This window comes from Amycolatopsis sp. CA-161197 (assembly GCF_050942255.1).
GTDB lineage: Bacteria > Actinomycetota > Actinomycetes > Mycobacteriales > Pseudonocardiaceae > Amycolatopsis.
This window is the reverse complement of the sequence record NZ_CP192059.1, coordinates 5291108-5348778: the sequence shown is the minus strand read 5'-3', so window position 1 is coordinate 5348778 and position 57671 is coordinate 5291108. Positions and strand designations below refer to the sequence as shown.

Sequence of the window (57671 nt, the reverse complement as noted above, 5' to 3'; positions counted from 1 at the left end):
GGGCCAGCACCTCCGGCCACAGCATCCACATCTCGTTGACCTGCGACGGGTACTCCACGAAGTCACGCGGCACGTTCGGGCCGGAGAACGTCGGGTAGACGACGCCCGAGAGCAGCCCGTGCAGGGCGTGGCCGAACTCGTGGAACACGGTGGTGACCTCGTCGAGCGTCAGCAGCGTCGGCTCCCCCGCCGGCGGCTTCGCGACGTTGAGCACGTTGACCACCACGGACTTCCGCCCCAGCAGGTCTGACTGGCTCACGAAGTTGTTCATCCACGCGCCGCCGCGCTTGGAGTCACGCGTGTAGTAGTCCACGAGGAACAGGCCCATGCCGCTGCCGTCGGCGTCGAAGACCTCGAAGGTCCGCACCTCCGGGTGGTACTTGGGCAGGTCGTCGCGTTCGGTGAAGGTCAGGCCGTACAGGCGGTTAGCGGCGAAGAACACGCCGTCGGTGAGCACGCGGTTGAGCTCGAAGTACGGGCGCAGCGCCGCGGTGTCCACCTCGTAGCGCTCGCGGCGCACCTTCTCGGCGTAGAACGCCCAGTCCCACGGCTTCAGCGTCGCGCCGGGAACGTCGGCCTCGAGGTGCTGCTGCAGCTCGGCGGCCTCCGCGCGGGCGTTGGCCACGGCGACCGGCGCCAGCCGTTCCAGCAGGCCCGAGGCCGCGTCGGCGGTCTTGGCCGTCTCGTCGGAGATCACGTACGACGCGTGGTCGGGGTAGCCCAGCAGCGCCGCGCGCTCGGCCCGCAGGCGGACGACCTCGGCGGCGACGGAGTTGTTGTCGTACTCGTTGCCGCGGTTGCCCCGCGAGACCGACGCGGTGAAGACGCGCTCGCGCACGGCGCGGTTCTCCAGCGACTCCAGGGCCGCCTGCGCGGTCGGCAGCGTGAGGTTCAGGACGTACTTGCCCGCTTCGCCGCGAGCCGCGGCCGCCTCGGCGGCGGTGGCGATCGCGCCCTCGTCGAGCCCGGCCAGGTCGGCGACGTCGTCGAGGACCACGGCGAGCTCGTTGGTGTCGCGCAGCAGGTTCTGCTGGAACTTCGTCTGCAGGGTCGAGAGCTGCTCGTTGAGCTTGCGCAGCTTCTCCTGCTCGGCCGCGGGCAGGCCGGCGCCAGCGCGGCTGAAGTCGGTGTGGCGGCGCTCCAGCAGGCGCAGCGACTCGGCGTCGAGGCCGAGGCTCTCGCGGCGCTCGTACAGCGCGCTGATCCGCGCGAACAGCTGCGGGTCCAGGTGGATCGCGTCGGAGTGCGCGGCCAGCTTCGGCGCCAGCTCCGCCTGGATCTCCTGGATCTCATCGGTCGAGTCGGAACCGGAGACGTTGAAGAACGTGCCGGACGCCCGCTCCAGCAGCTCCCCCGCCCGCTCCAGCGCGGCGATGGTGTTCTCGAACGTGGGCTCCGCCGGGTTCTCGGCGATGTCCCGGATCTCCGCGGCGTGGGCGATCAGGCCCTCTTCGAACGCGGGCCGGTAGTGCTCGACCTTGATCTTGTCGAACGGCGGCAGGGCGTAGGGCAGCTCACTCGGGGTGGCGAACGGGTTGTCCGGCGAAATCATCGGGTTGTGCTCCTGGTTCTTCACGTGCTTTCCCGCGCTGATCCCGCCCACCCTACGGGTTTCGCGGCCCTGGTCGAGCCGCTTTCCGCCGAGGGCGTGTCCACCCGGCTCAGCGCCCGGTGCTGCCCCCGACCACCGCGTCGCTGTCGCCCGCCTTCTTGCCGCGGGACTTCTTCTTCGGCGGCGGGGGCACGATGCCCTTGAGGTCGCCGCCGTTCTCGTTCACGCGCAGCACGAACGGCCGGGTCTCGGTGTAGCGGACCACCGACACCGACGCCGGGTCCACCACGATGCGCTGGAACGCGTCGAGGTGCTGGCCCAGTGCGTCGGCCAGCACCGCCTTGATCACATCGCCGTGGCTGCACGCGATCCACACCGCGTGGTCACCGTGCTCGGCGGTGATGCGGGCGTCGTGGGCGCGGATCGCGGCCACCGCGCGCGCCTGCATCGCGGCCAGGCCCTCACCGCCGGGGAACACCGCCGCCGACGGGTGCGACTGGACCACCCGCCACAGCGGCTCCTTGACCAGCGTCTTCAGCTCACGACCGGTCCAGTCGCCGTAGTCCACTTCGGACAGGCGCGGCTCCACGGTTTTGTCCAGACCCAGCGCCGTCGCCAGCGGCGTCACCGTCTGCTTGCACCGCAGCATCGGCGACACCACCAGCTCGGCGACCGGCACGCCGGCCAGCCGCTCGACCAGCTTCTCGGCCTGCGTGCGGCCGGTGTCGTCGAGACCGACCTTCGGCGTGCGCCCCGCCAGGACGCCGGACCCGTTCGCGGTGGACTTCCCGTGCCGCAGCAAGATGACCGTACTCACGAAAGCAACAGTAACTGTGTCTTCGGCCTCGGCTCCGCCGAGGCGTGCGAGATCGCTGTGTTTTCTGCCCCGGCTCCGCCGAAGCGTGCGAGATCGCCGTTGAGCCGGATTCCGGATGGGGCGGTCGGATCGGCCGGGGGCCGATCGCACCGCCCCATCCGGAAGCCGGCGCGATCTCGCGGTGGGGGCGACCTCGGATGGTTCAGAGCGTTGTCTGGTGGGAACCTCGTGTTCGGGTGTTGTTCCCGGGGATGTGCGGTGGGTGTCATGGGTTTGGATCAGCCGAATGACGTCCACGCAGAGCGCGGGATCTTCGTTGCGGGTCCTCGTCGTGACCGAGTCGTACCCGCCGCAGGTCAACGGGGTCGCGCACACCGCGTCGCGGGCCGCGGAGCACCTCGTGCGGCGTGGTCATTCGCCGCTGGTCGTGGCGCCGACCGCGCCGGCCGGGCTGCGGACGGGCAACGACGCGGAGAGCGGGGGTTCCCCGGTGGTCCGGGCGCCCGCGCTGTCGTGGCCGGGTTACCCGGACGTGCGAATGGCGCTGCCGACCGGCGTGGTGGGTCGCGCGATCGCCGCGCACCGGCCTGATGTCGTGCACCTGTCGAGCCCGCTGCTGCTCGGCGCGCACGCCGTGCGGGCGGCGCTGAAGCGGCGGGTGCCGATCGTCGCGGTGTACGAGACCGACGTCGCCGCTTACTGCCGGTCCTACGCGCCCCGGGTGCCGGGCGGCTCGCAGTACGTGTGGCGCCGGCTGCGCGGGATCCACCGGCCGGCCGATCGCACGATCGTCTCCTCCAGCGCGTCGAAGCTGGCGCTGGAGGAGCAGGGCATCCCGCGCATCCACCTGCTCCCCCACGGCGTCGACGCCGTGCGCTTCGACCCGCGGCACCGGGATCCGGACCTGCGCCGCCGGCTCGCGCCGAACGGTGAGGTCCTCGTCGGGTACGTCGGCCGCCTCGCGCCGGACAAGCACGTCGAGCTGCTGCGCGGCGTCTGCGGCCTGCCGGGGGTGCGGGTGGTCGTCGTCGGCGACGGCCCGAACGGTCCCCGACTGAGGACGGCGCTGCCCGACGCGACGTTCCTGGGCATGCGCGTCGGCGACGAGCTCCCGCGCATCTACGCGTCACTCGACGTCTTCGCGCACACCGGGCCGTTCGAGACCTTCGGCCTGACCGTCCAGGAGGCGATGGCCAGCGGCCTCCCGGTGGTCGCGCCCGCGGCCGGCGGCCCGCTCGACCTCGTCGAGCACGGGCGGACGGGCTTCCTCGTACCCCCGCTCGACGAAACCGCCCTGCGTGACGCCGTGCGCCGCCTCGTCGAGTCGCCCGCGCAACGCGCCACCTTCGGCGCGGCCGCGCGGTCCTTCGCCCTCCGCCACACCTGGGAAGCCGCCGGCGACAGCCTGATCGCCCACTACCGCCAGGTCCTCGACGAACGCGCCCAGCTCGCGCCGCGCACGCATCCGCCCGAAAACCACGTCACCCTGGCCACGGCGGACTGACGCCACTACACCGCGAGATCGCGCCGGCTTCTGGATCGGGCGGTCGGATCGGCCGGGGGCCGATCGCACCGCCCGATCCAGAAGCCGGCTCAACGGCGATCTCGCACGCCCTGGCGGAGCCGGGGCAGAAAACACGGCGATCTCGCACGCCTCGGCGAAGCCGAGGCCAAAGATTCAGCTTCCGACCGGTCCCGCGTTCGGGTCGAGCACGCCGCCGATGATCAGTCCGAACAGCAGCAGGCCGAGCACGATCCGGTAGATCACGAACGGCACGAAGCTCTTGCGCTTGATGTAGGACATCAGCCACGCGATCACCACGTACCCGACGCCGAAGGCCACCAGCGTCGCCAGGATCGTGGGGCCCCACTGGGCGGTCTCGCCGTTCTTGCCGATGTCGGTGAGCTTGTACAGGCCCGAGCCGAACACGGCCGGCAGGGCCAGCAGGAACGAGTACTCCGCGGCGTCGGCGCGGGTGTAGCCCATGAGCAGGCCGGCGCTGGTGGTGCCGCCGGAGCGCGAGACGCCCGGGATCAGGGCCAGGGCCTGGGCGAAGCCGAAGCCGAAGCCGTGCGGCACGGTGAGGTGATCGAGGGTGCGCCGCTGTGAGCCGACGCGGTCGGCGATGAGCAGGATCACGCCGAAGACGATCAGTGTCGACGCGGTGATGCGCAGGTCGCGGAAGGCCTCGTCGATCTGGTCCTGCAGCAGCAGGCCGAGCACGACGATGGGGATCGAGCCGACGATGATCAGCCAGCCCAGCCGTGCGTCGGGGTCGTGGCGCCAGCTGCGGCGGTAGAGCGAGAAGAACCAGGCCTGCAGGATGCGGCCGATCTTCTTCCCGAAGTACAGGATCACCGCGAGCTCGGTGCCGATCTGCGTCACGGCGGTGAACGCCGCGCCCGGGTCGTCCCAGCCGACGAGCGCGGCCACGATCCGCAGGTGCGCGCTGGAGGAGATGGGCAGGAACTCCGTGAGTCCCTGCACCAGCCCCAGCACCAGTGCTTCGAACCACCCCATCAGGCCACTCCCGCCAGTTCGATCGCTTCCACGGCGGTCCGCAGGGCCGCCTCGAATCCCGCGGACTCCCCGTACGGAGTCACGGACAACGTCGTCACGCCCGCCTTCGCGAACTCCGCCATGCGCTCGGCGATCCGCTCCCGCGGACCGAGCAGCGAGGTCGCGTCGAGGAACTCCAGCGGCACGGCCGCCTGAGCCCCCGCGTAGTCGCGCGCGAGGTATTTCTCCTGCACCTCGGCTGCCTCCGCCTCGAACCCCATCCGCACGGCGAGGCGGTTGTAGAAGTTCTGCTTCCGGCTGCCCATCCCGCCCACGTACAGCGCGGCGTGGGCGCGGACGGCGTCGGCGCACTCGCGCCAGTCGTCGCCGACCACGAGTGGCACGGACGGGGCGATGTCGAACCCGTCGAGCGACCGCCCGGCGGCCTCGGCGCCGGCGCGGATGTGCGCGAGCTGCTCGCCCGCGTGCCCGGGCGAGAAGAACACCGGCAGCCAGCCGTCGGCGATCTCGCCCGTCAGCTCGAGGTTCTTCGGTCCGATCGCGGCGAGGTACACCGGCACCTGCTTGCGTTCGGGCCGGAAGGTCAGGCCCAGTGCGAGCCCGGGCCCGTCGGGCAGCGGCAGCTCGAAGTGCTCGCCGCTGAACCGCACGCGGCGGCGCGACTGCACGGCCCGCACGATCTCCACGTACTCGCGGGTGCGGCCCACCGGGTCGGCGAACCGCACGCCGTGCCAGCCCTCCGACACCTGCGGGCCCGAGACACCCAGGCCGAGCCGGAAGCGGCCGCCCGAGAGCGTGTCGAGCGTGGCGGCGGTCATGCCGGTCATCGCCGGCGTCCGCGCCGGGATCTGCAGCACGGCGCTGCCGACGTCGATCCGCTCGGTCCGCGCGGCGATCCAGGTGAGCATCGTCACGGCGTCGGAGCCGTAGGCCTCGGCCGCCCACACCACCGAATACCCGAGTTCGTCCGCTCTCCCGGCCAGCGCCAGGTTCGCGGAGTTGTCCCCGGTGCCCCAGTAACCGAGGTTGAGTCCCATTCGCACGGCCGGAAACGTACCGAGGGCACGACTCGCGCCGTGCCCTGGGTGCACCGACGGGGTGGCCGGTCGCGACACGGCGTCACCTTGGTCAAGTACGGGCCGGGCCGACGGCTAGGCTCGGTGGTCGTGGAAAAGCGACAGCTCGGCCGGTCGGGACTGCGGGTCTCGCGCCTGGCGCTCGGCACGATGACGTGGGGCGGCGACACCGACGCCGAGGAGGCGGCCAGCCAGCTCGTCGCGTTCGTCGACGCCGGCGGCACCCTCGTGGACACCGCGGACATCTACGCCGAGGGCGAGGCCGAGCGCGTGCTCGGCAGCCTGCTGGGCGATCTCGTGCCCCGCGACGACGTGGTGGTCGCCACGAAGGCCGTCGCGCGGCGCACCGAAGGCCCCTTCGGCGGCGGGGCGTCCCGGGGCGCGCTGCTGAACGCGCTCGACGGCTCGCTGCGCCGGCTCGGCACCGACCACCTCGATCTGTGGCAGCTGCACGCGTGGGACGCCGGGGTGCCGATCGAGGAGACCCTCTCGGCCCTGGAGTACGCCGTGACCAGCGGAAAGGTCCGCTACGTCGGCGTCTCCAACTACGCGGGCTGGCAGCTGGCCACGGCCGCCTCGCGCGCGAGCGCGGTCGCGCCGATCGTGTCCTGCCAGTACGAGTACTCGCTCCTGGAGCGCGGGGTCGACCGCGAAGCCGCGCCCGCCGCGCTGCACCACGGCATCGGGCTGCTGCCCTGGGCGCCGCTGGGCCGCGGCGTGCTGACCGGCAAGTACCGCACCGGCACGCCCGCGGACTCGCGCGGCGCGTCCAGCGAGTTCGCCGGGTACGTGGAACACCACCGCACGGACCGCGCGGCGCGGATCGTGCAGGCCGTGGCCACCGCCGCCGACGGGCTCGGCACCTCGCCGCTGGTCGTCGCGCTGGCCTGGGTGCGCGACCGGCCGGGGGTGGTGGCGCCGGTCGTCGGCGCCCGCGACACCGGCCAGCTGACCGGTTCGCTGGCGGCGGAGGAGCTGACGCTCCCGCCCGCGATCCGCAGCGCGCTCGACGACGTGAGCTGCGTCGACGTGGGCTACCCCGAGCGGGGACCGAAATGAGGCGCAGGTGTCTGTTGGATGACGCACACGTGACGGCACGGGAATCGTGGGGGATGCTGGTGAGGACACCTCGCCGAGGAACTGCAGGAGGCTTCAAGGTGCGTCGGCTCACCGCCGCGTCGCGGATCGCGATTCCGCTGGTCGGTGCCCTCGCGCTCTCGGCATGCTCGGCTTCGGGCCAGGACAACTCCGACTCGCTGCAGGTGGTCGCGAACCCCGTGGCCGCGAAGCCGGTGGTCTCCCCCGCCGTGACGACCAAGCCCGCGGGTCAGGTACTGGCGACGCCCGCCGTGTCGGCGATGGCGACCGACGAGAAGACCCGCACGCTCGCGGTCGCGGTCACGCAGCCGCCGTCGGTGCTCGTCTACGACCTCGACTCGCTGAGCACCCCCCGGGTCACCGTGCCCCTGCCCGGCCCGGCCGAATCGCTGACGACGTCCGACGGCCAGGCGATCGCGAGCATCCCGACCAAGGGTGAGCTCGCGAAGATCACACTGCCCGGCGGACGGCTGACCACGCAGCCGGTGGCGGGCCAGCCCACCGCCGGGGTGGCCGACGGGCCGGACACGATCGTGGCCGTCCGCGACCGCAAGGCCGTGGAGGTCCTGGCCGGCGGCGCGGTCACCAAGACCATCACCGGCCAGCTCTACAGCGCCGACGACGTCGTGGACACCGGGCAGGGTGTGGTCGTGCTCGACCGCCTGCGCACCGCCGTGTTCAGCGTCGACGTGAACGCCGGGACGATGGGCGAAGGCCTGCGCGCCGGCGACGGCGCGGCCAACGCCACCAGCGACTCGTACGGGCGCGTGCTGGTCACCGACGCCCGAGCGGGCGCGCTGCTCGCGTTCTCCGTCGGCCCGCTGATCCTGCGGCAGCGCTACCCGGTGCCGGGCGGGATCTACGGCATCGCCTACGACCACCAGCGCAACCTGGCCTGGGTCACCCTGACCGGGCAGAACCAAGTGGTGGGCTTCGACGTCCGCGGCGGCGAGCCCACCGAGAAGTACCGATTCCCGACCGTGCGCCAGCCGAACTCGGTGAGCGTCGACGACCGGAGCGGCCGAGTGCTCGTCGGCTCGGCCGCAGGAGAAGGGACCCAGGTGATCCAGCCATGACGACGGTCGACGAGGCGGTGGTCGAAGGGGATTGGGAGTACCGCCGCCTGCGCCTGCCCCCGGGTGTGTCCCGGCGCGCGGCGGCGATCCAGCTCTCGATCCACGCCGAGTTCGCCGGCTGGGAGCTGCGCACGGTGCGGCTCTACGCCGACGGCACCCGGCGGGTCTGGTTGCGGCGCAAGCGCACGGCCGCCGACCGCCTGCCCGGGCTCGCCACGTAACACCAATAAGTCCAGACCAAGATTTTCGCGCGCCTTTTCACCCTGATCCGGCCCGTTAGCGTACGCAGTGGATCTTCGCGTACGACCAGGTCTTCGGCCGGCGGCCGAATCATGCCAAAGAGGGTGAACATGAACAGGCTGGACGGAAAAATCGCCGTGGTCACCGGCGCCACCAGCGGCATCGGGGCCGCCATCGCCCACCGGTTCGTCGCCGAGGGCGCTCAGGTCGTCCTTTCCGGGCGGCGCACGAAAAACGGTCTCGCGATCGCGGAACGGCTGGGCCCGGCGGCCAGTTTTCACCGGGCCGACGTGTCGGTGGACACCGAGGTCGAGGACCTGGTCCGCACGACCGCGGACCGGTTCGGCCGCATCGACGTGCTGGTGAACAACGCGGGGGCACCCGCCACCATCAGCTCGGTCACCGACGTCGACCTGGCCGATTTCCGGCGGGCGTTCGACGTGAACGTCTGCGGTCCGCTGCTCGGCATCAAATACGCCGCCGGGTACATGTGCGCGCAGGGCGCGGGCAGCATCATCAACATCGGCAGCATCGCGGGAACGCGGGTCGCCAACTCGGGCCTGGACTACTCCGTGTCCAAGGCCGGCCTCCACCACTTGAGCCAATGGGCGGCCGCCGAGCTGGGCCAGCACGGAGTCCGCGTGAACACCATCAGCGTCAGCGGGGTCACGACCGGGATTTTCGCCAAGGTCGCCGGGTACGGCGACGAAGAAGCCGAGACCCCCGAGGTGCTGGCCACGGTGGGCGAAAAGATCACTCCCCTGGTCAAGGAGGTCAGCCCGACACCGCGCGCGGGAACGACGGACGACGTCGCCGCCGCCGCGGTCTATCTGGCGAGCGACGAATCGGGCTACGTGATCGGGCACAACCTGCAGGTCGACGGAGGGCACTCCCTGGGCCAGCCCTACTCGGTGCTGCTGGCACAGCGGGCCAGGATCGCTTCGGCGCTCAAGCCCGAAGCCCAGTGACCCCGCGAACCGGTTGACCGGGCCCCGGCAGCGCGAGCCCGGTGTCCGGGTCAGGCGGCGAGCCGCCCGAGCCACTCCTGCCAGCTCTGCTCGTCGCCCGCCTCGGCGGAGAACACGTGGTGGCAGGCGATGAGCGGGCCGTGGAAGCCCTGCAGGAAGCAGTAGAGCGCGTCGGCCGTGCGCACGCCCACCGTCTGCGGGTTCACGGCGTAGACGACGCCTTCGACGGCCCGGCCCGCCAAATCGATGCGCACGCGGTCGCCCTCCTCGGGCCGGCCCGCCAGTCCCAGCCGGTTCCCGAGCGCCGCCCACAGCCGGTCCCAGTCGGACACCGGCGGGCCGAACACCGTGACCGGGGTGGCCGTGCGGCCGGCGAAGTACGTGACGTACTCGGCGAGGTTGCGGAAGAACAGCGCGCCGCCCGCGGCCATCGCCTCGAACTCGTCCTCCCAGTCGTCGCCGGGCAGGAAGCCGCTGGTGACGCAGCGGACGACCGAGCTGCCGCCGTCGCGGCCCTCGATCAGGAACTCATAAGCGATCCGCCGCCCGTCGGGCTCGGTCTGGGTGCCGTAGACGAGCCGTTCCAGCGGGTCCCACGCGGTGATCGCCATCTCCGGCTCGTAGCCCGCGAACGAGCCGCGCACGACGCCGCCGAGGCCGCCTTCGACCTCGTTGCGGCCCATGTACCACGAGTCGATGCCCGGCCCGGTCGCGATCGCTGCCCAGATCTGCTCCGGGGTCGCGACCACCTCGGCCGCCCCGGGCAGCTCGAACTCTTTCCCGCTGAACTCCGCCACCTCAGGCCTCCTCGTCCGGCACGCTCGGGTGCACGGCCACGATCACGCGGTGCGCGCGACCGTTCTCCGCTCCCTCGTCGTGGTACTTCCCCACCAGGCTCGTCACGGCCACCGCGAGCTCCTCGGCGAACGCGGCCCGATCCGCCGCCGAGGCGAACCGCACCTCGCCGTCGAGCGCGAACGTCGCGACGCGCTTGCGCGCCTTGGCGGCACCCGTGATCAGGATCCCGACGTCGCGCACCAGCCGGCCCGCCACGGCGAGCAGCCAGCGCGCCGACAGCCGGTCGGGCGATTGCGCCGGGTCCGGCTGCACCGCCGCCAGCGCCGACGGCGAGATCACGTAGGACGCCGCGGTCGCGCGCATCATGCGCTCGGTGACGTTGCCCTTGCGCCGCTCCTCCACCAGCTCCACGAGCCCGTGCTTCTCCAGCGCGCGCAGGTGGTAGTTGACCTTCTGGCGGGGCAGGTCGACGCGGGCCGCGAGCATGGTCGCCGACGCCGGCTCTACCAGCTCGGCCAGCAGCCGGGCGCGGACCGGGTCGAGCGACACCTCGGCCGCGGCCGCGTCCTCGATCACCGCAACGGGAAACATGCGCCCATCGTGCTGCCGAAAAACGAAGTTGTCAAGAACTACGATGTTGTCGGTACGCTTCGCGCACCTGAGCCACGATCCGGGGCACGACCTGGGCGGCGGCTTCCAGCGGCACGACGTGGCCGACGCCCGGCAGCACCACGGCCGTGCCGTGTTCGAGGCCCCGGACGAGGTGCTCGACATCCGTGGCCGCCACGATCCGGTCCCGCTCCCCCACGATCGCCGTGACCGGCAGGGAACCCACGCGCGCGAGCGCCGCTTCGCGCGCATACGCGTCGAGCGCGGGACGGAACACCGCGACGGTGTGCGGCCAGTTGCGCCGGATCATCGTCACGGTCAGCTCCACGAGGTCCGGATCCGGGTCGTCGCCGAAGAGCCACCAGCGCAGGCCGGCGCTGACCGCGCGGCTCGTGTGCTCGCGCACCAGCCCGAAGAACTTGGCGCCCAGCACCAGTTCCAGGTCCTGCGCCAGCATCCCGAGCGCGCCCGGCCACGCCGCCGAAGCCTCCGTGGCGAGCCGCCCGGACGACGTCGCGAGCAGCACCAGCCCGGCCACGCGCGCGGCGAACAGCTCCGGATGGCGTTGCGTGAGCGACATGATCGCGAGCCCGCCCATGTCGTGGCCCACCAGCACCACACGGCCCTCGGGCACGGCGCGTGCCAGCACTTCGGCGAGGTCGTCGCCCAGCTGGGCCATGGTCGCCGTGCCGCGGCCGGCGCGGCCGGACTTGCCGTGGCCGCGGTGGTCGTAGCCGACGACCGACAGCGGCTCGTCCACCGCCTCCGGCAGCAGCGGCGCGATCCGGCCCCAGCTGCGGCGGTCGAGCGCGTAGCCGTGCAGGAGCACCACGGTCACGCCGGCCGACGGGTCACCCCAGCGCACGAGGTGCAGAGGTGTCCCGTCGGCGAGCGTGAACGCGGGCAACGCGGTCGTTTCCGGCGCTCAGGACGAACGCACGAACCGGTCCAGCACGCGCGTGCCGAACTTGAGAGCGTCCACCGGCACGCGCTCGTCCACGCCGTGGAAGAGCGCGGAGAAGTCGAGGTCGGCCGGCAGCTTCAGCGGTGCGAAGCCGAAGTTGCGGATCCCGAGCTGCTGGAACGACTTCGCGTCGGTGCCGCCGGAAAGCATGTACGGCAGCGTGCGCGCGCCCGGGTCCTCGGCGAGCACCGCGGCAGTCATCGCGTCGACGAGCGCGCCGTCGAACGTGGTCTCGACCGGCGGGAGCTCCATCCACTCCTTCTCGATGTCCGGGCCGAGCAGCTCGTCGAGCTCGCGGTCGAACGCCTCGATGCGCCCGGGCAGGATGCGGCAGTCGACCGCGGCCTCGGCGACCGACGGGATCACGTTCGACTTGTAGCCGGCGGTGAGCATCGTCGGGTTCGCGGTGTCGCGCAGGGTGGCGCCGATCATGCGGGAGATGTTGCCCAGCTTGGCGACCGAGCCCTCGAGGTCGTCCTCGGGGAAGTCCCAGCCGGTGATCTCGGTGACGCCGGCGAGGAACTCGCGCACGGAGTCGGTGAGCACGAGCGGGAACTGGTGGCTGCCGAGCTTCGCGACGGCCTCGGCGAGCTTGGTGACCGCGTTGTCGCGGTGGATCATCGAGCCGTGGCCCGCCGTGCCGCGCACGCGCAGCTTCATCCAGCGGATGCCCTTCTCGGCCGTCTCGATCACGTACGCGCGCACGTCGTCCTTCAGCGTGATCGAGAACCCGCCGACCTCGCTGATCGCCTCGGTGACGCCTTCGAACAGCTCGGGCCGGTTCTCCACCAGCCACTGCGCGCCGTACTTGCCGCCGGCCTCCTCGTCGGCGAGGAACGCGAAGACGATGTCGCGCGGGGGCACGATGCCGTGGATCTTGTAGTGGCGGGCCAGGGCCAGCGTCATGCCGACCATGCCCTTCATGTCCACCGCGCCGCGGCCCCAGACGTAGCCGTCCTGCACGGCGCCGGAGAACGGGTGCACCGACCACTCGGCCGGGTCGGCGGGCACGACGTCGAGGTGCCCGTGGATCAGCAGGGCCCCGCGCGACGGATCGGCCCCGGCCAGCCGGACGATGACGTTGTGGCGGTCTTCGCCACCGGACTCGACGTAGGTGATCTCGTAGCCGGCGTCGGTGAGCTGCTCCGCGACGTACTCGGCGGCGGCACGTTCGCCGATCAGGGTGTCGGGGTCTCCGGTGTTGGTGGTGTCGATGCGGATGAGGTCGCTGGTGAGCGTGACGGCCTCGTCAGCGGCGGCGTCGATCGAGTTCGGTTCGGTCACTCGACCTTCCTATCATTCGCACCCGCGGGGCCGCGCCGCTCACGCCCGTTCAGGTGCGGTCAAGAGCCGAGACCACCTCGGAAACCGGCCGCAGGTGCTGGTTCAGGATCCGCAGCGCCGTTTCCGCGTCCCCCGCGTCGAGCGCGGCCACGAGCTGCCGGTGCTCCTCGTCGATGATCGACAGTCGCTCCGGCCGCGCTTCCAGCGCCCGCACGGCCACGCGCTGCTGGCGCGAGCGGAGTGTGTCGTACAGCTCGGTGAGCACGGTGTTGCCGGCGGCGTTCACGATCGCCCGGTGGAACCGGCGGTCGAGCCCGGACACGGCGAACCAGTCGCGTTCCGCGCCCGCGCGGCCCATGTCCTCGATCAGGCCGGCCATCTCGGCGGGGGCACCCGCGCCCGCGGCGCAGACCTCGGTGATCGCGTGGCCCTCGATGAGCCGCCGGCTCTGGTAGACCTCTTCCAGCTCCCGCGCGGTCACCGTGCGGACCTGCGCGCCCTTGCGCGGCAGCAGGCTGATGAAGCGCTCGGCCTCGAGCCGGTGGAACGCTTCGCGCACCGGCGTCCGCGACACGCCGACCACCCCGGAGACCCACAGCTCGTCGAGGAACCGCCCGCCTTCCAGCTCGCCCGAGATGATCCCGTCGCGCAGCCAGGCGTACACCCGATCCCGAGCCGGTCCGCCGCCCTCGACCGGGACCGGTCCCGGTGCGGTGGTGGTCATGCCTCTCCCCTCGTCGCGCGCCTGCGTCGGCGCGCTGGCGAGCCTACACCTCTGGACCGGGCCTCATCCGTCATGTATACACGGAGTACACAGACCGGTGACGGTCCTCGTCGCTCCTGAAAGGACACTCGGCATGGTGCAGGTCGCCGTCGCGCAGTTCGCTCCCACCGACGACAAAGCGGGCAACCTGGCGGTACTCACGCGGCTCGCCGGTGAGGCGGCGGAGCGCGGAGCCGAGGTCGTGGTGCTGCCCGAGTACTCGATGTTCACCGTACCGGCGATGGACGAGCGGTTCGTCGCCTCCGCCGAGAGCCTCGACGGCGCGTTCGTGACCGGGCTGCGCGAGGTCGCGGCCCGCCGCGGGATCACCGTCGTCGCCGGGATGAACGAAGCCTTGCCCGAGGGCGGGCGGATCTTCAACACGCTCGTGGTGGCCGGCGCCGACGGCGAGCTCGCGGCGGTGTACCGCAAGCTGCACCTCTACGACGCGTTCGGCTTCCGCGAGTCCGATTTCGTCCGCGCCGGGGAGATCACGGAGCCGGCCACGTTCAAGGCCGCGGGCCTGACGTTCGGCCTCCAGACGTGTTACGACCTGCGCTTCCCCGAAGTGACCCGGCGGCTCGCGGACGCGGGCGCGCAGGTCGTGGCGCTGCCTGCGGAGTGGGTGCCGGGGCCACTGAAGGAGTACCACTGGGCGACGCTGGTGAAGGCGCGGGCGATCGAGAACACGGTCTACGTCGCCGCGGCAGGGCAGATCGCGCCGATGGGGTCGGGTTCGAGCCTCGTCGTCGATCCGATGGGCGTGGTGGCCGCGTCGCTGGGCGAAGCGCCGGGCGTGGCCGTCACGGAGGTCTCGGCCGACCGCGTGGAGCAGGTCCGGACCACGAACCCGGCCTTGGCGTTGCGACGGTTCACGGTGGCGCCGCGGGACAGCGCCTCCTGATCCGCGAGCCGCTACTCGTCGTCCGCGCGGTGCGCGCCGAGGCCGATCTCCTTCACGGCCGCGGCCGCGCCGGGCGTGCCCGCCAGCAACCGCGCGAGCTCCAGCGCGACGCCGAGCTCGGTGCCCGCCGGCACGACCCGGTGGACCACACCCCACTTCGCCGCCGCGGCGGCCGTGAGTTTCCCGCCAGCGCGGCGAAGTTCGGCAACGGCCTCTTCGGACAGTCGCGCCGGCAGCGCCGTGCCGAGCGGGCCGGACACCACGAACTCGGCGTGCGGGGCCGCCACGATGAGATCCGTCATCAGCGCCAGCTCGAAGCCGCCGCCGCGGGCGAGGCCGTTCACCGCGGCGATCATCGGCTTGCCGATGCGGAAGAAGTCCGCGACGCCGGCCAGCCCGCCGGCTCCCGGCGCGAGGTCCCAGCCCGCCGAGAAGTACTCGCTGCCCGCGCCCGTGACCACGCCGGCGTGCACCGCGGGGTCGTCACGCAGCCGCGCCCAGGCGGCGTAGAGCTCGAAGCTGACGCGGGAGTCGATGGCGTTCCCGCCGGGCCGGTCGATCGTCGCCACGAGCACGCCGTCGACTACCTCGGTGCGGACAGCACCCGGGGGCGCGGTGGTCATGGTTTTCCCGGTGGTGCGGAGGGATTCGGTCGAGCGTTCCGGACGTTAGCCGCACCGCCGCCGGCGGTCAAACCGGGGCCTCGACTGACCCGGCAGTCAAGCCAGGATCGCAAATCCGGTCCACCGCAACGAAACCCGGCAAACGTTACGCCACAGGTGGCGTGAGTATTGCGATAATCGCAACGCGGGGTTACGGTCTTCCGGCATGGACGAGTCGGAGGAGCTGCGGACCAGGGTCCGGGAGCTGATCCGGTCCATGCCGGGAGCCCAGCGGGAGTTCGCCGCAGCCATCGGGCTTGACGAGACGAAGTTGTCCAAGGCGCTCACCGGCACCCGCCGGTTCTCGCCGCACGAGCTCGTCCGGGTCGCCGAGTACTGCGGCGTCACGGTCAACTGGCTGCTCAACGGCAGCGACGACGCGAAAACCGTGACGGCGGTCCCGGCGCTCGCCGCGCGCCCGGAGAGCGATCCCGAGCACCACACGCAGTCCGAGCCGCGGCGGCGGATCCTCGAGACGGCGTGGCTGCTCATCGCCGAACGCGGGTACCACCGGGTACGCATCGCCGACATCGCGAAAGCGTGCGGCACGAGCACCGCCACCATCCACTACCACTTCCCCAGCAAGGCGGAAGTGCTCAACGAAGCGTTGCGGCGCAACGTGAAGCTCGCCTTCGATCGCCAGGTCGCCGAGCTGCACGCGGTCGCCGATGCCCACGACCGGCTGCTCAAGCTGGTCGAACTGCAACTCCCGGCCGACGGCGTGCTGCGCGCCGAGTGGTCGGTCTGGCTTCAGGTGTGGAACGAGGTGTCCCTCGCCCCGGAGCTGCGGTCGCTCTACACCGATTCCTACGACCGCTGGTACCGGACGATCCTCATGACCATCCGCACCGGCCAGGAGCAGCACGCGTTCCGCGTGGCCGATCCCGAGGCCGCCACCGAGCAGCTCACGGCGCTGATCGACGGTCTCGGCATCCAGGTGCTGACCCGCAAGCCCGGCAGCACCGTGGCCACCATGCGCGCGCACCTGCACGACTTCATCGAAAGGTCGATCGTCAAGGGAGCCTGATGAACCACGAGGTCATCGTCACCTGCGCCCTCACCGGCGCGGGCGACACCGTCGGCCGGAGCCCCCACGTGCCGGTCACGCCGGCGCAGATCGCCGCGAGCGCGATCGAAGCGGCGGAAGCCGGGGCGGCCGTCGTCCACATCCACGTCCGCGAGCCCGAGACCGGGGCCCCGTCGCGCGAGGTGGCGCTGTACCGCGAGGCCGTGCGGCTGATCCGGGAGTCCGGAGTGGACGTGGTCGTGAACCTGACCGCCGGGATGGGCGGCGACCTCGTGCTCGACGAGGAGGATCCGCTCAAGCCGGTCGACGGCACGGACCTGGTCGGCGCTCTCGCCCGCCTGCCGCACGTCGAGGAGCTGCTGCCCGACATCTGCACGCTCGACTGCGGTTCGCTCAACTTCGGCGAAGGCAACCAGCTCTACGTGTCCACTCCGGACATGCTGCGCACCGGCGCGAAACGCATCCAGGAACTGGGCGTCAAGCCGGAGCTGGAGATCTTCGACACCGGGCACCTGTGGTTCGCCTCGAAGATGGTGGCGGAAGGGCTGATCGACGCGCCGCCGCTGTTCCAGCTGTGCATGGGCATCCCCTACGGCGCGCCCGCCGATCCGGGTCTGCTGCAGGCGATGGTGAAGCTGCTGCCCGAGGGCGCGCAGTGGGCGTCGTTCGCGATCGGGCGCGACCAGATGCCGTGGGTGGCGCAGTCGGTGCTGCTCGGCGGGCACGTGCGCGTCGGGCTCGAAGACAACCTCTACCTCGCCCGTGGGGTCAAGGCGACCAACGGGCAGCTGGTGGAGCGCGCGGTGCGGATCGTCGAAGACCTCGGCGCCACGATCGCGAGCCCCGGCCGGGCCCGCGAGATCCTCGGCCTCAAGGAGCGGGTCCGTGCCTGACGTATCCACTGTGGACACCGTCGCGTGCGTCGGCGCGGGCGTCATCGGCGGCGGCTGGGTGGCGCACTTCCTCGCCCGCGGTTACCGCGTCCGGGCCTGGGACCCCGCACCGGACGCCGCGGCGAAACTGGGCCGGCTCGTCGACGCGGCGTGGCCCGCCCTCACTTCGCTGGGGCTGGCCGACGGCGCGAGCCGCGACGCGCTGACGATCACGGCCACGCTCGCGGAGGCGGTCGAGGGTGCGGGGTTCGTGCAGGAAAGCGCTCCCGAGGACCTGCCGCTCAAGCAGAAGCTGCTGGCCGACATCGACGCCGCCACCCCCGCCGGTGTCGTGATCGCGTCGTCCACCTCGGGCTACGGCATGACCGAGATGCAGGTGGCGGCGAAGACGCCGGAGCGGCTCGTGGTCGGGCACCCGTTCAACCCGCCCTACCTCATCCCGCTGGTCGAGGTCGTGGGCGGGAAGCTCACCGCGCCGTGGGCCGTGGCGTGGGCGAGCGAGTTCTACCGGCACGTCGGCAAGACCGTGATCACGATGGATCGCGAGGTGCCCGGGTTCATCGCCAACCGCCTGCAGGAGGCGCTCTGGCGCGAGGCCCTGCACATGGTCGCGAACGGCGAGGCCACCGTGGAGCAGATCGACACCGCGATCACCGACGGGCCGGGCCTGCGCTGGCCGGTGCAGGGGCCGATGCTCACGTTCCACCTCGCGGGCGGTGAAGGGGGCATGGCGCACATGCTGGACCACTTCGGACCGTCGCTGAAGGCGCCCTGGACCCGCCTCGATTCGCCGGAGCTCACGACCGAGCTGCGCAACGCCGTGGTCGACGGCTGCGAGGACGAAGCCGCGCCGCGCACGATCGCCGACCTCGTGGCCGAGCGGGACCGGGCGATCATCGCCATCCAGCGCGCCGTCGGTGAGGCCCGCCGTGGGTGAAGCCCTGGTCCACCACGACCGCGTCCGTCCCGAGTGGATCGACTACAACGGACACCTCTCCGAGCCCTACTACGTGCTGGTGTTCGGAGACGCCACCACGGCGCTGATGGACGCCGTCGGCCTCGATCCCGCCTACCGCGAGTCCACCGGCGCTTCGCTGTACACCGTGGAGGCACACGTGCGGTACCTGCGTGAGGTCGGGCCGGACGCCGCGCTCACCGTGACGACCTCCGTGCTCGCCGTCGGGGCGAAGAAGGTGCGGCTGTGGCACGAACTGCACATCGGCGGTGAGCTCGTGGCCACGGAGGAGCTGCTGTGCCTGCACGTCGCCGAGGGCAGAGCCTCGCCGTTCCCCGAAGCCGTCGCCGAGCGCCTCGGCGCCCACCTCGCGCCACTGCCCGACCACGCCGGGCGCGCCATCGCCTGACGCTCTCCCGAACCCCACCCGGCCCGCCTCCCACCGGAAGACACCCATGGAAGAACGATGTGAGCCGAACTCCCTCCCGCGCCGCCGGTTCCTCACGGCGGCGCTCGGCGGTGCCGCCCTGCTCGGCGCCGCTCCCCTGCTCGCCGCGTGCGGCGGCTCGGGCGTCGCGGCCGCCGCGCCGACCGGGCCACCGCGCCGCGGCGGCACCCTGCGCGTCGGCGTGACCGGCGGCGGCGCGTCCGACACGCTCGACCCGCACGTCCCGGTGGCGAACCCGGACATCGCCCGGGTGGTCAACCTCTACGAACCGTTGCTGCTGCGCGACCACGACTACAAGCTGCAGATGCTGGTCGCCGAATCGCTCACGTCGTCGCCGGACGCACGGACGTGGACCGCCGTGCTGCGCGACGGGGTGCGGTTCCACGACGGCCGACCGGTGACCCCCGCCGACGTCGTCGCGACGTTCAAGCGGATCACGGACCCGAAGGACCCCAAGAGCGGCGCTGCCAGCCTGACCATGCTCGGCCGGGTGGTGCCGACGGGCGAGCGGACCGTCGAGTTCCGTCTCACCGAGCCCGATTCCGGCTTCGACGACCTGCTCGGCCAATACTCCCTCGGCATCGTGCCTGCCGACTTCGACGTGAAGCGCCCGATCGGCACCGGCCCGTTCCGGCTGAAGGAGTTCACCGCGGGGCTGCAGAGCACGTTCGTGCGCAACGACCACTACTGGCGGCCCGGCCAGCCCTACCTCGACGAGCTCGTGCTGATCAACTTCGCCGAGGACGACGCCCGGATCAACGCGCTGCTCTCGTCCCAGGTGGACGCCATCGACCAGGTGCCGGTGGCGCTCATCGACGTGCTGCGCAGCGACCCGCGGATGCGCGTGCTGCGCTCGGCCACGGGCACGTGGCTGCCGTTCACGATGCGCGTGGACCGGCCGCCGTTCGACGACGTGCGCGTCCGCCAGGCGCTGCGGCTGGTCGTGGACCGCGACCAGATGATCAACCAGGTCCTCAGCGGCCAGGGCCGGCCCGGCAACGACCTCTACGCGCCGTTCGACCCGGCGTACGACTCGCAGCTGCCGCAACGCAGACAGGACATCCCGGCGGCGAAGCGGCTGCTGGCCGAAGCCGGGCACGAGAACCTCGACATCGAGCTCGTCACCGCGCCCATCCAGGCCGGCGCGGTCGAGGCGGCGCAGGTGTTCCAGCAGCAGGCCAAGGCGGCGGGCGTCACCGTGCGCATCCGGAAGGTCGACACCACCACGTTCTACGGCGAGAACTACCTGTCCTGGGACTTCGCGCAGGACTTCTGGTACACGCGCAACTACCTGCCCCAGGTCGCGAACGGTTCGCTGCCGAAGTCGCCGTACAACGAAACCCATTGGCAGGACCCGCAGTTCACCGACCTCGTCACGCGCGCGAGCGCCACTGTGGACACCGCGGCGCGCACGGAGCTGCTGCACCAGGCGCAACGGATCGAGTACGAACGCGGCGGCCTCATCGTGTGGGGCTTCGTCGACCAGGTGGACGCCCACCAGGTCTACGTGGCGGGCCTCGTGCCGGACCGGACGGGGATCTCGCTGTCCGGCTACCAGTTCCGCGAAGCGTGGCTCGGCACAGCACAGGGAGGTGCGGCATGACCCGGATGATCGTGAAACGGCTGCTCGTGAGCCTCGTGGTGCTCTGGCTGGTCACCTTGCTCGTCTTCGTGGCGACACTGCTGCTGCCGGGTGACCCGGCGCGCGCCATCCTCGGCCAGCAGGCGACACCGGAGCGGATCGCCGCGCTGCAGCACCAGCTGCACCTCGACGAGCCGGTCTGGCAGCGCTACCTCATCTGGCTCGGCGGGCTGTTCACCGGCGACCTCGGCACCTCGACGTCCACGCAGGGCCCGGTGACGACGTTGCTGGGCGACCGGATCGTGGCCTCGCTCGTGCTGCTCGTGCTCGCCGCGGTGATCGCGACGCCGCTCGGGCTGGCGCTGGGCACGTGGAGCTCGATGCGGCGCGGCCGGGCCGCGGACCAGACCGTGTCCGGCATCAGCCTGGTGATCGCCGCGCTGCCGGAGTTCGTGATCGGCGTGGCGCTGATCGTGCTGTTCGCGACCACGGTGTTCAAGGTCCTGCCCTCGGTCACGCTCACCGCGCCGGGTGAACCGGTGTGGCAGCAGCCGAGCCAGCTCGTGCTGCCGGTGGCGACGCTCGTGCTGGTGGTGACGCCATACATCACGCGGATGATGCGGGCGACCATGAACGAGGTCCTCGACTCCGGCTACGTCGAGATGGCCCGGCTCAAGGGGGTGCGCGAGCGGACCGTGCTGCTGCGGCACGCCTTGCCGCACGCGGTGGGTCCCGTCGCGCAGGTCGTCGCGCTGCAGCTCGCGTGGCTCGCGGGCGGGGTCGTGGTGGTCGAATTCCTGTTCCGCTACCCCGGCATCGGGCAGTCGCTGATCGACGCGGTGAGCAAACGCGACGTCGCCGTGGTCCAGGCCGTGACGCTGATCATCGCCGCGGTGTACATCGTGGTGAACCTGCTCGCCGACGTGGTCGGCATCCTGGCGAACCCCAAGCTGCGGACGGAGGCGAGCCGATGACCGCCGTCGACGACGAGCTCGCGCCGGCCACCACGGCCGGCGAAGCACCCGTCAAGGCCCGCGGCCTCCTCCGCACGGCGTGGCGGTTCCCGCAGGCGAAGGCCGGCACGGTGCTGGCCGGGGTCGTGGTGCTGGTGGCGCTGCTCGGCCCGTGGCTCGGGCCGGTGCTCACCGGCCACACCACCACGGACTTCGCGGGCAAGCCGTTCAAACCGGACGGGCTCGCGGGCACCGACGGTCTCGGCCGCGACGTGCTCACCCGTTTCCTCGCCGGCGGCACCACGCTGCTGCTCTACGCGGTGCTCGCCACCGTGCTCGGGATCGTCCTGGGCGCGTTGCTCGGCATGGTCGCCGGCTACGGCGGCGGGTGGCTCGACAGCCTGCTGATGCGCGGCAACGACGTGCTGCTGTCCTTCCCGCAGCTGGTGATCGCGTTGCTCGCGATCGCGGTGATCGGGCCGAAGGGCTGGCTCCTCGTGCTGGTGATCGGCCTGACCCACGCGCCGCGCACCGCCCGCGTCGCGCGCCAGGCCACGGTGGCGGTGCGCGGCGAGGACTACATCCGGGCCGCGGAGATGTACGGCGTGCCCCGCAGCCGGATCCTGCTGCGCGAGATCCTGCCCAACATCACCGGCCCGCTCATGGTGGAGCTCGGCCTGCGGCTGACCTACTCCATCGGCTACATCGCGTCGCTGTCGTTCCTCGGGCTCGGCATCCAGCCACCCACGGCCGACTGGGGCCTGATGATCAACGAGAACCGGATCGCGCTGGTCGTGCAGCCGTGGGGCGTGCTGCTCCCGGTGGTGGCGATCGCGCTGCTCGCCGTCGGCACGAACCTCGTGGCCGACTCGCTCGCCTCGGCCGCGGCCGGGCGCACCCGGGAGGAACGCTCGTGACCGCCGTGGACAGTCCCCCGCTCGCGCTGGAAGTGACGGGCCTGCGCGTGAAGACGGCCGCGGGCCGGCCGGTGCTGCACGACGTCTCCTACCGCATCGCGCCCGGCGAGGTGCTGGCGCTCGTCGGCGAGTCGGGGTCGGGCAAGACCACGGCGGGGCTGGCCGCGCTCGGCCACTTCCGCCGCGGCCTCGTCGAGGACGGTGGCGAGGTGACGCTGCACCCGCGCGCCGGCGAACCCGTCGACGTGCTCTCGCTCGCGACGCCGGAGCGGCGGAAGCTGCGCGGCGCGACCGTTTCCTACGTGCCGCAGGACCCGGCTCTGTCGCTGAACCCGTCGTTGCGGATCGGGCTGCAGATCGCCGAGGTGCTCCAGACCCACGGCTACCCCGGCCCGGTCGAGGAGCGCGTGGCCGAGGTGCTCACGGAGGTGGGTTTGCCCGCCGATCCGGCCTACCGGCGGCGGTATCCGCACCAGCTCTCGGGCGGGCAGCAGCAGCGCGTGGGGATCGCGATGGCGTTCGCGTGCCGGCCGAGTGTCGTGGTGCTCGACGAGCCGACCACCGGGCTCGACGTGATGACGCAGGCGCTCGTGCTGGAGACCGTGCGGCGGCTGACGGCCGAGCACGGCGTGGCCGCGCTCTACATCACCCACGACCTGGCCGTGGTCGCGCAGCTCGCCGACCGCGTCTCGGTGATGTACCGGGGTCGCGTGGTGGAGACCGGGCCGGCCGAGGACGTGCTGAAGCGGCCGGAACACGCGTACACCCGCGAACTGCTGGGCGCCGTGCCCGATCTGGGCGCGGAACCGGGTGCCGCTCCCCCGCCGTCGGACGCGGTGCTGGCCGCGCGCGGCATCCGGGTCTCCTACGGGCGCCAGGAGGTGCTGCGCGGGGTGAATCTGGAGGTGACGCGCGGCGAGTGCGTGATGCTGCTGGGCGAGTCCGGGTCCGGCAAGACCACGCTGTCGCAGTGCGTCGCGGGCCTCACCCGTGGCTTCACCGGCACCGTCGCGCTCGACGGGACCCCGCTCGCGCCCGGCACGCGCCAGCGCAGCAACGACGAGCGGCGGCGGATCCAGTACGTGTTCCAGAGCCCGTTCTCCTCGCTCAACCCGCGCCGCACTATCGCGCAGTCGATCGAGGTGCCGCTGGTGCACCTGACCTCGCTGTCGCGCCCGCAGCGGCGCGAACGCGTGGCCGAGGTGCTGGACCGCGTGCGGCTGGGCCGGTCGCTCGCGAACCGCCTGCCCGACCAGCTCAGCGGCGGGGAGCGCCAGCGCGCGGCCATCGCGCGGGCGCTGGTCACGACGCCCGACGTGCTGGTGTGCGACGAGGTGACCTCCGCGCTGGACGTGTCGGTGCAGGCGACCATCGTGGAGCTGCTCGGCGAGCTGCGCCGTGAGCTGGGGATGGCCGTGCTGTTCGTGACGCACAACATCGCGCTCGCGCCCGAGGTGGCCGACCGGATCGCCGTTCTGCGCGGCGGGGAGATCGTGGAAGAGGGTACGGTCGAAGCCGTGCTGACCGCGCCCGCCCACTCCTACACCGGCGAACTGCTGGCCACCACGCCGCGCCTATGACCGGCCACGGCGAGGTGCGGCCGGGGTTCGAGGCGGTGCGCGAAGCGTTCGACGAGGTCGCCGCCGCGGCCTCGGGCGGCGTCGCGTTCAGCGTCTTCCGGCGGGGCCGTCTCGTGGTCGAGCTGTGTGCCGGATCGGCGGCGCCCGGTGTGCCGTGGACCCGGGACACGCGCGTGGTGCTCTTCAGCGGCACCAAGGGGATCGTGGCCACGCTCGTCGCGATGCTCACCGCCCGCGGCCAGCTCGGCCCGAGCGAACGGGTGGCGCGCTACTGGCCGGAGTTCGCGGCGGCGGGCAAGGCCGACGTGGCCGTGTCGCAGGTGCTCGCGCACACCGTCGGGCTGCCCTATGTGGACGCCGACGTGCCGATGACGGACAACACCGCCAACGCGGCTGCCCTCGCCGCACAGAGTCCGTTGTGGACACCTGGCTCCCGGGTCGCGTACCACGCCCTGACCTACGGTTACCTCGCCACGGAGCTGATCCGCCGCGTCACCGGCCAGCGCGTCGGCGAGCTGCTGCACGAGCTGCTCGCCGCTCCGCACGGGCTGGATCTGCGGCTCGGCACCCCGCCGTCGATCCCGGTCGCGACGCTGCAACGCGCGCCCGGCTACCGGATCAGCACGTTCCTGCAGGATGACGAGCGCCGCCGCGTCGTCGAGCGCATGTACCGCGGCCTGCTGGACTCCACCGACACCATGAACTCGCCCGGGTATCGCGGCGCCGAGCTCGCGGCCGGCAGCGGCGTCGGCACGGCCACGAGCATGGCGCGGCTCTACGACCTGCTGCTGGCGGGTTCGCTCGTCCCGTCGGCCGTGCTGACGCAGGCGACCCGCACGTGGAGCGAGGGCATCGACGCGATCAACGACCGGCCGCTGCGTTTCGGTCTCGGCTTCGAGCTGGCCGACCCGATCGGCACCTACGGCCCGGACGGCGCCGACCCGGGCGCCTTCGGCCACTCGGGCGCGGGCGGCGGCAGGCACGGCGCGTGGCCCAACCGCGGTGTCTCGTTCTCCTTCACCACCAACGAACTACAGGCCGAGGACGTGGACAACCGCGCCGCGAGGTTGCTGGCGGCACTGCACGAGGCCGCCTGACCGGGGTCTTTCTCTAGCGGTCCACCGAGAGTTTTGCTGATACGGCGCGGTGGACCCCTCGTCGTCCCCGGGTGAGACTCGGCTCGTCGAAGCACCGCCGGCGGCTGTCCGGAAGGACCGAGAAGCTCGCTGCCGGCCCGAGGCGAGCCCCGGAGGGCACGAATGAGCACCGGCGACCCGATGATCGAGGCCACCGGCATCACCAGGACGTTCGGGTCGGTCGACGCGTTGTCCTCGGTGAGCCTGAGCGTCGAGCGCGGCACCGTGCTGGGCCTGCTGGGCCACAACGGCGCGGGCAAGACCACGTTGGTCAACATCCTCACCACCATGCTGCCGGCCAGCTCCGGCACCGCGCGCGTCGCCGGGTTCGACGTCGCGCGCGAAGGCGGTGAGGTCCGCTCCCGCATCGGCCTCACGGGGCAGTTCGCCTCGGTGGACCAAGAGCTCACGGGCCGCGCGAACCTCGTGCTGCTGGCCCGGTTGCTGGGTTCGGCCCGCACGCAGGCGCGGGCGCGCGCCGACGAGCTGCTCGAGGCGTTCAGCCTCACCAAGGCCGCCGACCGCGCGGCGCGCACCTACTCCGGCGGCATGCGCCGGCGGCTCGACCTCGCCGCGAGCCTCGTCGGCCGGCCGGAGGTGATCTTCCTCGACGAGCCGACCACGGGCCTGGACCCGACGAGCCGGCTCAACCTGTGGCAGATCGTCGAGGGCCTGGTCGGCGAGGGCGCGACGGTGCTGCTCACGACCCAATACCTCGACGAGGCCGACCGCCTCGCCGACATCATCACGGTGCTCTCGGCGGGCGCCGTCGTCGCGTCCGGGACCGCGGCCGAGCTGAAGGCCCAGGTAGGGCAGCGCACGGTCACCGTGCGCCTCGACTGGCTCCGCAGCACCGACCTCGCCTGCGCCGCTCTGCGTGGCGCGGGCCTGCACCCCGCCGTCTCCGAGCCGGGTGTCATCGTCGCCCCCATCGGGTCGTCCCGCGAGATCGCCACCGTCTTCCGCGCCCTCGACGGCGCCGGCATCGAAGCCGACGACGTGGCCCTCGCGGAACCCACGCTCGACGACGTCTACCTGACCCTGGCCGACCAGCACGCTTCGCGCGTCGCCTGAGCTTCCTGGAGTACCCGATGACGTCGACCCTCACCCGCGGCGCACCCACGGCCGCGCCGCCCCGCCCGCGGGGCAGCTCGTTCACCACCCAGGTGGCGGTGCTGACCAGCCGCTCCCTGATGACGTCCGTGCGCGATCCGCAGATGATCCTGTTCAGCCTGCTGCAGCCGGCCGTGCTGCTGTTCATGTTCACGCAGGTGTTCGCCGTCATGGCCACCACGTCGAGCTTCCCGCCCGGCATCACCTACATCGACTACCTGATGCCCGCGATTCTGCTGAACAACGCGGTGCAGCAAGCCATGCAGTCCGGCGTCGGCCTGGTGGAAGATTTGAAGAACGGCTTCCTCGCCCGCCTGCGCTCCATGCCCATCCACCGCTCGACACCCTTGGTCGCCCGCAGCTTCGCCGATCTGGCGTACTGCGCCCTGCAACTCGTGGCCCTCCTCGTCGCCGCCGTCGCCGTCTTCGGCTACCGCCCCGGCGGCGGCTTCCTGGGCGGCGTCGTCTCGGTCGCCCTGGCCCTGGTCGTCAGCTACGGCCTCAGCTGGGTCTTCCTCGCCCTCGGCGCCTGGCTGCGGCGGGCCCAGACCATGCAGAACATCAGCATCGTCGCGGTCTTCCCGCTCATGTTCGTCTCCAGCGCCTACGTGCCCCTCGCAGCCCTCCCCGACTGGCTCCGCGCCGTCGCCCAGGCCAACCCCCTGACCTACGCGGTCGACACCATCCGCTCCATCGCCCTCGGCATGCCCGGCGGCGGCTTCTCCGCCGCCGGCACCACCCTGCTCATCAGCGCCGCCCTGGCCGCCGTCGGCGCCTTCGCCGCCAACCACTTCTTCCGCCGCCCCTTCTGACCTCACGGCCGCGCCCTTCCCCACGCCGCCGTGACCGCGCGCGGTGCCCCTCCCTCCGCTCCGCGCGCTCCGAGCCCCGGCCCAGGTGACCACCCCCTTCACCTGGGCCGGGGCTCTTCCACGCCCATCCACGGCACACCTCGGGCATGCATGGCCGCGGTCGGAGTTCGAGCCACGCGGGATGGCCGACGGGGCCAACGAATCGGGGGCCCGGCACGCTGGATGAATCGGCATGGCCGGCTAGATCGAATGCGCTTGGCCAGGCCGGCGCTTGACTCCGCGCCCGATCTGGCGCGTCAGGCGCGCTCGGACACATCACATGGATCGAACGGCGTGCCACGTCAGGTGAGCCACCGGATCAGATCGCCAGTCAGCGAGTCACTCAAACCACCCGCCACCCGCCACCACAAACCCACCACCCCGCCGCCTCGCGCGCGCCCTTGCCACTCCACAACCACCACCCGCCACCACAAACCCACCCCCCACCCAGCCAAGCGCGCCCTTGCCCCCGCCCAACCACCACCCGGCAACACAACAAACGCTCCCCCAACCCCTCCCCGCAACCTTCCCCCGCCCGGCCCCCCGATTCTTTTCCCCAACACAGTAGAGATCGGCTTGTCAAGGTACTCTTTCCCGCCTTGACAAGCCGATCTCTACTGTCGTGACAATCAAAAATCGGGGTGCCCACCTCCACCACCGACATCCGGCAATGGCGCGCCCCGCGCGCCGAGCCGGACAACTACCTACCTCAACTCAACCCCAACTCATTATCCAACATATCAAACACCTCATCATCCGAAGCCCCCTCAAAATCAAACTCCGAACCAGAACCCCCAGCACCCCCTGCATCCCCAACCACCTTCCCCCATCGGCTCCTCAACACCTCAATCCTCCCGGCAACCTCCTCAACCATCCCCGGCTCAACCACCATCTCCCCCATCACCACCGCAATCCGATCCAACTCCGCCAGCAACGCACCAGCCCCGGCCTCCTCCGGAACCAACCGCTCCCGCAAATACCCCACCAATTCCACCGGCGTCGGATAATCGAACAACAACGTCGCCGGCAACCTCATCTCCACCACAGCCCCGAGCCGATTCCGGTACTCGACCGCAGTCAGCGAATCGAACCCCAGACTCTGAAACTCACTCTTCCCCGAAATCTCCCCCGCATCGGCATGCCCCAACACCTCCGCAGCCTGCCGACACACCACCTCGAGCAACACCTCCGTCTGCTCCGCTTCACCCAGCCCGCTCAACCGCTCAGCAAGCCCCCCACCCCCAGCCACCACAGCCGCCCGCTTCACCGGCACCCGGACGAGCCCGCGCATCAACGCCGGCACATCCCCACCAGCCCTGAACACCCCGAACTCAATCGGCGCCGCAACGACCGCAGCAGACGACACCGACAACCCGGCATCCATCAACGCCAGCCCGTCATCAACCGCCAGCAACGGGAACCCGGACCGATTCATCCGCTCGACCTCATCGGCACCCAACGCACCGACCATCCCGACCTCACTCCACGGCCCCCAAGCCAACGACACCGCCGGCTTCCCCTCGCGCCGCCGCAGCTGCGCCAACGCATCCAGGTACGCGTTCCCCGCCGCATAGTTCCCCTGCCCGGCCCCGCCGAACACCCCGGCCACCGACGCGAACAGCACGAACGCTGACACGTCACCGACCAGCGAATGCAGATTCCACGCCGCGTCCACCTTGGCCCGCAACACCTTCTCCATCCGCTCCGGCGTCAACGACGCGATCACCCCGTCATCGACAACCCCGGCGGCGTGCACGACACCATCCACCGGATACCGCGAGAGCAACTCAGCCAAGGTCGACCGATCCGCCGGATCACACGCCTCCACCAACACCTCGGCCCCGAGCCCGCGAAGCGACTCGACGAGCGCATCAGCACCGGGAGCAGCCGGACCACGCCGGCTCACCAGCACCAGCGACCGCACCCCGTGCTCAACCACGAGATGCCGGGCCACCGCACTCCCGAGCCCACCGGTCCCGCCGGTCACCAGCACCCGGCCACGCCACGAGACGCACTCCTCCGGCGCGGGCTGCCTCTCCAGCCGAGCCGCCAGCACAGCCCCGTCCCGCACGATCACCTGCGGTTCGCCACCGTCCAGCACCCGGCCCCACGCCTCCGCGGAGACCGGCCCGGAATCCAGATCCACGAGCCCGAAGCGACCCGGGTTCTCCGCCATCGCCGACCGCACCAACCCGTGCGCGGCCGCTGCGGCGAGGTTGTCCCCCTCGACCGCACCACGGCTCACGAACACCACCCGATTGTCCCCGGTCAAGGCCGCCTGCAGTCGCTCCAGCACCGCGTTCGTCACATCGGCCACGGAACCGTCCGGCATCGCCACCACCTCGACCGGCGCGTCGTCCGCCACAGCAACTCCGGCGTCCGAAAGCGACGAAGCAAGAGCAGCATCCGACACCGACACCGCGGCCGGCAGCTCTCCACCGGACGTCACCGGCACCCAGCCGACCCGGAACAACGCCGTGTCCTCGATCCCGCTCGGCGCCACGACCCGCGTCCGCAGGTTCGCGATCGACACCACCGGGTTCCCGGCCGTATCGGTCAACGCCACCGCCATCGCATCGGCGCCCCGCGGCGTCAACCGCACCCGCACCTCCGAAGCGCCGCCGGCGTGAACCGTCACGCCCTCCCACAGGAAGGGCAGCCCACCACCGTCCTCCTCGGACCCCGCGAGCAGCGAGGCGTGCAGCGACGCGTCCAGCAGCGCCGGGTGCACCCCGTACCCACGGCCGTCGACGCCGTCCGGCAGCGTGACCTCGGCGAAGATGTCGTCCTCGGTCCGCCACGCCGCCCGCAGCCCCTGGAACACCGGCCCGTACCCGAACCCGGCGTCCGCGAAGGCCTCGTAACACCCCTCGAGCTCCATCGGCTCGGCCCCGGCCGGCGGCCAGCTCTCGACCGCGGGCGCGGGCGGCTGCGGCGCCACCGCGAGCAGGCCGCTCGCGTGCTGCACCCACTCGCTCTCGCCTTCGGGTCGCGAGTGGACGGTCACCGGCCGGCTGCCCGCCGCGTCCGGAGCGCTGACCCGCAGCTGCACCTGCACCGCGCCTTCCGCCGGCAGGATCAGCGGCGCCGCGAGCGTGAGCTCCTCCACGGTCTCGCACCCGACCTCGGCACCCGCCCGCACGGCCAGCTCAAGCAGGCCCGTGCCCGGCACCAGCACCGCGTCACCGAAGGTGTGGTCGGCCAGCCACGGGTGCGACCGCAGCGAAAGCCGGCTCGTGAACAGCAGCTCCTCACCCCCGGCGAGCTCCACCGCCGCACCGAGCAACGGGTGGTCCGGCGCCCCCAGCCCGGCCGCGCGCACGTCCCCGGAAGCACCGGCCACCGGCGCCGGCCAGAACCGCTGGTGCTGGAAGGCATACGTCGGCAGGTCCACCTGGTGCGCGCCGCGGAACAGTGGCGCCCAGTCGACTGCGGCGCCGTGGACGTGCAGCACCCCGAGCGCGGTCACCGCGGCCTGTTCCTCGCCCCGGTCCTTGCGCAGGAACGACACCGTCACGGCGTCCTCCGGCACGGAGGCCGCGGCCATCGCGGTGAGTGTGCCGTCGGGACCCAGCTCGAGGAACTTCCGCGCGCCCTGGTCCGCCAGCGCCCGCACGCCGTCGGCGAACCGCACGGCCTCGCGCACGTGGCGCACCCAGTAGTCCGCGGAGCACAGCTCGTCGGCCGTCACCGGCGTGCCCGTGAGCGTCGAGACGAACGCGAGCTTCGGCGGGCGGAACGACAACGTCTCCACGACCGCGCGGAACTCGTCGAGCATCGGGTCCATCAACGGCGAGTGGAACGCGTGCGACACGGCCAGGCGCCGGGTCCGGCGGCCGCGCTCGGCGAGCTGCTCGGCCACCGCCGTCACGGCGGCCTCGGCACCGGCGACCACGACCGAGTCCGGACCGTTGATCGCGGCGATCGTCACGCCGTCGGCCAGCAGCGGCGCGACCTCGTCCTCGGCCGCCTGCACCGCGACCATCGCCCCTCCGTCCATGCCCCCGCCGCCACTCTCAACGGAGTCGCTGCGCGACGCTTTCCTGTTTCCGGGCAGCGCCTGCATCAGCCGACCGCGTGCGGCGACCAGCGCTGCGGCGTCGGCCAGCGACAGCACCCCGGCCACGTGCGCGGCCGCGATCTCGCCGATCGAGTGGCCCGCCACCAGGTCCGGTGCGACGCCCCACGACTCGGCGAGCCGGAACAACGCCACTTCCAGCGCGAACAACGCCGGCTGCGCCCAGCCGGTCTGGTTCAGCTCGGCCTCGTCAGAGCCCCAGACCACGTCCCGCAGCGAGCCGTCGAGGTGCCGGTCCACTTCGGACACCACCTCGTCGAACGCCGCCGCGAACACCGCGAACCGGTCGTACAGCTCGCGGCCCATACCGACCCGCTGCGCACCCTGGCCCGGGAACAGCACGGCCAGCTTGCCGGTACGCACCGAGCCCATCACGGCGTTGCCTTCACCGGCTGCGAGGGCGGCCAGCTCGGCGAGCGCCGAGGCCCGGTCCTCGGCCGGGACGACGGCGCGGTGCTCGAACAGCGAGCGCCCGGCCAGCAGCGTCCAGCCGACGTCGGCGGGCGAGAGCGTGTCCTGCTCCGCCAGCGCCGTGTGCAGCCGCGCGGCCTGTGCCCGCAGCGCGGCCGGCGTCCGGGCCGACAGGACCCAGGGCACCAGTCCGCCGCGGGCCGCGTGGTGGCCGGCCGGTTCCGGCTCGTCGTCCAGCTCGGGCACGTGGACTTCGTGCGGCAGCTCGACGATGAGGTGCGCGTTCGTGCCGCTGATGCCGAACGACGAGATCCCCGCGCGGCGCGGACGGTCGGTCTCGGGCCACACCGTCGGCTCGGTCACCAGGCTCACCGCGCCCGCGGTCCAGTCGACGTGCGTCGACGGTTCGGTCACGTGCAGCGTGTGCGGCACCCGGCCGGCCTGCATCGCGAGCACCATCTTGATCACGCCCGCGACACCGGCGGCCGACTGCGTGTGCCCGATGTTCGACTTCACGGACCCCAGCAGCAGCGGGGTCTCGCGGTCCTGGCCGTAGGTCGCCAGCAGCGCCTGCGCCTCGATCGGGTCGCCCAGCGTCGTGCCGGTGCCGTGGGCCTCCACCACGTCGACGTCCGCAGTGGACAGTCCGCCACTGGCCAGCGCCTGCCGGATCACCCGCTGTTGAGAAGGCCCGTTGGGCGCGGTGAGGCCATTGGACGCACCATCCTGGTTGATCGCGGAGCCACGCAGCACGGCGAGCACGTGGTGCCCGTTGCGGACGGCGTCGGACTGGCGCTCGAGCACCAGCATGCCGACACCCTCGGCCCAGCCGACGCCGTCGGCCGACTCGCTGAACGCCTTGCAGCGCCCGTCCGGCGAAAGGCCGCGCTGGCGCGAGAACTCGACGAACGCCGCCGGCGTCGACATCACCGCGACGCCACCGGCCAATGCCAGCGAGCACTCCCCGCTGCGCAGCGCCTGAGCCGCCCAGTGCATCGCGACCAGCGACGACGAGCACGCCGTGTCGACCGTGACCGCGGGGCCTTCGAAGCCGAAGGTGTAGGAGACCCGGCCCGAGGCCACGCTTCCGGCACTCCCGTGGCCCTGGTAGCCCTCGTACTCCGACGACGACAGCGTCGAGCTGTAGTCGTTGTACATCACGCCGGCGAACACACCCGTCGGCGAACCACGCAGGCCGGCCGGGTCGATCCCCGAACGCTCCAGCGCCTCCCACGAGACTTCGAGCAGCTGGCGCTGCTGGGTGTCCGTGGTCATCGCCTCACGCGGGCTCATCCCGAAGAAGCCGGGGTCGAACTCGGCCGCGTCGTGCAGGAAGCCACCCGAGCGCGTGTAGGACGTGCCGAGGTGCTCGGGGTCCGGGTCGTAGAGCGACTCGACGTCCCAGCCGCGGTCGGCGGGGAACTCGGTGATCGCGTCCGCGCCCTCGGTCACGAGCCGCCACAGGTCCTCGGGCGAGGCGACCCCGCCCGGGTAGCGGCAGGCCATGCCGACGATCACGATCGGGTCGTCGGTCAGCGACGGCATCGCCGCCGCCGGCACCGACGTGCCGTCCGCCGAGCCCGCCAGGTCGCCGAACAGCTCCGTCCAAAGGTGCTCGGCCAGGGCGTAGGAGGTCGGGTAGTCGAAGATCAGCGTGGCCGGGAGCCGCAGCCCCGACACGGCGGTGATCCGGTTGCGCAGCTCGACGGCAGTGAGCGAGTCGAACCCGAGGCTCTGGAACGCCCGGGCTGGCTCGACCGCACCCGCGTCGGCGTAGGCGAGCACCCCGGCGACTTCGCGGCGCACGAGGTCGAGCACGGCTTCGCGCCGGTCGGCTTCGGGCAGGCCCAGCAGCTTCTGCACCAGGGTCGCCCCGGCCGCGGCACCGGCGGCGGCGCGGCGCACGGGCGTGCGAACCAGGCCCCGCACCAGCGGCGGGATCTCCGGTGCCGCGCGGAAGGCGCCGAGGTCGAGCCGCGCGGGCACGACGACGGGCCGGCCGGTGGCCAGGGCTTCGTCGAACAGCTCGAGGCCCTGTTCACGCTCGAGCGGCGGCAGCCCCGAGTCCTGCATGCGCCGCAGGTCGGCGCTCGTGAGCACGCCGGTCATGCCGGAGTCCTGCGCCCACGGGCCCCACGCCAGCGACACCGCCGGCTGCCCCGCGGCCCGCCGATGTTCGGCGAGGGCGTCGAGGAACGTGTTGCCGGCCGCGTAGTTGCCTTGCCCGGCGCCGCCGAAGAGCCCGGCGACGGAGGAGAAGACCACGAACGCGTCGAGGTCGCTCGTGAGCTCGTGCAGGTTCCAGGCCGCGTCGACCTTGGGCCGCAGCACGGTGTCGAAGCGGTCCGGGGTCAGGGATTCGAGCACGCCGTCGTCGAGGACGCCGGCGGTGTGGACCACGGCGGAGACCGGGTGCTCGGTCAAGACCGCGGCGAGCGCGGCGCGGTCGGCGACGTCGCAGGCCACGACCTCGGCGCTCGCGCCGGCTTCGGCGAGGGTCTCGACGAATCGCGCCACCCCGGGGGCGTCCGGGCCGCTGCGGCTGAGCAGCAGCAGGTTGCGCACGCCGTGTTCGGTCACGAGGTACTCGGTGAAGATCCGGCCCAGCCCGCCGGTGCCGCCGGTCACGAGGACCGTGCCGTCCGGGTTCCAGGTCACGGGCTCGCCCGCCGAACCCGCACGCGCCAGGCGCGGTGCGAACAACGCACCGTCGCGCACGACGACCTGCGGTTCGCCCGAAGCGACCGCCTGGGGCACCAGCACGCCGTCGGTGTCGAGGTCCACCAGGCCGAACCGGCCCGGGTGCTCCGACTGCGCCGAGCGCACCAGGCCCCACACGGCGGCGGCCGCCGGGTCGGCGCCGGTCGTGGCGCCGCGGGTGACGAACACGAGCCGGTCGGTCTCGGCGTGGTCCTCGGTCAGCCAGCTCTGCAGACGGGCCAGGACGTCGGTCGTCAGCTCCCGCACGGCGGCGGGCACCGGCAGGTCCGGAGTGGACAGTCCGACGAGCGCGACGACCGGGCCGGCCGCCGTGGCCACCACGTCCGTCGGCACGCCCGCCGCGGCGAACGCGTCGGCCAGGCCCAGCCCGTCGTCGTCGAGAATGACGGCCGCGGCGGGCAGCGGGCTCTCGGCTCCGAGCGGCGCCCAGGCCGGTTCGAACAGCGCGTCGGACCCGGCGCTCAGGCCGGTGCCGATTTCACGCAGCTTGAGGGAGCCGACGGAGGCGACCGGCGCACCGGTCACGTCGGCGAGCTCCAGCGAGATCTCGTCGTCCGCCGCGCGACTGAGCCGCACGCGGACCTCGGCCGCGGCGGCCGCCCGCAGCGTGGTGTCGCGCCAGGAAAACGGGACCACCCCGCGGTCCAGGCCGGCGAACGCCGCCGGGTGCAGGCACGCGTCCAGCAGCGCCGGGTGCAGGCCGAAGGCGGCCGCGGCGTCCGCGGTGTCCTCGGGCAGGGCCACCTCGGCGAACACGTCGGCACCGAGCCGCCAGGCCGCGCGCACACCCTGGAACAGCGGGCCGTAGGCGAAGCCGGCCTCGCCGAACTCTTCGTAGAACCCGTCGAGGCCGATCACCTCGGCTCCGGCGGGCGGCCACTCGGTGGCGTCGAACGACGGCGCCGTGACCGGGCCCTCGGCTAGCACACCGGTGGCGTGCTGACGCCACTCGTCGTGGCCTTCCGGTCGCGAGTGGACGGTCACGGTGCGCCGTCCGGTCTCGTCGGCGGCGCCGGTGCGCAGCTGCACCTGCACGGCGCCGTCTGCGGGCAGCACGAGCGGTGCCGCGAGCGTGAGCTCTTCGACGACCGCGCAGCCGACCTCGTCGCCGGCGCGGACGACCAGCTCCAGCAGCGCCGTCCCCGGCACGAGCACCGCGCCGTGCACGGCGTGCTCGGCCAGCCACGGGTGCGACCGCACCGACAGGCGGCTGGTGAACAGCGCGCCCTCGCCGTCGGCGAGCTGCACGGCGGCGCCGAGCAGCGGGTGGCCGGCCGAAGTGAGGCCGGCGGCTCGGACGTCGCCCGAACCCCCGGTGGCCGCGGCGGGCCAGAAACGCCGGTGCTGGAAGGCGTACGTCGGCAGGTCCACCACACGGGCACCGGGGAACAGCGACGCGAAGTCCACGGCCACGCCGCCGACGTGCAGGCGGCTCAGCGCGGTGAGCACCGAGACGTCCTCCGGGCGGTCCTTGCGCAGCAGCGGAACGAGCACAGCCCCTTCGGACACGCTGTCCTGCGCCATCGCGGAGAGCGTGCCGTCCGGTCCCAGCTCGACGAACACGCGGGCACCCTGGTCGGCCAGCGTGCGGATGCCGTCCGCGAACCGCACGGTTTCGCGGACGTGCCGGACCCAGTACTCGGGGTCGGTCAGCTCTTCGGCCGCCACGAGCTCGCCCGTCACCGTCGAGACGAACGGGATCTCCGGCGCGCGGAAGGTCAGTTCGCCCACCACCGCGCGGAAGTAGTCGAGCATCGGGTCCATCAGCGGCGAGTGGAACGCGTGCGACACCCGCAGCCGGCGGGTTTTGCGCCGCCGCGCGGCGAACTCGTCGGCGATCGCGAGCACGGCGCGTTCGGCACCGGCGACGACCACGGAGTTCGGCCCGTTCACCGCGGCGATCGAGACCTGGTCGGTGAGCAGCGGCGTGACCTCGTCCTCACTGGCCTGAATCGAGACCATCGTGCCGCCACGCGGCAGGCCCTGCATGAGCCGGCCGCGCGCGGCGACGAGCACCGCGGCGTCGGCCAGCGACAGGACACCGGCGACGTGGGCGGCCGCGATCTCGCCGATCGAGTGCCCGGCCACCAGCTCCGGACGCACGCCCCACGACTCGACGAGCCGGAACAGCGCCACTTCCAGTGCGAAGATCGCGGGCTGCGCCCAGCCGGTGCGGTCGAGTTGGTCAGGGTCTTCGCCCCAGACGACCGCGCTCAGCGGGCTTTCCAGCTGCCGGTCGAGCTCCGCGACCGCCGCGTCGAAAGCCTTCGCGAACGCCGGGAAGCGGTTGTAAAGCTCGCGGCCCATGCCGAGCCGCTGCGAGCCCTGACCCGTGAACAACGCCGCCGTACGGCCGCCGAGCACCGTGCCCTCGACCGCGCCCGGCTCCCCCGCCGCCAGCGCGGTGAGTGCGGCGACGGCCTGGTCGTGGTCCTCGGCGAGCACCACGGCTCGGTGGTCGAACGCGGACCGCGTCGAGGCGAGCGACCAACCGAGGTCGGCCGGCGACGAGCCCTCGGCCGAGCCGTCGAGGTGCTCCGCGAGCCGCGCCGCCTGGGCGCGCACGGCTTCCGGCGTGCGGCCGGACAGCACCCACGGCACCACCCCGGCGGACGGCGCCGGCTTCGGCACCGCGACGGCGGCCGGCTGCTCCAGGATCACGTGCGCGTTGGTGCCGCTGATGCCGAACGACGACACGCCGGCGCGACGCGGCCTCTCGACCTCGGGCCAGGGGCGCGGCTCGGTGAGCAGCTCGACCGCGCCCTCGCTCCAGTCCACGTGGGACGACGGCGCGTCGACGTGCAGGGTCCGCGGCAGCACGCCGTGGCTCATCGCCTGCACCATCTTGATCACGCCCGCCACGCCGGCCGCGGCCTGTGTGTGGCCGATGTTCGACTTGATCGACCCCAGCAGCAGCGGGGTTTCGCGGTCGCGGCCGTAGGTCGCCAGCAGAGCCTGGGCCTCGATCGGGTCGCCCAGCGTCGTACCGGTGCCGTGCGCTTCGACGGCGTCGACGTCCGCGGTGGACAGTCGACCGCTGGCCAGCGCCTGGCGGATCACGCGCTGCTGCGCGGGCCCGTTGGGTGCGGTGAGGCCGTTGGACGCGCCGTCGGAGTTGATCGCGGAGCCGCGGACCACGGCGAGCACGCGGTGGCCGTTGCGCAGCGCGTCGGACTGGCGTTCGAGCACCAGCATGCCCACGCCTTCACCCCAGCCGGTGCCGTCGGCGCCCTCGGCGAAGGACTTGCAGCGGCCGTCGGCGGCGAGGCCGCGCTGGCGGGAGAACTCGATGAACGTGCCCGGTGTGGACATCACCGCGACGCCGCCGGCCAGCGCGAGCGAGCACTCGCCCGCCCGTAGGGCCTGGGCCGCGAGGTGCAGGCCGACCAGCGACGACGAGCACGCGGTGTCGATCGTCATCGCGGGACCTTCGAAGCCGAACGTGTAGGACACGCGGCCGGACGCGATGCTGCCCGCGCTGCCGCTGCCCTGGTAACCCTCGTACTCCGCGTCGGACAGCAGGCTCGAGTAATCGCTGTACATCACGCCGGCGAACACACCCGTCGGCGAACCACGCAGGCCCGCCGGGTCGATCCCGGCGCGTTCCAGGGCCTCCCACGAGGTTTCCAGCAGCAGGCGCTGCTGCGAGTCGGTGGTCAGCGCCTCGCGGGGGCTCAGGCCGAAAAACTCCGGGTCGAAGGCGGGGGCGTCGTGCAGGAACGCGCCGAAGCGCGTGGTCGTGGTGCCCGGCCGGTCGGGGTCGGCGTCGTACAGCGAGTCGACGTCCCAGCCGCGGTCGTTCGGGAACTCCGTGATCGCGTCGACGCCCTCGGACACCAGGCGCCACAGGTCTTCCGGCGACGACACGCCACCCGGGTAGCGGCAGCTCATGCCGACGATCACGATCGGGTCGTCGCTCACGACCTGCCCGGTCACGGCGGGCACGGCTTCGTCGAGTTCAGTGCCGAACAGCTCGTCGAGCACGAACGCGGCGAGCGCCTCGACCGTCGGGTGGTCGAACACCGCCGCGGCCGGCAGCCGCAGTCCGGTGACGGCGGAGACACGGTTGCGCAGCTCCACCGCCGTCAGCGAGTCGAAGCCGAGCTCGGAGAACGCGCGGGTCGCCTCCACGGCGCTCTGGTCGGCGTGGGCGAGCACGACGGCGACCTGCCCGCGGACGAGGTCCACCAGTTCGCGCTTGCGTGCGGCGGCGTCGAGCCCGGTGAGCCGCTGGGCCAGCGCACCCGCGGTCGCGGCCCCACCGGCGGCGGCGCGGCGGGCCCGGGTGCGGACGAGCCGGCGCAGCACCGGTGGGATCTCGCCGGCCTGCCGCAGGGCGGCCAGGTCCAGCCGGGCGGTGACGACGGCGGCGGCGTCCGCGGCGACACCGGCGTCGAACAGCGCCAGCCCCTGCTCGCGGGTGAGCGCCGGCATGCCCGAGCGGGCCATGCGCCGCATCTCGGCCTCGGTCAGCGCACCGGTCATGCCGGCCGCCTGGGCCCACGGGCCCCACGCCAGCGACACGGCGGGCAGCCCGGCCGCGCGGCGGTGTTCGGCCAGCGCGTCGAGGAACGCGTTGCCGGCCGCGTAGTTGCCCTGCCCCGCCCCGCCGAAGGTGCCGGACAGCGAGGAGAAGAGCACGAACGCGTCGAGGTCTCCGGCGAGCTCGTGGAGGTTCCACGCGGCGTCGACCTTGGGGCGCAGCACGGTCGTCATGCGCTCGGGCGTCAGCGCGTCGAGCACGCCGTCGTCGAGGACACCGGCGGCGTGGACCACCGCCGAAACCGGGTGCTCGGCGAGCACGGCGGCGAGGGCTTCGCGGTCGGCGGCGTCGCAGGCGACCACAGTCGCGTCGGCGCCGTGCGTCGCGAGTTCCGCGACCAGTTCGACGACCCCGGCGGCCTCGCCACCGCGGCGGCTGAGCAGCAGCAGCTTCCGCACGCCGTGCTGGGTCACGAGATGCTCGGCGATGATGCGGCCCAGGCCGCCCGTGCCGCCGGTGATCAGCACGGTACCGCCGGGGTTCCAGGTCACCGGGTCGGCGGGCGCGGCGCGTTCGAGTCGGGCCGAGGTCACGGCGCCGGCGCGGATCGCCACCTGCGGTTCGGTGGTGCCCAGCGCAGCGGCGAGCAACGTGGTGTCGTCGTCGGTGAGGTCGACCAGACCGAAGCGGCCCGGGTGCTCGACGTCGGCCGCGCGCACCAGCCCCCACACGGCGCCGGCCGCCACGTCTTCGCCGGTCGTGGCGCCGCGCGTCACGAAAACCAGGCGCGCCGCGGAGAACCGCTCCTCGGCGAGCCATTGCTGCAGCAGCGCCAGTACTTCGGCCGACTCGGCGTGGGCGGCTTCGGGCACGGTGCCGGTGGCGATGCCGGCGTCGACCGGGATCACGACGACGGCGGGCACGGTGTCCACATCGGACAACCGCGCGTACGGCGTCACCGCAGTGCAGTGTTCGATCGCGGCCGCCAGACCCAGCGTGTCCGGGCCGACGACGGCGACGTCGTCCGGCACCGCCGGCTCGCCCGCGATCGGCGGCCACGCCAGCCGGAACAGCGGATCACGCGATCCCGCGACCGGTGCGGTGCCGAGCGCGGAAACCGCGCGCAGCGCGAGGCCGCCGACCGACGCGACGGGTGCCCCGGCCGCGTCGGTCAGGTCGAGTGAGAGCGTGTCGTCACCGGTGCGCGTCAGCCGCGCCCGGACCGTGGCGGCGCCGGACGCGCGCAGCGACACACCGGACCACGAGAACGGCAGCGAGCCGCCTTCGTCGCCGATGCCGAGGTGGTCCGCGGCGTGCAGGACGGCGTCGAGCACGGCCGGGTGCAGGCCGAACTCCGCGGCCGTCTCCTCGGCGCGGCCTTCGGCACCCGGCAGCGTGACCTCGGCGAACACGTCGTCGCCCCGTCGCCACGCCGCGTGCAGGCCCTGGAACGAGGCTCCGTACGCGAACCCGGCCTCGGCGTAGCGCTCGTAGCAGCCGCCGAGGTCGATCGGCTCGGCGCCGGCCGGAGGCCATTCGGCGCTCGAGTAGCCACCGTCGTCGGCCGCGCCGGAGCTGAGCACGCCGGTGGCGTGCAGCGTCCACGCGTCGAGCTCACCTTCGGCTCGCGAGTGGACGGACAGCGCGCGCCCCTCGCCGTCGCCGGGCGCGCCGACGTGGACCTGCAGCTGGACCGCGCCGCGTTCGGGCAGCACCAGCGGGGCCGCGAGCGTGAGCTCGTCCACGTGGTCGCAGCCGACCTCGTCGCCGGCTCGGAACGCCAGTTCGAGGAACGCGGCGCCGGGCAGCAGAACCGTCCCCTGAACCGCGTGCTCGGCCAGCCACGGGTGCGACGCGAGGGAAAGCCGTCCGGTGAAGAGCACGCCGTCGTTTTCGGCCAGCTCGACCGTGCCGTTGAGCAGCGGGTGCTCGGCCGGGCGCAGGCCCACGGCGGCCGCGTCGCCGAGGCCCGGCGTGGCGGCCGGCCAGAACCACTGGTGCTGGAAGGCGTAGGTGGGCAGGTCCACGACGTGCGCGCCGGGGAACACGGCGGCCCAGTCGACCGGCGTGCCGGCGACGTGCAGCCGCGCTATCGCAGTCACGGCGGTGCGCACCTCGTCGCGGCCCTTGCGCAGCAGCGGGACGAACACCGCGTCGGCGTCCTCCAGCGACTCTCGGGCCATGGCCGAGAGCACGCCGTCCGGGCCGACCTCGAAGAACGTGGTGGCACCGAGGTCGGCGAGGGTGCGGACGCCGTCGGAGAACCGGACGGCCTCGCGGACGTGGCGAACCCAGTACTCGGGCGAGCACAGCTCCTCGGCCGTGGCGGCGGCGCCGGTCAGCGTCGAGACGACCGGGATCTTCGGCTCGTGGTAAGTGAGTTCTTCGGCGATCCCACGGAAGGCGCGCAGGATCGGCTGGATCAGCGGCGAGTGGAACGCGTGGCTCACCGGCAGCTCACGCGTGCGGCGGCCTTGCGCGGCGAAGTGCTCGGCCACCGCGGTGACCTCGGCCTCGACGCCGGAAACCACGATCGACGCGGGTCCGTTGATCGCGGCGATCGACACGCCTTCGGTCAGCAGCGGCGTGATCTCTTCCTCGCTCGCGCGGATCGACACCATCGCCCCTCCGCGGGGCAGCGCCTGCATCAACCGGCCGCGGGCGCACACGAGCGCGGCCGCGTCTTCGAGGGTGAAGACCCCGGCCACGTGGGCCGCCGCGATCTCCCCGATCGAGTGGCCCGCGACGAAGTCGGGCCGCACACCCCAGGACTCCGCGAGGCGGTAACCCGCGACCTCGACGGCGAACAGGCCCGGCTGGGTCCAGCCGGTCTCGTCGACGGCGGCCGCGTCCTCGCCCCAGATCACGGTCTTCAGCGGTGTGCCCAGGTGCGCGTCGAGCGCGGCGACGGTCTCGTCGAACGCAGCGGCGAACACTGCGAACCGGTGGTAGAGCTCGCGGCCCATGCCGAGCCGCTGCGCGCCCTGGCCGGTGAACAGCATCGCGAGCCGGCCGGTGCGGGCCACCCCCTCCACGGCGTCGGCGTGCGGTTCACCCGCCGCGAGCGCGCCGAGGCCGGCGAGCAGTTCGTCGCGGGTCTGGCCGACCACGGCGGCGCGGTGCTCCAGGCCCGCGCGGGTGGTGGCGAGGCTGAACCCGACGTCGGCGAGCGAGTGCTCCGGCTCGGCCTGCGCCGCTGCGAGCAGCTTGCCCGCCTGGGCGCGGACCGCGTCGGGCGTGCGCCCGGAGACCACCCACGGCACCGGGCCGGTGACCGCCGACGGGGCCGGCTCGGCGACCGGGGCGGCCTGCTCCAGGATCAGGTGCGCGTTGGTGCCGCTGATGCCGAACGACGACACCCCCGCGCGGCGCGGGCGGTCCGCCTCGGGCCACGCGGTGGTCTCGGCGACCAGCTCGACGTCGCCGGCCGTCCAGTCCACATGCGACGACGGGCCGTCGACGTGCAGGGTCGAGGGCACGAGCCCGGCCCGCATCGCCTGCACCATCTTGATCACACCGGCGACCCCGGCCGCGGCCTGGGTGTGGCCGAGGTTGGACTTGATCGAGCCGAGCAGCAGCGGGGTCTCGCGGTCCTGGCCGTACGTGGCCAGCAGGGCCTGCGCCTCGATCGGGTCGCCCAGGGTCGTGCCGGTGCCGTGCGCCTCGACGACATCGACGTCCTGAGTGGACAGTCGCCCGCTCGCCAGGGCCTGGCGGATCACGCGCTGCTGCGAAGGCCCGTTCGGCGCGGTCAGCCCGTTGGACGCGCCGTCCTGGTTGACCGCCGAACCGCGCAGCACCGCGAGGATGTGGTGGCCGTTGCGGACGGCGTCCGACTGGCGTTCGAGCACGACCACGCCGACGCCCTCGGCCCAGCCGACCCCGTCCGCCCCGTCGGCGAACGACTTGCACCGGCCGTCGGCCGACATGCCGCGCTGGCGGGAGAACTCGACGAACAGGTCCGGAGTGGACAGCACGGTCACGCCGCCGGCCAGCGCGAGCGAACATTCCCCGCTGCGCAGCGCCTGCGCCGCCCAGTGCATCGCGACCAGCGAGGAGGAGCACGCGGTGTCGACCGTGACGGCCGGTCCTTCGAAGCCGAACGTGTAGGACACGCGACCGGAGACGACGCTCGGCGAGCTGCCGTTGCCGCGGAAGCCTTCGAACTCGCGGCCGCCGAGCAGGGTGCCGTAGTCGTTGTACATCACGCCGGCGAACACCCCGGTCGGCGAACCACGCAGACCGGCCGGGTCGATGCCCGAGCGCTCCAGCGCCTCCCACGAGACCTCCAGCAGCAGGCGCTGCTGCGAGTCCGTGGCGAGGGCCTCGCGGGGGCTCATGCCGAAGAACGCGGGATCGAACTCGCCGGCGTCGTGCAGGAACCCGCCCGAACGCGTGTACGAGGTGCCGGAGTGGTCGGGGTCCGGGTCGTAGAGCGCGTCGAGGTCCCAGCCGCGGTTCTCCGGGAACGTCGTGATCGCGTCGGTGCCCTCGGCGACGAGCCGCCAGAGGTCCTCGGGTGAGCGCACGCCGCCCGGGTAGCGGCAGCTCATGCCGACGATCACCACGGGGTCGTCGGCCACTGCGCGGCTCGTGACGGCCGCGGCGGTCACTTCCGGTGTGCTGCCGACGAATTCGTCGTGCAGGTGCTCGGCGAGCACGGCCGGGGTCGGGTAGTCGAACACGGCGGTCGCGGGCAGCCGCAGGCCGGTGGCGGCGCCGAGGCGGTTGCGCAGCTCCACCGCGGTCAGGGAGTCGAAGCCGAGGTCGCTGAACGCGCGCGCCGGGTCGATCGCGGCGGACCCGGCGTGGCCGAGCACGATCGCGACCTGGGTACGCACGAGGTCGACCAGCTCGCGCAGCCGGTCCGCTGTGGACAGTCCGGACAGGCGCGCGGCGAGTCCGTCGGCCGCGGCCGACGTCGCCACGGCCCGGCGTGACGACGGCCGGACGAGCGCGTGCAGCAGGTGCGGCAGCTCGCCCTGCGCGCGCAGCGCCGGGAGGTCGAGCCGGATCGGGTGCAGCACCGGCGCGCCGGAGGTGACTGCGGCGTCGAACAGCGCCATGCCCTCCTCGGCGGCCAGCTCCGGGATGCCGGAGCCGGAGATGCGGCGCAGGTCGGTGTCCGAGAGCGTCGCGGTCATGCCCGAGGTGCTGGCCCACGGCCCCCACGCCAGGGAGACGGCCGGCAGCCCGGCCGCGCGCCGGTGCTGGGCGAGCGCGTCGAGGAAGGCGTTGCCGGCGGCGTAGTTGCCCTGGCCCGGGCCGCCGAAGGTGCCGGACACCGAGGAGAACAGGACCAGCGCGGTCCGGTCGCCGATCAGCTCGTGCAGGTGCCACGCGGCGTCGACCTTGGGGCGCAGCACCGTGGCCATGCGGTCGGGCGTCAGGGAGCCGAGCACGCCGTCGTCGAGGACGCCGGCGGTGTGGACCACGGCGCTCAGCGGACGGTCGAGCCTGGCCAGCAGGGCGGCCGTGGCTTCGCGGGAGGTCAGGTCGGCGGCCTCGATCGTGACGTCGGCGCCGAGCGCGTTCAGCTCGTCGCGGAGTTCGGCGGCGCCGTCGGCCTCGGCACCGCGGCGGCTGACGAGCACCAGGTCCCGGACGTCGTGGCGGGTCACGAGGTGGCGGGCCAGCAGGCTGCCGAGCCCGCCGGTGCCGCCGGTGACGAGGACGGTGCCGTCCCAGTCGTGCGTACCGGCACCGGCTTCGGCGCGGACGAGCCGGCCCGCGAGCGGGATGCCGCCGCGCAGCGCGAGCAGGGGTTCTTCGGAGCCGAGCGCCGCGGCCAGCCCGTCGGTGCTGCCGTCGGGCAGGTCGACCAGGCCGAAGCGGCCGGGATTCTCCGACTGGGCCACACGCACCAGGCCGTGCACGGCGGCGGCGGCCAGGTCGGCGCCGGTCGTCGCACCGCGGGTGACGACCACGAGGCGGGCGTCGGCGAACCGATCGTCGCCGAGCCACTTCTGCAGCAGGGCCAGCACTTCGGACGTGCGCTCGTGGGTCTCGGCGACGACATCACCCGTGGATTCGGCCACGGGCAGCACCACGACGGACGGCACGGCGGCCAGCTCGTCGAGTCCCTCCGCCACGGCGGCTTCGGGCAGCAGGGTGCCCTCGCCCAGAACCGTGAACGACTCGGGCGCCGTCGGGGCCGAGCGCAGGGGCAGCCAGTCGAGGCGGAACAGCGAGTCGCGGTGAACCGAGCCAGTTTCGGGCCCGGTCGTGATCGCCCGCATCGTGAGCGCCGAGACAGTCGCCACCGGCGCGCCGGTGCCGTCGGTGACGGCGAGCTCCACGCTCTCACCGCGCGGCGACAGCCGCACCCGCAGCGCGGCCGCGCCGGAGGCGTGCAGGGTCACGTCGGCCCAGGAGAACGGCATGCCCGGGGGCGCGCCGGTGAACGCCGTGGTCTGCGCGGCCGCGTCGAGCAGCGCCGGGTGCAGGCCGAACTCGCCGGGCTCGACCCCGTCGGGCAGCGCGACGTCGGCGTACACGTCTTCGCCCAGCCGCCAGACGTTGCGCAGGCCCTGGAACACCGGCCCGTATGCGAAGCCGCCTTCGGCGAAGGATTCGTAGCAGCCTTCGACGGCCACGGACTCGGCGCCTTCCGGCGGCCACACCGTGGTGTCGAACTCGGCGGGCGCGCCCGCGGCTTCGGCGAGGAAGCCCGACGCGTGCGGTGTCCAGGCTTCGCCGACGGCGCCATCGGCCCGGCTGTGCACGCTCACCGCGCGGCGGCCCGTCTCGTCCGGGGCGCCGACGCGCAGCTGCAGCCGCACCGCGCCTTCCGCGGGCACGACGAGCGGCGCGGCGAGCGTCAGCTCCTCGACGCGGTCGCAGCCGACCTCGTCGCCGGCGCGCACGGCCAGCTCCACGAACGCGGTGCCGGGGAAGATCGCGCGCCCGCCCACCGCGTGGTCGGCCAGCCACGGGTGCGAACGCAGCGAAAGCCGGCTGGTGAACAGCAGACCCGCACCGTCGGCCAGCTCGACCGCGGCCCCGAGCAGCGGGTGCCCCGGCGCCTCCAGGCCCGCGGCGGTCACGTCGCCCGCGCCGTCCCCGGAGCTGAGCCAGAAGCGTTCGTGCTGGAACGCGTACGTCGGCAGGTCGGTGCGGTGCGCGCCGGGGAACAGCGCGGCCCAGTCGACCGGGACGCCGCGGGTGTGGAGGGTGGCCAGCGCCGTGAGGGCGGTGGTCTCCTCGGCGCGGTCCTTGCGCAGCAGCGGAACCAGCAGCGCGCCGGCGGGCACGGAGTCCTGCGCCATCGCGGACAGCACCCCGTCCGGCCCGGCCTCCACGAACTTGCGGACGCCGAGCGCGCCCAGCGCGGTGACGCCGTCGGCGAACCGGACGGTGCCACGCACGTGGCGCACCCAGTACTCGGGCGTGGCGAGCTCGTCGGCCGAGGCGAGCGCGCCGGTCAGCGTCGAGACGAACGGGATCTCGGGAGCGTGGAAGCTCAGGCCTTCGATCGCCGCGCGGAAGTCGCCGAGCATCGGGTCCATCAACGACGAGTGGAACGCGTGCGAGACGGCCAGGCGCTTGGTCTTGCGTCCATCTGCAGCGAACCGCTCGGCCAGCGCGAGCGCGGCGCCCTCGGGACCGGCGACCACCACCGAAGCCGGCCCGTTGACGGCGGCGAGCGCCAGGTCCCCGGTCAGGAGCGGGGCGACCTCGTCCTCGGCCGCCTGGATCGACACCATCGCGCCACCGGCGGGCAGAGCCTGCATGAGCCGGCCGCGGGCGGCGACCAGCGCGGCGGCGTCGCCCAGCGACAGGACGCCGGCGACGTGAGCTGCGGCGATCTCGCCGATGGAGTGGCCGGCCACGAAGTCCGGCACGATGCCCCACGACTCGGCGAGCCGGAACACCGCGACCTCGAGCGCGAACAAGGCGGGCTGGGCCCAGCCGGTCTCGTCGAGCGTGGCTTCGTCGGCGCCCCAGACCACCTCGCGCAGCGAGCCGTCGAGGTGACTGTCCACTGCGGACACGGCCTCGTCGAACGCGGCCGCGAACACGGGGAAACTCGCGTGCAGCTCACGGCCCATGCCGAGCCGCTGGGCGCCCTGGCCGGTGAACAGCACCGCGAGGCGGCCCGCCAGCACGGACCCTTCGACCGCGGCGGGCTCCCCGTCGGCCAGCGCCGCCACCGCGGACAGCGCGGCCTCGCGGTCGGTCGCGAGCACCGCGGCCCGGTGCGGCAGGTGCGCCCGTGCGGTCGCCAGCGTGAACCCGACGTCGGCCAGTGTGGCGTCGTCCGCCAGGCCGTCGCGCAGCCGTGCGGCCTGCGCCCGCAACGCCTCGGGCGTGCGAGCCGACAGCACCCACGGGACCGTGGCCGGCCCGGTGTAGCTCTCCTCGGGCTCGTCGGCCGGCGGCGCCTGCTCGACGATCACGTGCGCGTTGGTCCCGCTGATGCCGAACGCGGACACCCCCGCCCGGCGAGCGCGGCCGGTCTCGGGCCACGGCGTGTGCTCGGTGACCAGCTCGACGTCGCCCGCCGTCCAGTCGACGTGTGACGAGGGCGCGTCGACGTTCAGCGTCTTCGGCAGCAGGCCGTGCTGGATCGCCTGCACGACCTTGATCACGCCCGCGACCCCGGCCGCGGCGTTGGTGTGGCCGATGTTCGACTTCACCGAGCCCAGCAGCAGCGGCCGTTCGCGCCGGCGGCCATAGGTGGCGAGCAGGGCCTGCGCCTCGATCGGGTCGCCCAGCGCCGTGCCGGTGCCGTGGGCCTCGACGGCGTCGACGTCCGAGGTGGACAGCCGCGCGTTCTCCAGCGCGGCGTGGATCACGCGTTGCTGCGACGGGCCGTTGGGCGCCGACAGACCGCTCGACGCACCGTCCTGGTTGATCGCGCTGCCGCGGACCACGGCGAGCACCGGGTGCCCCAGCCGGCGCGCGTCGGAAAGCCGTTCCAGCACGAGGATCCCGGCGCCTTCACCCCACGCCGTGCCGTCGGCGGCGTCGGCGAACGCCTTCACCCGGGAGTCGGGCGCGAGGCCGCGCTGGCGGGCGAACTCCACGAACAGGTCCGGCACCGGCAGCACCGTGACGCCGCCGGCCAGGGCGAGCGAGCACTCCCCCGCCCGCAGTGCCTGCGCCGCCCAGTGCAGTGCGACGAGCGAGGACGAGCACGCCGTGTCGACGGTGACCGCCGGGCCTTCGAGGCCCAGCAGGTAGGAGATGCGGCCGGAGACGACGCTGGTCGCGTTGCCCGTGAGCAGGTGCCCGTCACCGCCTTCACCACCGCTGATGCTGGAGGCGTAACTGGTGTTGAAGGCGCCGACGTAGACGCCGGTGCTGCTGCCGCGCAACGAGTTCGGCGCGACACCGGCGCGCTCGAAGGCCTCCCAGGCCGACTCCAGCAGGAGCCGCTGCTGCGGGTCCATCGCCTGCGCCTCACGCGGCGAGATCCCGAAGAACTCGGCATCGAACTCGGCGGCGCCCGTGAGGAACCCGCCCTCGCGCACGTAGGTCTTGCCGGGCTTGTCGGGGTCGGGGTCGTACAGCCCGTCGACGTCCCAGCCGCGGTCGACGGGGAAGCCGGTCATCGTGTCGCCGCCGTCGAGGAGCAGTTGCCACAGCTTCTCCGGCGTGTCGGCCCCGCCGCCGAAGCGGCAGGCCATGCTCACGATCGCGATGGGCTCGCTGCCCTTCGTCTCGACCGCCTGCAGCCGCTGACGCGTCTGCTGCAGGTCGGTGGTGACGCGCTTCAGGTATTCCCGAAGCTTGTCCTCGGTGCTGGTCATGGCGCGAAAACCTCCCGGTGTTCCAGGGAAAGACGTCTCGACCTACCGGGTTGCTCAGCCGAGCCCCAGTTCCTCGTCGATGAGCGCGAACATCTCGTCGTCGGTCGACTCGGCGAGCGCGGTGGCGGCCGTGGCGGCACTGCCACCGCTCAACGCGGCTGCCTGCCCGCCGTCGTGCTCCTCGACCTTCCAGTGCAGTGCGGAGAGCCGTTTGCCGAGCCGCGTCCGCACCGCGGGTTCGAGCGCGGCCGCGGCCAGGGCCGCCTCCAGCCGCTCGAGCTCCGCGAACACGGACCCGGCTCCTTCGTCGTCGGCCCCGGCACCGAGGTCGGCGCCGAGCCGGCGGGCCAGCGCGACAGGTGTCGGGTGGTCGAAAATGGTGGTGGCGGGCAGTTTCACGCCCGTTTCGGCGGTGAGCCGGTTGCGCAGCTCGACCGCCGTCAGCGACGTCATGCCCAGATCGGTGAACCCGCGCTCGACGTCCAGCGCCTCCGGCGAGCCGTGACCCAGCACGGTCGCCGCGTGCCGCGAGACGAGCTCCAGCAGGATGGCCTGCTGCTCCCGCGCGCTGCGGCCGGCGAGCTTTTCCGCCAAGGCCGACCCGCAGGTCTCAGCGGGTGCGGCCGCCCCGGCCGCACGCCGCGCCGGCGGGCGCACGAGCCCGCGCAGCACGGGCGGGATCTCCTCGTGGGACGTGCCGCCGAGCCGCATCGGCACCGGTACGACCAGTGCCGCGTCGACCTCGGCGGCGGCGTCGAACAGCCGCAGCCCGAGCTCGGCGGACAACGGCAGCACCCCGCCGCGGCGGAACCGGGCGAGGTCGGTGTCCTCGACACCACCGGTCATCGTGCTGCGCTCGGCCCAGAAGCCCCATGCCAGCGACGTGGCCGGGAGACCTTCGGCCCGGCGGCGTGCGGCGAGGGCGTCGAGGAAGGTGTTGGCGGCGGCGTAGTTGGCCTGGCCGGCGTTGCCGAACACGCCCGCCGCGGAGGAGAACAGCACGAACGCGGCGAGGTCCTTGTCCCGCGTCAGCTCGTCGAGTGCCACGGCGACGTCGACCTTGGGCCGCAGCACCCGGCCGAGGCGGTCCGGCGTCTGGGCTTCGAGGGCGCCGTCGTCGAGGACGCCGGCGAGGTGCACGACGGCCGTGAGCGGCTCGCCGGCCAGCAGCTTCGTGAGTGCCGCGCGGTCGGTGACGTCGCAGGCCTCGACCCGGGCGGTGGCGCCGAGCGCGGTCAGGTCGGTGACGAGTTCGCGGGCGCCCGGGGCGTCGAGACCACGGCGGCTGGTGAGCAGCAGGTCGGTCACGCCGTGCTCGGTGACGAGGTGCCGGGCGACGAGCGCGCCCAGGGTGCCGGTGCCGCCGGTCAGCAGCACCGGGCCGGTGCCCCAGCCGGCCGGCTCCGCGGTGCGTTCGGCGCGGGCGAGGCGAGGCACGGAGATCGCGCCGCCGCGGATCGCGAGCTGGGGTTCACCGCTGCCGAGCGCCGGGGTGAGCGCGGCCAGGGACGTTTCGTCGTCGTCCACGTCGACCAGCACGAACCGGCCGGGGTGCTCGGTCTGGGCGGACCGCACGAGGCCCCAGACGCCCGCGCCGGCGAGCCCGGCCACGGTGTCGCCGGGTCCGGCCGCGACCACGTTGCGGGTCAGGAGGACCAGGCGGCTGTCGTCGAAGCGGTCGTCGGCGAGCCAGGCGCGCACGGCTTCCAGCGCCGCGGCCGTCGTCTCGTGGACGCTGGTGACCAGGTCGTCCTGCGCCGGTACGAGGGGCAGCACGACGAACGGCCTCGGGTCCACTTCGGACACGGTCGCCGCGGTGGCGCCGAGCTTCTCGGCGAGCGGGCCGGTGCCCACCGTCGTGTAGTCCGCGGGCGGGCCGACCGGCGCGGGAGCCCAGTCCAGCCGGAAGAGCGCGGAGCGCAGTTCGGCGTCGGGCGCCGCGATCTTGGCGGGGTCGAGCGGACGAAGCTCGATGTTCTCGCACGCCACCACCGGCTGGCCGGAACCGTCGATCGCGGTCAGCGCGACGCCGTCGGACGTCCGGCGCAAGTGGACCCGCAGCGTCGTGGCCCCGGTGGCCGCCACGGTCACGCCGTGCCAAGCGGACGGCAGCGCGAGGGCGTCCTCGGAGACGCAAGCCAGCAGCGACTGCAGGAGCGCGGGGTGCAGGAGACACTGCCCGGCGTCCTCCTCCAGGTCGGCCGCGAGCGTGACCTCGGCGAACACGTCGGTGTCGCCCGGCCACACGCCGGTCACCGCCGCGAAGAGCGGGCCGGCCTCGAAGCCGTGGCGGGCGGCTCGGCCGGCGAACGCGTCGAGGTCCTCGGCGACGGCGTTCTCCGGCGGCCACGACAGCGCGGGGATCGGCGCGGCCGGACGCAAAGTGCCGCTCGCGTGGCGGGTCCACGGGCCGTCGTCGAATCGCGCGTAGACGGCGACGGTGCCCGTCCCGCCGTCCGGTTCGGCGATGACCTGGACCTGCGCCGCCGCGGTGCCGGCCAGCGTGAGGGGTTCGTGCACGGTCAGCTCCGCGAGCCCCGGCAGCCCGGCCTCGGCGCCGGCCCGCACGGCCCACTCGACGAACGCCGTGTCCGGCACCAGCACCGTGCCCGCCACCGCGTGGTCGGCCAGCCACGGCTGCGCCGCGAGCGACACGCGGCCGGTCAGGACCACGCCCCGGTCGTCGGCGAGCGGCACGGCCGCGCCGAGCAGCGGGTGGTCCGCGGCGGCGACGCCGAGCCCGGTGGCGTCGGCGGCCGAAGGCAGCACCTCCGGCCAGAACCGCTGCCGCTGGAACGCATACGTCGGCAGGTCCACCCGTCGGCCACCGTCGATCGCCGATGTCCAGTCCACCGGCACGCCCCGCACATGGGCCTCGGCGAAGGACGTGTACAGCCGCGCCAGGCCACCCTCGTGGCGGCGCAACGACCCGACGGCGACAACACCGTCGGTGTCGGCGGTGTCCTGGATGCTCATGACCAGCACCGGGTGGGCGCTCGCCTCCACGAACACGTCGTGGTCCTCGGCCAGCAGCACCCGCAGCGCGGTCTCCAGCTGCACGACGCCGCGGAGGTTGTCGTACCAGTACCGCGCGTCGAGCCCGGCGGTGTCCTGCCACGCACCGGTGACGGTCGAGAAGAACGGGACCGCCGAGGTCCGCGGCGCGATCGGGGCCAGGTCCCGCAGCAGTTCGTCGCGGATGCGCTCGACGTGGTGGGAGTGCGAGGCGTAGTCCACGGGCACCTTCTTCGCCCGGACGCCGTCGGCTGCGCACGCCTCGAGGAACTCGTCGAGCGCGCCGGCGTCGCCGGACACGACCACCGAGCCGGGCCCGTTGACCGCGGCGATCGACACGCCGTCGTGCTTCTCCAGGCGCTCGGCCACGACCTCACGCGACGCGGTCACCGAGGCCATCCCACCGAGGCCGGACAGCTCGCGCGCGATGGCCTGGCTGCGCAACGCGACCACGCGGGCACCGTCCTCGAGGGACAGTCCACCCGCGACACACGCCGCCGCGATCTCGCCCTGCGAATGCCCGACCACCGCCGCGGGCACCACGCCCGCCGCGCGCCAGACCTCGGCCAGCGCGACCATCATCGCCCACAGCGCGGGCTGCGCCACGTCGACGCGGTCCAGGCCCGGCGCGCCTTCCGCGCCGGTGAGCACGTCGCGCAGCGACCAGTCCACCAGCGGCCGCAGGGCGGCTTCGCACTCGTCGATCCGCTCAGCGAACACCGACGACGCGGCGAGCAGCTCCGCCCCCATCCCGGCCCACTGGGAGCCTTGGCCGGGGAACACGAGCACGGTGCGGCGCTCGTCGGGGATCCGGCCGTCGCCCTCGACCACGCCGGGGCCGGGCGTCCCGTCGGCCAGCGAGCGGACCCCGGCCAGCAGGTCCTCGCGGTTCTCGCCCACGACGACCGCGCGGTGCTCGTGCAACGTCCGGCCGGTGGCCAGCGAGTACGCGACATCGGCCGGGTCCGCGTCGACGTCGAGCAGCGCCCGCGCCTGGCCGCGCAGCGCGGCCTTGCTCCGCGCCGACAGCAGCCACGGCACGACCCCGGTCCGTTCCGCAGACGGCACCGGCTCGACGGCAGGGGCCTGCTCCAGGATCACGTGCGCGTTGGTGCCGCTCATGCCGAACGACGACACCGCCGCTCGGCGCGGGCGTCCGGTCTCGGGAAACGGCACCGCGTCGGTCAGCAACGACACCGCGCCCGAGGACCAGCCGACGTGCGGCGACGGCGTCTCGGCGTGCAGCGTCTTCGGGGCGAGACCGTGCTTGAGCGCCATCGCCATCTTGATCACGCCGGCGACCCCGGCCGCGGCCTGGGTGTGGCCGATGTTCGACTTGATCGACCCGAGCAGCAGCGGCCGCTCGGCGGGCCGGTCGCGGCCGTAGGTGGCCAGCAGCGCGTCGGCTTCGATCGGGTCGCCCAGCGCGGTGCCGGTGCCGTGGGCCTCCAGCACGTCGACGTCCTCGGTGGACAGTCGCGCGTTCTCCAGTGCCTGCCGGATCACCCGCTGCTGCGAAGGACCGTTGGGCGCCGTGAGGCCGTTGGACGCGCCGTCCTGGTTGACCGCCGAGCCGCGCAGGACCGCGAGGACCTCGTGGCCGTGACGCTGGGCGTCGGAAAGCCGTTCCAGCACGAGCATCCCCGCGCCCTCGGCCCAGCCGAACCCGTCGGCGCCGTCGGCGAACGCCTTGCACCGGCCGTCCGGCGCGAGCGCCTGCATACGGCTGAACTCGACCAGTGGCGCGGCCGTGGTGATCACGCTCATCCCGCCGGCCAGCGCGAGGGAACACTCCCCCGTCCGCAGCGACCGCGCGGCCCAGTGCAGCGCGACCAGCGACGCCGAGCACGCCGTGTCCACCGTGACCGCCGGGCCTTCGAAGCCGAAGGTGTAGGCCAGCCGCCCGGACGCCACACTGCCCGCGACGCCCGTGCTGACATAGCCCTCCAGGTCCTCACGAGCCTCGCTGAGCACCGAGCCGTAGTCCTGGCCGTTGGTGCCCACGAACACGCCGGTCCGCGAGCCGCGCAGCCGCGCCGGGTCGAGACCCGCGCGTTCCATGGCCTCCCACGACGTCTCCAGCAGCAACCGCTGCTGCGGGTCCATCGCGAGCGCCTCGCGCGGCGCGATCCCGAAGAACGCCGCGTCGAAGTCGGCGATCCCCTCCAGGAACCCGCCGCGGCGGGCCACGGGGAACTCGCCGCCGTCGAGCTCGGCGGGCCAGCCGCGGTCGGCCGGCAGCTCGCCGATCACGTCCCGGCCCTCGGCGGCCACGGCCCACAGGTCCTCGGCGGAGCGCACCCCGCCGGGGAACCGGCAGCCCACGCCCACGATCGCGATCGGCTCGTGCGCCTTCGCCTCGAGCTGCTTGTTCCGGCGGCGCAGGCGCTCGACCTCTTTCGCCGCCGTCCGCAGGGCCTCGACGACCTTCTCGCTGGGCGTGGTCATGGGTGTCAGCTCCGTCTAGTCGCGGGTCGGATCGGGATCGGTGAGGAACGCCTGCACGAGGTCGTCGACGTCCATCGAGTCGATCGAGGCCTCCGGGGCGCGATCGTCCACGGCAGGGTCCTCCGGGTGCTGCTCCGCCAGCTCGCGCAGCTGCCGCAACAGGCCGGCGTCGCGCAGGCGGTCAGGCGGGATCGTCGCCAGCAGGCGGGTGATCTCGGCTTCCTCGCTCGGTTCGGCTGCTTCGTCGGTGTCGCCGCACAGCAGCCCGGCCAGGTGCTCGGCGAGCACGCGAGGCGTCGGGTGGTCGAACACGAGGCTCGCGGCGAGCCCGAGGCCGGTCGCGGCGGCGAGGCGGTTGCGGACCTCGATCGCGGTGAGCGAGTCGAAACCCAGGTCCCGGAACGGTTTCCCGGCCGCGACCGCCTTCGGGTCCCCGTGGCCGAGCACCGCGGCCACCTGCGTCCGCACCACGTCCAGTGCGGCGCCCGCACGGTCGGTGACCGGCAGCGTGGCCAGCCGTTCCCGCAGGCCGGACGCGGCTGATTCCGCCTCACGCCTGCCCGCGGCCACGGAGTCGAGGACTTCGCGGGCGGCGGGCAGGTCGCCCAGCGCCGCGTTCGGGCGGACTTCCAGCAGCCCCGTCAGGAACGGGCGGTGCTGCAGGTCCGCGACCACGAGCGCCGGAGCGCCATCGGTCACCGCGTGGGCGAGCGCGTCGAGCGCCAGCTCGGGCGGCAGCGCCGCGGCGCCGATCCGGTCGAGCTCCGCCGTCGTGGCCATGCCGCCGCCGGCCCAGGCGCCCCAGGAGATCGAGGTCGCCGCGAGCCCGGCGGTGTGCCGGCGTTCGGCGAGTCCGTCGAGGACCGCGTTGGCCGCCGCGTAGTTGGCCTGGCCGAGGTTGCCGACCGCACTGGAGACCGACGAGAACAGCACGAACGCGGCCAGGTCGAGGTCGCGGGTCAGCTCGTCGAGCACCAGCGCCGAGGTCACCTTGGCGCGGTAGACGGAGTCGAAGCGATCCGGCGTGAGGCTGTCGAGCACGCCGTCGTCGAGCACCCCGGCGGTGTGGACGATCCCGGTCAGCGGGTGCTCCTGCGGAACACCCGCCAGCAGGGCCGTCACCGCCGCGCGGTCGGCGACGTCGCAGGCCGCCACGGTGACGCGGGTGCCGCCGGCCGTCAGTTCGTCGCGCAGCTCGGCCGCGCCCGGCGCGTCCAAGCCGCGGCGGCTCACCAGCAGCAGGTGCTCGGCGCCCGTGGCGGCCAGCCGCCGGGCGACGTGCGCACCCAGCGCACCGGTGCCGCCGGTGACGAGCACCGTCCCGGACGGCTGCCACGGCGTCCCCTCGGCCGGACGGGCCGGCACCAGACGGCGGCCGAACACCCCGGTCGAGCGCACCGCCAGCTGGTCCTCACCGGAAGTGCCGGCGACGTCGGCGATCCGGCGCACGACGTCGGCGCCGAGGTCCTCGGGCAGGTCGGCCACACCACCCCACAGCTGCGGGTACTCCAGCGCGGCGACCCGCGCCAGGCCCCACACGCCGGTCCGGTACGGGTCCTCGACCACGTCGCCGGCCACGGCGGCGACCGCGGCCCGGGTGAAGACCCACAGCGGAGCCCCGATCTGCGCGTCGCCCAGGGCCTGGATCAACGCGGTCGTGTCGACCGCGCCGGACTGCCCCGGCGAGGCCGTGGCCAGCAGCGAAACCACCGCGGTGTACGAGGATTTCGCTGCCTCGCGCAGCGACTCCGCCAGGCAGCCACGGCTCGGGTCCGCGATCTCGACCACGGTGACGTCGCCGAGCGCGGCCACGACCTCGGTGGTCCAGGCGTCGGCCCCGGCCGGGACGAGTACCAGGCGGGGGCCCGGCGTGGCCGAGCCGAGCCGCACCGGGGACCAGGTCTCGCGGTAACGGTGCGCGTCCAGCGCCGAGCGGGCCTGCCGGCGGCGGCGCCACGTGGACAGCGCGGGCACCACAGTGGACAGTGCCGCGCCCTCCAGTTCCAGCTCCAGGCTGGCCGCGAGCGTCGCCAGGTCTTCCTGTTCGACGGCGGCCCAGAACTCCGCGTCGACGGCGTCGGCCGAGCTCGCCGCCACCGGAGCCGCGGCCCGCTCGGGCCAGAACCGCTGGTGGCGGAAGGGATAGGTGGGCAGTTCGACGTGGCCGGCGCCGGTGCCGTCGCCGGCGCGAGCCCAGTCGACGTCCACACCCGCGGTGTGCAGGCGGCCCAGCGCGGCCAGCAGCGACGGTTCCTCGGCACGGTCCTTGCGCAGCGCCGGGGTGGCGATCACGTCGTCGCCTTCGGCCGAGCCAAGCGCGAGCGCCGTGAGGACGCCGTCGGGGCCGAGTTCGAGGAAGGTGTCCGCGCCGGCGGCTTCGAGGGCCGCGACGCCGTCGGCGAAGCGCACGGTCTCGCGGACGTGGCTCACCCAGTAGCCGGGCGTGCCCATCCGTTCGGCCGCGTCCCCGATCGACCCCGACACGGTCGAGGCGATCGGGATCCGCGGCGCGGCGAACCTCAGCGTCTCCACCACTCGCGCGAACTCCTCCAGCACGGGTTCCATCAGCACTGAGTGGAACGCATGGCTGACCGGCAAACGCCTAGTCTTTCGGCCCAGCGCGGAAAACTCCGCCGCGACCTGCGCGACTTCGGCTTCGCGGCCGGCGAGCACGACGGCGTCCGGGCCGTTCACGGCGGCGATCGAGACGCTCTCGCCCAAGCGCGGCGCGACCTCGTCCTCGCTCGCCTGCGCGGAGACCATCGCGCCGCCGGCGGGCAGCGCCTGCATGAGCCGGCCGCGGGCCGCCACGAGCACGCAGGCGTCCTCCAGCGTCAGGACACCGGCGACGTGGGCCGCCGCGATCTCGCCGATCGAGTGCCCGGCCAGCAGGTCGGGCCGCACGCCGAACGACTCGACGAGCCGGTACAGCGCCACCTCGATCGCGAACAACGCGGGCTGCGCCCACTCCGTCCGGTCGAGGGTTTCGGCGTCCTCGCCCCACACGACCTCCCGCAACGGCCGCGCCAGCTGAGCGTCCAACAGCCGGGCGACGGCGTCGAACGCTTCCGCGAACGCGGGGAAACGCGCGTAGAGGTCGCGGCCCATGCCGAGCCGCTGCGAGCCCTGGCCGGCGAAGAGCACCGCCAGCGTCCGCTCACCGCTCTCGCCGCGGGCGGCCTCGGTGACGCCGTCCGTGTCGGCCAGCAGCACTGCGCGGTGCTCGAACGGCGGGCGCGCGGCCAGTGCCCGGGCGACGTCGATCGCGGGGGTTTCCGGGTGGGTGTCGGCGAAAGCACGCACGCGGGCCAGTTGCTCGTCGAGTGCTTCGGCGTCGCGTCCGGAGACCGGCCAGGCCACCACCGATGGCGTCACCGCCGGTTCCTCGACCGGCTCGGCCGGCGGCGCCTGCTCGATGATCACGTGTGCGTTCGTGCCGCTCACGCCGAAGGACGACACGCCGGCCCGGCGCGGACGTCCGGTTTCGGGCCAGGCCCGGGGTTCGGTGAGCAGGTCGATCGCGCCGGTGCTCCAGTCGACACGGGACGACGGTGCTGCCAGGTGCAGCGTCTTCGGCAGCAGGTCGTGCTTCAGCGCGAGCACCATCTTGATCACGCCCGAGACGCCCGCGGCCGCCTGCGTGTGGCCGATGTTCGACTTCACCGAACCCAGCAGCAGCGGCGTTTCGCGGTCCTGGCCGTAGGTCGCGAGCAGGCCCTGCGCCTCGATCGGGTCGCCGAGGACCGTGCCGGTGCCGTGGGCCTCGACGGCGTCGACGTCCGCAGTGGACAGTCCGGCGTTGGCCAGTGCCTGCCGGATCACGCGCTGCTGCGAGGGGCCGTTCGGGGCGGTCAGGCCGTTGGACGCACCGTCCTGGTTCACCGCGCTGCCCCGCACGACCGCCAGCACCTCATGGCCGTGGCGGCGGGCGTCCGAAAGGCGTTCGACGAGGATCACGGCGACGCCTTCGGAC

Annotated in this window: 30 protein-coding genes (2 of these 30 running past the window's edge); 17 read left to right on the top strand and 13 right to left on the bottom strand. The window is 73.1% G+C overall.

All coding sequences use genetic code 11. The annotated features are described in order from the left end of the window. Together ACQPXB_RS24865 and ACQPXB_RS24860 are read right to left on the bottom strand one after the other, a co-directional pair. Nucleotides 1–1552: the 5' portion of a M3 family metallopeptidase gene (locus ACQPXB_RS24865; RefSeq protein ID WP_432856766.1), read on the bottom strand. It extends 500 nt beyond the left edge of the window; only the first 1552 of its 2052 coding nucleotides appear in the window; its start codon is at nt 1550–1552; the stop codon falls past the left edge of the window. 109 nt (nt 1553–1661) lie between these two features. After that, nucleotides 1662–2369 (bottom strand): histidine phosphatase family protein, encoded by a 708-nt coding sequence (locus tag ACQPXB_RS24860; RefSeq protein ID WP_366590114.1) that lies wholly within the window; start codon nt 2367–2369, stop codon nt 1662–1664. 286 nt (nt 2370–2655) lie between these two features. On the opposite strand from ACQPXB_RS24860, the gene ACQPXB_RS24855 reads away from it, so the two are divergent. Beyond that, nucleotides 2656–3873 (top strand): glycosyltransferase family 4 protein, encoded by a 1218-nt coding sequence (locus ACQPXB_RS24855; protein ID WP_432844614.1) that lies wholly within the window; start codon nt 2656–2658, stop codon nt 3871–3873. A 174-nt stretch (nt 3874–4047) separates the two neighbouring features. On the opposite strand, the gene ACQPXB_RS24850 is transcribed toward ACQPXB_RS24855, so the two are convergent. Together ACQPXB_RS24850 and ACQPXB_RS24845 are read right to left on the bottom strand one after the other, a co-directional pair. After that, the gene (locus tag ACQPXB_RS24850; RefSeq protein WP_432844613.1) at nt 4048–4890 is read right to left on the bottom strand and encodes an undecaprenyl-diphosphate phosphatase; all 843 of its coding nucleotides are present in this window, start codon (nt 4888–4890) and stop codon (nt 4048–4050) included. Then, nucleotides 4890–5933 carry an LLM class F420-dependent oxidoreductase gene (locus ACQPXB_RS24845; RefSeq protein ID WP_432844612.1) on the bottom strand — a complete coding sequence of 348 codons (1044 nt, stop codon included), beginning with the start codon at nt 5931–5933 and terminating at the stop codon, nt 4890–4892. Before ACQPXB_RS24845 ends, ACQPXB_RS24850 begins: the two co-directional genes overlap by 1 nt. Before the next feature lie 123 nt (nt 5934–6056). Here ACQPXB_RS24845 and ACQPXB_RS24840 point away from each other — a divergent pair, with 123 nt between their 5' ends. From ACQPXB_RS24840 to ACQPXB_RS24825, 4 genes are all read left to right on the top strand, one after another. After that, on the top strand, nt 6057–7025 hold the full coding sequence (locus ACQPXB_RS24840) for an aldo/keto reductase (protein WP_366582096.1): 969 nt from the start codon (nt 6057–6059) through the stop codon (nt 7023–7025). A gap of 98 nt (nt 7026–7123) precedes the next feature. Continuing rightward, nucleotides 7124–8140: a YncE family protein gene (locus tag ACQPXB_RS24835; protein ID WP_432844611.1), complete on the top strand. Its 1017-nt coding sequence runs from the start codon at nt 7124–7126 to the stop codon at nt 8138–8140. After that, on the top strand, nt 8137–8361 hold the full coding sequence (locus ACQPXB_RS24830; RefSeq protein ID WP_285967049.1) for a DUF5703 family protein: 225 nt from the start codon (nt 8137–8139) through the stop codon (nt 8359–8361). Before ACQPXB_RS24835 ends, ACQPXB_RS24830 begins: the two co-directional genes overlap by 4 nt. A gap of 129 nt (nt 8362–8490) precedes the next feature. Beyond that, nucleotides 8491–9348, top strand: a complete 858-nt coding sequence (locus tag ACQPXB_RS24825) for an SDR family NAD(P)-dependent oxidoreductase (protein ID WP_432844610.1) — start codon at nt 8491–8493, stop codon at nt 9346–9348. 50 nt (nt 9349–9398) lie between these two features. On the opposite strand, the gene ACQPXB_RS24820 is transcribed toward ACQPXB_RS24825, so the two are convergent. Genes ACQPXB_RS24820 through ACQPXB_RS24800 form a run of 5 tightly spaced genes read right to left on the bottom strand, consistent with a single transcriptional unit; the run spans nt 9399 to nt 13727 of the window. Beyond that, complete coding sequence (locus tag ACQPXB_RS24820; RefSeq protein WP_432844609.1) at nt 9399–10145, bottom strand: SRPBCC family protein; 747 nt, start codon at nt 10143–10145, stop codon at nt 9399–9401. Between the two features lies 1 nt (nt 10146). Next, nucleotides 10147–10737 carry a winged helix-turn-helix domain-containing protein gene (locus ACQPXB_RS24815; RefSeq protein WP_366582093.1) on the bottom strand — a complete coding sequence of 197 codons (591 nt, stop codon included), beginning with the start codon at nt 10735–10737 and terminating at the stop codon, nt 10147–10149. 31 nt (nt 10738–10768) lie between these two features. Then, nucleotides 10769–11662: an alpha/beta fold hydrolase gene (locus ACQPXB_RS24810; RefSeq protein ID WP_432844608.1), complete on the bottom strand. Its 894-nt coding sequence runs from the start codon at nt 11660–11662 to the stop codon at nt 10769–10771. Between the two features lie 18 nt (nt 11663–11680). Further along, entirely contained in the window at nt 11681–13003 is a 1323-nt protein-coding gene (locus ACQPXB_RS24805) for a M20/M25/M40 family metallo-hydrolase (RefSeq protein WP_220240646.1), read from the bottom strand. 49 nt (nt 13004–13052) lie between these two features. Then, nucleotides 13053–13727, bottom strand: a complete 675-nt coding sequence (locus ACQPXB_RS24800; RefSeq protein ID WP_366582091.1) for a GntR family transcriptional regulator — start codon at nt 13725–13727, stop codon at nt 13053–13055. A gap of 133 nt (nt 13728–13860) precedes the next feature. On the opposite strand from ACQPXB_RS24800, the gene ACQPXB_RS24795 reads away from it, so the two are divergent. Continuing rightward, entirely contained in the window at nt 13861–14670 is an 810-nt protein-coding gene (locus ACQPXB_RS24795) for a carbon-nitrogen hydrolase family protein (protein WP_432844607.1), read from the top strand. A gap of 11 nt (nt 14671–14681) precedes the next feature. Here the strand turns inward: ACQPXB_RS24795 and ACQPXB_RS24790 are convergent, their stop codons facing one another. Next, nucleotides 14682–15293 (bottom strand): enoyl-CoA hydratase-related protein, encoded by a 612-nt coding sequence (locus tag ACQPXB_RS24790; protein ID WP_432844606.1) that lies wholly within the window; start codon nt 15291–15293, stop codon nt 14682–14684. Between the two features lie 205 nt (nt 15294–15498). Between ACQPXB_RS24790 and ACQPXB_RS24785 the strand changes: the two genes are divergently transcribed. From ACQPXB_RS24785 to ACQPXB_RS24735, 11 genes are all read left to right on the top strand, one after another. Continuing rightward, nucleotides 15499–16359: a TetR family transcriptional regulator C-terminal domain-containing protein gene (locus tag ACQPXB_RS24785; RefSeq protein WP_386945613.1), complete on the top strand. Its 861-nt coding sequence runs from the start codon at nt 15499–15501 to the stop codon at nt 16357–16359. Continuing rightward, nucleotides 16359–17252 carry a 3-keto-5-aminohexanoate cleavage protein gene (locus ACQPXB_RS24780; RefSeq protein ID WP_432844605.1) on the top strand — a complete coding sequence of 298 codons (894 nt, stop codon included), beginning with the start codon at nt 16359–16361 and terminating at the stop codon, nt 17250–17252. The genes ACQPXB_RS24785 and ACQPXB_RS24780 overlap by 1 nt, the downstream gene beginning before the upstream one ends. Continuing rightward, the gene (locus ACQPXB_RS24775; protein ID WP_432844604.1) at nt 17245–18189 is read left to right on the top strand and encodes a 3-hydroxyacyl-CoA dehydrogenase NAD-binding domain-containing protein; all 945 of its coding nucleotides are present in this window, start codon (nt 17245–17247) and stop codon (nt 18187–18189) included. The genes ACQPXB_RS24780 and ACQPXB_RS24775 overlap by 8 nt, the downstream gene beginning before the upstream one ends. Further along, a complete protein-coding gene (locus tag ACQPXB_RS24770; protein ID WP_432844603.1) occupies nt 18182–18616 on the top strand; it encodes a thioesterase family protein in 435 nt (144 codons plus the stop codon). Before ACQPXB_RS24775 ends, ACQPXB_RS24770 begins: the two co-directional genes overlap by 8 nt. Nucleotides 18617–18662: 46 nt before the next feature. Then, nucleotides 18663–20258: an ABC transporter substrate-binding protein gene (locus ACQPXB_RS24765; protein WP_432844602.1), complete on the top strand. Its 1596-nt coding sequence runs from the start codon at nt 18663–18665 to the stop codon at nt 20256–20258. Further along, entirely contained in the window at nt 20255–21211 is a 957-nt protein-coding gene (locus ACQPXB_RS24760; protein WP_432844601.1) for an ABC transporter permease, read from the top strand. The genes ACQPXB_RS24765 and ACQPXB_RS24760 overlap by 4 nt, the downstream gene beginning before the upstream one ends. Beyond that, nucleotides 21208–22107, top strand: a complete 900-nt coding sequence (locus ACQPXB_RS24755; RefSeq protein ID WP_432844600.1) for an ABC transporter permease — start codon at nt 21208–21210, stop codon at nt 22105–22107. The genes ACQPXB_RS24760 and ACQPXB_RS24755 overlap by 4 nt, the downstream gene beginning before the upstream one ends. After that, entirely contained in the window at nt 22104–23687 is a 1584-nt protein-coding gene (locus ACQPXB_RS24750) for an ABC transporter ATP-binding protein (protein ID WP_432844599.1), read from the top strand. The genes ACQPXB_RS24755 and ACQPXB_RS24750 overlap by 4 nt, the downstream gene beginning before the upstream one ends. Further along, the gene (locus ACQPXB_RS24745; protein WP_432844598.1) at nt 23684–24784 is read left to right on the top strand and encodes a serine hydrolase domain-containing protein; all 1101 of its coding nucleotides are present in this window, start codon (nt 23684–23686) and stop codon (nt 24782–24784) included. The genes ACQPXB_RS24750 and ACQPXB_RS24745 overlap by 4 nt, the downstream gene beginning before the upstream one ends. 162 nt (nt 24785–24946) lie before the next feature. After that, the gene (locus ACQPXB_RS24740; protein ID WP_432844597.1) at nt 24947–25897 is read left to right on the top strand and encodes an ATP-binding cassette domain-containing protein; all 951 of its coding nucleotides are present in this window, start codon (nt 24947–24949) and stop codon (nt 25895–25897) included. A 17-nt stretch (nt 25898–25914) separates the two neighbouring features. Beyond that, the gene (locus ACQPXB_RS24735) at nt 25915–26748 is read left to right on the top strand and encodes an ABC transporter permease (RefSeq protein WP_366582078.1); all 834 of its coding nucleotides are present in this window, start codon (nt 25915–25917) and stop codon (nt 26746–26748) included. Nucleotides 26749–27496: 748 nt separating this feature from the next. On the opposite strand, the gene ACQPXB_RS24730 is transcribed toward ACQPXB_RS24735, so the two are convergent. The 3 genes in view from ACQPXB_RS24730 to ACQPXB_RS24720 are tightly spaced (at most 54 nt apart) and all read right to left on the bottom strand, a layout consistent with a single transcriptional unit that may run on beyond the window. Next, nucleotides 27497–48235, bottom strand: coding sequence for an SDR family NAD(P)-dependent oxidoreductase (locus tag ACQPXB_RS24730; protein WP_432844596.1), 20739 nt, complete (start codon nt 48233–48235; stop codon nt 27497–27499). A 54-nt stretch (nt 48236–48289) separates the two neighbouring features. Continuing rightward, nucleotides 48290–53698 carry an acyltransferase domain-containing protein gene (locus ACQPXB_RS24725; protein ID WP_432844595.1) on the bottom strand — a complete coding sequence of 1803 codons (5409 nt, stop codon included), beginning with the start codon at nt 53696–53698 and terminating at the stop codon, nt 48290–48292. Between the two features lie 15 nt (nt 53699–53713). Further along, nucleotides 53714–57671 carry the end of a type I polyketide synthase gene (locus tag ACQPXB_RS24720; RefSeq protein ID WP_432856763.1) on the bottom strand. Its footprint extends 26834 nt past the window's final position, so only the last 3958 of its 30792 coding nucleotides appear in the window; its start codon lies beyond the right edge, outside the window; it ends in the stop codon at nt 53714–53716.

Bases quoted from the DNA above. Each gene is read 5' to 3' on its own strand.
- ACQPXB_RS24855 (WP_432844614.1), top strand. From the start codon at position 2,656: ATGACGTCCACGCAGAGCGCGGGATCTTCGTTGCGGGTCCTCGTCGTG.
- ACQPXB_RS24790 (WP_432844606.1), bottom strand. From the start codon at position 15,293: ATGACCACCGCGCCCCCGGGTGCTGTCCGCACCGAGGTAGTCGACGGC.
- ACQPXB_RS24795 (WP_432844607.1), top strand. From the start codon at position 13,861: ATGGTGCAGGTCGCCGTCGCGCAGTTCGCTCCCACCGACGACAAAGCG.
- ACQPXB_RS24735 (WP_366582078.1), top strand. From the start codon at position 25,915: ATGACGTCGACCCTCACCCGCGGCGCACCCACGGCCGCGCCGCCCCGC.
- ACQPXB_RS24825 (WP_432844610.1), top strand. From the start codon at position 8,491: ATGAACAGGCTGGACGGAAAAATCGCCGTGGTCACCGGCGCCACCAGC.
- ACQPXB_RS24800 (WP_366582091.1), bottom strand. From the start codon at position 13,727: ATGACCACCACCGCACCGGGACCGGTCCCGGTCGAGGGCGGCGGACCG.
- ACQPXB_RS24850 (WP_432844613.1), bottom strand. From the start codon at position 4,890: ATGGGGTGGTTCGAAGCACTGGTGCTGGGGCTGGTGCAGGGACTCACG.
- ACQPXB_RS24785 (WP_386945613.1), top strand. From the start codon at position 15,499: ATGGACGAGTCGGAGGAGCTGCGGACCAGGGTCCGGGAGCTGATCCGG.
- ACQPXB_RS24755 (WP_432844600.1), top strand. From the start codon at position 21,208: ATGACCGCCGTCGACGACGAGCTCGCGCCGGCCACCACGGCCGGCGAA.
- ACQPXB_RS24765 (WP_432844602.1), top strand. From the start codon at position 18,663: ATGGAAGAACGATGTGAGCCGAACTCCCTCCCGCGCCGCCGGTTCCTC.
- ACQPXB_RS24830 (WP_285967049.1), top strand. From the start codon at position 8,137: ATGACGACGGTCGACGAGGCGGTGGTCGAAGGGGATTGGGAGTACCGC.
- ACQPXB_RS24740 (WP_432844597.1), top strand. From the start codon at position 24,947: ATGAGCACCGGCGACCCGATGATCGAGGCCACCGGCATCACCAGGACG.
- ACQPXB_RS24760 (WP_432844601.1), top strand. From the start codon at position 20,255: ATGACCCGGATGATCGTGAAACGGCTGCTCGTGAGCCTCGTGGTGCTC.
- ACQPXB_RS24815 (WP_366582093.1), bottom strand. From the start codon at position 10,737: ATGTTTCCCGTTGCGGTGATCGAGGACGCGGCCGCGGCCGAGGTGTCG.
- ACQPXB_RS24725 (WP_432844595.1), bottom strand. From the start codon at position 53,698: ATGACCACGCCCAGCGAGAAGGTCGTCGAGGCCCTGCGGACGGCGGCG.
- ACQPXB_RS24780 (WP_432844605.1), top strand. From the start codon at position 16,359: ATGAACCACGAGGTCATCGTCACCTGCGCCCTCACCGGCGCGGGCGAC.
- ACQPXB_RS24730 (WP_432844596.1), bottom strand. From the start codon at position 48,235: ATGACCAGCACCGAGGACAAGCTTCGGGAATACCTGAAGCGCGTCACC.
- ACQPXB_RS24745 (WP_432844598.1), top strand. From the start codon at position 23,684: ATGACCGGCCACGGCGAGGTGCGGCCGGGGTTCGAGGCGGTGCGCGAA.